Here is a 49,732-nt window from a genome sequence, read left to right as displayed (position 1 = left end):
GGTCGGCCAGCGCTTTATCAACGGCTTTGGCGACGATGGCGTCGATCTGTTCCTGCGTAAATTCTTGCGCCATGACAGAAATTGGGCACAGCGCGGCGACCACCGCCATGGCTAAAGGCAGTTTTTTTACAGTATTCATGGTTATCTCGCTTTAATAATTAATATATTTCAGATAATAACCATCCCATTCTGGCTAGAATAAATAGCCAAAATAAGCTGATTTGTTTTTTAGGGTACAGCGACGCCGGAGAATAATATTCTCGCTAACGTTATTCCATATTAATTAACGCTGGTACAGATGGATTAATTCTTCTGAGAACTCGCGGGCCAGCAGCGAATTCATCAAATGATCCTGGGCATGTACCATAATCAGCGTCATGGGCTGACGCGCTTCACCGGCATCCTGCCCGATGAGCAGGGTCTGCATCTGATGCGCCCGGCGGGCGTAACCGTCGGCCTCGTTTAAGAGTAAGCGCGCTTCGTCGATATTTCCGGTTCGGGCCGCATGCAGCGCTTCAAAACATAATGAGCGTGACTGTCCCGCATTAACGATAATTTCCATTACCGCATCTTCTAATTCCATCATGTGTATTCCTGAGGTATTTATTATTTAATAATGCAGTGAAAGTCCATTTTCTGCATTATTACGCTGTCATCTTATTATCTCTCCGGAAGGAGAGGGATTAGCTAACGGTTTCTGCTACCGGAACGCTATTTTTGGCTTTCTCAACTTCGGTTTTCATTAAGGAACGTTCATAAGCGCGCAGGAACGGCAGGTAAATGACCGCCGACATCACCATGCAGATGAGACACATCACCACCGGGCTCAGGGTCCAGTTAGCCGCCCACGACGCGCCAATTGGGGCCGGCGTAGTCCACGGCGTCAGCGACACCACCTGGCTCAGCCAGCCAAGACGCGTCGCGCCGTAAGCCAGCACCGCGTTGACCATCGGTACGCAGACGAAGGGGATAAACATCATCGGGTTCATGATGATCGGCGCTCCGAACAGAATCGGCTCGTTGATATTAAAGAAGCTCGGCACGATGCCCATCTTGCCGATGGTGCGCAGATGGGTGGCCCGGCTACGCAGCAGCAGGAAGGCCAGCGGCAGGGTAGAACCGACGCCGCCAATCAGCAGATAGTGATCCCAGAAGCCCTGCAGGTAGACGTGCGGCAGTACCGTGCCAGCCGCCAGCGCCGCCTGGTTTGCCGACAGGTTGGCCATCCAGAACGGGTTCATAATGCCGGTAACAATCAGCGAGCCGTGGATACCGGCGAACCAGAAAATCTGGCACATCAGAACAGAGAGCAAAATCGCCGGCAGCGAGTCGGAGGCGGAAACCAGCGGCTCCAGCAGATGCATGATCGCCTGCGGCAGGATCATCCCGGTCTGCGCTTCGATAAACAGATTCAGCGGATGCAGAGTCGCAATAACCACCAGCACCGGGATCAGGATTTCAAACGAACGGGCGACGCCGGTGGGGACCTCTTTCGGCAGACGAATCGTAATGTTGTTTTGCTTCAGCCACGCGTAAACGCGGGTGGAGTAGATGGCGGTGATCAGCGCGGTGAAAATGCCCTGACCGGACAGATACTGAGTGGAAATTTTGCCATCGGCATAGGGCGCGGCGACCAGCAGGAAAGCCATAAACGCCAGCAGACCGGACATCACCGGATCGAGCTGAAACTGACGACCGAGGCTGGCGCCAATGCCGACCGAGATAAAGAAGGTCATCACGCCCATGCTGAGGTTAAACGGCAGCATCAGCTGTTCGCGGTAGTGCTGGGAGAAATCAAGCCAGCCGCGGGCAAAGCCGTTGGTGGTATCGGGTGAAAACGGCGGAAAGATAAATACCAGCATGAAAGAGCCGATGATCATAAACGGCAAGGCGGCAGTGAAGCCATCGCGGATAGCGATAACGTATTTCTGCTGCCCAAGGCGTCCTGCCAGCGGAGTAATAGATTGCTCGATCACGGCAATCATGGACTGATACAGAGAACTCATTTCAACACCTCTCAGTGCGCCGCTGGGATCAGCGACAGAGCATAATTCAGGACGTTGTCTCCCCGCTGCATACCGTAGTCCATCGTATCGATGGGCTGAACGGGAATGTTCAGGGAAGCCGCTTTGTCAGACAGGGTTTTCAACATGTATTTCACCTGGGGGCCAAGCAACACCACCTGATACTGCGGAAACTGCATGTCAAATTCGGAAACGCCATAGGCGTCAATCTGCACCGGCAGGTCACGTTCATTCGCCGCCTCAACCATCTTTCTGACCAGCAGACTGGTGGACATCCCGGCAGAGCAGCACAGCATAATCTTGTACATCGACGACCATCCTCAAAATGTAAAAAGTTATTGCGTGGGTGATTTGATATCAGACGGAAACCGGTTTCCATTTATAAAAAGCAGAACTGTGATAGTGGTCAAGATCTCCTGCTTATAGGGCGGATTTATTGGATTTCGCTCACATTATTCTGTCGATTTGGCGATGTTTTGCGCTGAAATGGAAAATCGGTTTCCAAACAAATGGCGAAATGGATATACTGCGCTGGTCATAATTGAAGCGATTCAGGTTTACAGGATTTTGGCGGGACGCGGCGCCCGCGCAGGGGAAAATGATGTCGACAATCAATGATGTTTCACGACTTGCCGGGGTTTCCAAAGCCACGGTGTCGCGAGTGTTGAGCGGCTCACGTGGCGTGAAGGAAGCCAGTCGTCAGGCGGTGCTGCAGGCGGCGGAAGCGCTCAATTACCGGCCAAACATGATAGCCCAGTCGTTGCTCAGCCAGTCCACCGGCTGCATCGGCGTCATCTGCGCCCAGGACAACATCAATCAAACCACCAGCTATCTCTACGCCCTGGAAAAACAGCTCAGCCAGCACCAGAAACACCTGCTGCTGCGCTTCGCCAACACCAGCCACGGCGTGATGAACTCTCTGGAGGAGTTGACCTGCGGGCTGTGCGATAACGTGCTAATCATCGGCGCGCGTTTTCCTCTGAATATTAACCGCCCGGACGTGGTGCTGGTGGACTGCCTCGATAGCGAAGGCGACAACAGTATTCAGTTCGATCATGCTTTCGCCGCCGAAACCGCCTGTCACTATCTGATTAGCCAGGGGAGACGGCAGATTGCGCTGATTCATCCGCAGAGCAGCGGCTTTGCCGACCAGGTGCTGCTGGGCTACAAGCACGCGCTGGAAAAAAACTTTTTGCCGTTTAATCGCAACCTGGTGTTTCTGGATAACACCTCGCCGTCGGTGGCGGTGCAGGAGCTGGTCAATAACGCCACTACGCTGAACTTTAACGCGCTGCTGGTGAGCGATGAACAGCAGGCGCAGCGCGTGGTGCCGCAGCTGCAGGCGTTTAACCGCGCCGTTCCGCAAAATGTCATGGTGTTTAGCCTCGCCGGATCGTTACAGCTGCCCGGTATCCCGACTATCCCGGCGATTGAATATTCCATGGACGCGATGGCGTCGCGGATCGTCAACTGGCTGACCGAGAAAACGGACAACCCGGGCGGCAGCCCGCTGCGCGGCGATTTAATTATTCCGAAGCACTAAACGCTGCTCTTGCCCTGACCCGCCGCCGTTGGCTGCGGGTTTTTTGCTGGCTGGTTTTTGTCGTATCCCTCACATTATAAATAAAACTCATATCTGACGCCGGATTTTCGAACCGGACAGCCTGCGTGACCTGCCTTAAGTTGAGTACGAAAGTTCCACTCAAAAAACACTAACCAGAACATTCGTACCGCCTGCTTGAGGAAGTCACCCTATGAATCACACGAACGTTGTCGATGTGAAAGCGTGGATAGATACCCGCCCGGTCTCGCGCTTTCAATGGAACGTGCTGCTGCTCTGTTTCATCATCATTATGCTGGATGGGTATGACGCCGCGGTGATGGGCTTTGTCGCCCCGGCGCTCATCGAGGACTGGGGCATCAGCCGGGCCGAAATGGGGCCGATTCTTGGGGCGGCCATGTTCGGCGTCGCCATTGGCGCCCTGGTAGCGGGTCCGCTTTCTGACCGCTACGGCCGAAAGCGAATTTTACTCTGGTCGGTGGCGCTGTTTGCGCTGTTCAGCCTGGCCGGCGCCGTGGCGCAAAGCCCGACGCAGCTGGCGCTGATGCGTTTTCTCACCGGCCTTGGCCTTGGCGCCGTAATGCCCAACTGCGTCACGCTGGTGGCGGAATATATGCCGGAGCGGCGTAAAGGGGTGATGATCACCCTGATGTACAGCGGTTTTAACGTGGGTTCCGGCCTCGGCGGCTTTATCGCCGCCGGTTTGTTATCGCATTACAGCTGGCACTCGGCGCTGGTTTTTGGCGGCGTGCTGCCGCTCGTGGTGCTCCCCTTTATGATCGTGATGTTGCCGGAGTCGGCGATGAACATGGTGGCGCGCCGACTACCGGGCGAGCAGATTGCCAGGGCGCTTAACCGGCTTGGGGGCCAGTTTACGGCTGAAACCGTTTTCCAGCTGAATGCGCCGCCCATCACGCGGAGCAGCAAAGTGGCGCAGCTGTTCCGGCATGGCTATGCCCGCGGCACGATAGCGCTGTGGTTAACCTATTTTATGGGGCTGTTTGTGATTTACCTGCTGAACGGCTGGCTGCCAACCATTCTCCGCTCCGGCGGGCTGTCGCTGCAGCAGGCGGCGATGATGACCGGCTTGTTCCAGCTCGGCGGCCCGCTGGGCGGGATCCTTGTCGGTATGCTGATGGATCGCGCTTCGGCGAAAGCCGTGATTGCGGCAACCTATTTCCTCGGCTGTCTGTGCCTGTTGTCCCAGGGGGTGATGAATTTCGGTTCGGCGGCGCTGTCGGTGCTGATTTTTATCAGCGGGATGTGCATTAACGGCGCGCAGAACGGTCTGCAGGCCTATTCGCCCGCCTATTATCAAACCGAGATCCGCGCTACCGGAGTCAGCTGGATGCATGGTATCGGCCGTACCGGGGCTATCCTCAGCTCCACGCTGGGCGGGATGCTGATGCTGGCCGTGCCGGGACACTCGTCGATCTTTTTGGTGCTTGCGCTGCCGGCCTGCCTGGCGGGGATCTGTATTTTGTTGCACCGTATGAATCACGCTAAGCCTCGACTCACAGAGGCAGAACTTGACGCTTTGTCATCCCCCCTCGAACACCGATAAGTGGAGTTATCTGATGGCTAACATTCTCGGCGGTATCGCCGTCTCTCATACCCCGACTATCGGCTTCGCGGTCGATCATCATAAACAGCAGGACCCGGCGTGGGCGCCGATCTTCCAGAGCTTCGAACCGCTGCAGCGCTGGCTGGAGGAGAAAAAACCGGATGCGCTGGTGTACATCTTTAATGACCATGTGACCGCCTTTTTCTTCGATCACTATTCGACTTTTACGCTGGGAATCGACAGTCAATATGACGTTGCCGATGAAGGCGGCGGACCGCGCTGTCTGCCGCCGGTCCAGGGCAACGCGGCGCTCTCAAGGCACATTGGCGCCAGCCTGATGGCCGACGAGTTTGATATGTCGTTCTTTATGGATAAAAAGCTCGACCACGGCCTTTTCTCGCCGCTTTCGGCGCTGTTGCCCTGGGATGAAGCGCAGGGGTGGCCGACGGCGGTGATCCCGTTACAGATCGGCGTGCTGCAATTTCCGGTACCAAGCGCGCGCCGTTGTTACAAACTCGGCCAGGCGCTGCGCCGGGCGATTGAAAGCTTCCCGGAAGATATCAATGTGGCGATTGTCGCGACCGGCGGGCTCTCGCATCAGGTTCATGGCGAGCGCTGCGGATTTAATAATCCCGACTGGGATGCCCAGTTTGTTGATATGCTGGTTAATGACCCGGAAAAGCTTACCGAAATGACCCTTGGCGAATATGCCGAGCTGGGGGGGATGGAGGGGTCCGAAGTGATCATGTGGCTGGTGATGCGCGGCGCGCTATCAGCCAATGTCACCGAAACCTGGCGCGATTATTACCTGCCGTCGATGACCGGTATCGCCACGCTGATCCTTGAGAACAATGCGCGCCTGCCCCCCGTCGATACCCTGACGCGCCATCGCCAGCATATGGCGCAGCAGCTGGCCGGGGTGGAGAAACTGCCGGGAACCTATCCTTTTACCCACGAGCGCAGCCTGAATGGCTTGCGGCTTAACCGTTTCCTGCATCGGCTGATTGAGCCTGCCTGGCGTGAACGTTTTCTGCAGTCGCCTCAGTCGCTTTATGCCGAAGCCGGACTGAGTGAGGAGGAACAGCAGTTGCTCAACGCGCGCGACTGGCGGGGATTAATTCAGTATGGCGCCAGCTTCTTCCTGCTGGAGAAAATGGGCGCGGTGGTCGGCGTATCCAACCTGCATATTTACGCCGCGATGCGCGGGCAGACGCTGGAGGCGTTTCAGCAAACGCGCAACCAGCAGGTAACCTATTCGGTGGCGGGTAAACGTTAAACGGCCCCGTCCTGAACCTGCTGATAAATAAAACGCAACAGCGCCTGCGTCGCCGGGGAGGGCAGGCTGCCGGCGCGAAACGTCAGCCCGATACGCCGGGTGGTATCGGGCAGGGGAACCGGCAACACGCTGAGCAGCCCATTGTCAGTTTCAAAACGCATCTGGCTGGCGGAGACCGCCGCCAGCATGTCGGAGCCCTGCAGCAATCCTCGCACCATCGCCGCATCCCCGGTCTCCACCGTCGGCTGGGGCAGCGGCAGCCCCAGGGTGACAAACGCCTTATCCAGCAAATTGCGCGCCGGCGCGTTGGCGCGCGGCAGCACCCATTGCGCTGTCGCCAGCTGGCTGCGCGGGTCCGGATGGCGCAGCAGCGGGTGGTTATTACGCAGTAAAATCAACATATCCTCTTCGAATAACGCTTCGCTACAGAGGTCCGGGAGATCTTCATCCTGGCGCAGGGCGCCGATAATAAAATCGATATTACCTGCCCGCATATCGGCGACCAGCGACTCATACGGGCTTTCATTGGTCATGAGGGTGATGCCCGGGTGCTGGGCCAGAAAGGCGGCGATGGCGGAGGGCAGTAGCCGGGTCCGGCTCAGCGGCAGGGCGCCAATGCGCACGGTGCCCTCCAACACCCCGCGACGGGCAGCGAGATCGCTCCAGATGTTTTCCAGCTCGTTGAGCGCTCTGCTCACCGGGGGATAGAGTAGCTCTGCGGCAGGCGTGGGACGCACCCCCTCTGGCGTCCGGCGAAATAGCGCCGAATCCGCTCCTTTTTCCAGGACCTTCAGCGCGGCACTGACCGCCGGCTGAGTGATCCCCAACTGTTGCGCGACGGTTTGGGTATGGTTGACGTGATAGAGCTGAATAAAAATGGCTAAGCGGCGGGTATTGAACAGCCAGCCGGCGTCCGCCAGCGGGCCGCTGCTGCGGGTATGGTGCTTCTGCAGCAGCGCCGGGATGGCCTGCAGGTCGTCAATCGCCCGCCGGGCGCGCGGCAGGATGCACTTGCCATACTCGGTGGGCACCATGCCGCTGTAATGGCGTTCGAACAGCGTGACGTTCAACGCGGCTTCAAGATCGCGAATAGCCCGGGTTATCGCTGACTGCGTGCGGAATAAGTCATCGGCCGCGCGTGAGACGCTACCGCGCAGCGCGACCTGACAGAAAAAGCGCAGCTGCATGATATTTATAATTTTATCGTGCTTTCTCTTTAGCATTGTTCGTCAGGCCTGAAAAAGTGAGTGAGACGACAACATAAATAAAAATCATAGCCTTCGCAAGTTAACGAATTACCTCCCCACGACGGGACATGACAAGCTGAAAAAAACAACAGAGGAAGCCATCATGTCTCATCCGGTTAGCGAAAAAAGTGCCCTTGTCGTCAGCGCCCACTCGGCCGATTTCGTCTGGCGCGCGGGCGGTGCGATAGCGCTGCATGCCCCGCAGGGCTATCAGGTCCATGTGGTCTGTTTATCCTTTGGCGAGCGCGGCGAGTCCGCCAAACTGTGGCGTAAAGGCAACATGACCGAGGAGGCGGTGAAGCAGGTGCGTCGCGAAGAGGCGCAGGCCGCCGCCGCGATCCTGGGCGCCAGCGTCGAATTCTTTGATATCGGCGACTATCCGCTGCGCGCCGATAAAGAGACGCTATTTCGTCTGGCGGATGTGTATCGCCGTATCCAGCCCCACTTTGTCCTGACGCACTCCCTGCACGATCCCTATAACTACGATCATCCGCTGGCCTCCCATCTGGCCCAGGAAGCACGGATTATCGCCCAGGCAGAAGGCTATCGCCCCGGTGAGAAAATTGTCTCTGCTCCCCCGGTTTACTGTTTCGAACCGCACCAGCCGGAGCAGTGCAACTGGAAACCCGATGTGTTGCTGGACATCACCGCCGTCTGGGAGAAAAAGTATCAGGCCATTCAGTGCATGCAGGGTCAGGAGCATCTGTGGGAATACTACACCCGCGTGGCGCTGCAGCGCGGGGTGCAGGCCAAGCGCAATATCGGCATCACGGCCGCGCGCGATATCGTTCACGGCGAAGCCTTCCAGAGCATCTTCCCCCGCGTAACGGAGAACCTGGCATGAACCTGTTAAATAAAAAAGGCCTTGTGATCCGCCACCTGCCGCGCCATGACGAGGCGGTTTTGCGCCGCTGTGAGGCGGCCGGGGTGGCGACGCTCCATGAAGCCTGGGATCGTCAGGGGCTGATGGGGCCGGCAATCCGTCCGATTCAGCAGGGCGTCAGCCGGGCGGGCAACGCGGTAACCGTGCTGGTGACGCCTGGCGACAACTGGATGTTTCATGTGGCGGTCGAGCAGTGCCGCGCCGGCGATATTCTGGTGGTGGCCCCGACCTCGCCGTGCGGCGATGGCTTCTTCGGCGATCTACTGGCGACGTCTCTCCAATCGCGCGGCGTGGTCGGGTTGGTGGGCGATATCGGCATTCGTGATTCGCAAACGTTGCGGGAAATGGGATTCGCCGTCTGGTCCCGTCAGGTTTATGCCCAGGGGACGGTGAAAGAGAGCCTCGGTTCGGTTAACGTCCCGGTGATATGCGCAGGTCAGCTTGTACAGCCGGGCGATGTCGTGGTGGCCGACGACGATGGCGTCGTGGTGCTGCCTCACGCCCGGGTCCGTGATGTGCTCCATAAAGCGGAAGCCCGCATGAGCAATGAGCTTGCGAAACGTGAGCGGATGCGCAATGGCGAGCTGGGGCTGGATATTTACGCTATGCGTCCGCGTCTGGCGGAAAAGGGCCTGCGGTATTACGACCGCGCAGACGAGGTGGAGGAATAAATGGCGCAACGCGGAATCCCCTGTCTATGGATGCGCGGCGGCACCTCTAAAGCGGCCTGTTTTCTGGCCGACGATCTGCCTGCCGATCCGGTGCGACGTGATGCGGTGCTGCTGGCGGTGATGGGCTCGCCTGATCCCCGGCAAATTGACGGGATCGGCGGCGCCGATCCGCTGACCAGCAAAGTGGCGATTATCCGCCGCTCCGCACGGCCTGACGCCGATGTGGACTATCTGTTTGCCCAGGTGAACGTGGCGGCGGCTACCGTGGATTACGGCCAAAACTGCGGCAATATTCTCGCCGCCGTTGGCCCTTTCGCCATCGAGCGCGGTCTGGTTCGCCACGATGCGCCGCTCACTCGGGTGCGTATTTTTATGGAGAACACGGGGCAACTGGCGGTGGCAGAGATCCCCTGCGATGCCGACGGGGTCAACTACGTCGGCGAGAGCCGTATCGATGGCGTGCCGGGCAGCGCCAGCCCGATCCTGCTCCATTTTCTTGATGTCGCCGGCTCCAGCTGCGGGGCGCTGCTGCCGACCGGCCGGGTCCGTGACCGTTTTGACGGCGTCGAGGTGACCTGCATCGATAACGGAATGCCGGTGATCCTGTTGCGCGCGTGCGACCTCGGTTGCACCGGCTATGAGACGCGCGAACAGCTGGATAATGACGACGCGCTTAAACGTCGCCTGGAGTCGATTCGCCTGCAGGCCGGGCCGCTGATGCAGCTTGGCGACGTCAGCCAGCGCACGGTGCCCAAGATGACCCTGATCGCCGAGCCGCGGCACGGCGGCGCCATCAGCAGCCGCACCTTTATCCCCCACCGCTGCCACGCGTCGATCGGCGTATTTGGCGCGGTGAGCGTGGCCAGCGCTTGTCTGCTCCCCGGCTCTGTCGCGCAGGGCCTGGCGCAGGTAGCGCCAGGCGATACGCCGCTGCTCAGCGTCGAGCATCCGACAGGCGAATTTAGCGTGACGCTTCAGCTTGATGCTGACGGCGCCCTGGCTGGCTGCGGCCTGTTACGCACGGCGCGACTGCTGTTTGCTGGCGAGGTTTTTATTCCGGCCCGCGTCTGGCCGCGTGAGGAGTGATGATGACAATCGCGTTTATTGGTTTTGGCGAGGCGGGTGGCATTCTGGCGGCGGATCTGGCCCGTGAGCATGCGGTGACCATTTGGGATTGCAAGCTCAATGGCCCGGAGCGAGAGGCGATGGGCAAAAAAGCCCGTGATTCGCGCGTTCAGGTGGGAAATTCGCTGGCGCAGGCGCTGGAGGGGGCCACGCTGGTTTTTTCTACTGTGACCGCCGGTGAGGCGCTAAAGGTGGCGCAGCAGGCGGCCGCGCTGCTGCAGCCGGGACAATATTTCCTCGATCTCAACTCCGTGGCGCCGGAGACGAAACGGCAGGCGGCTGAACATTTTCTGCCGGGCGCCTACATCGATGTCGCGGTGATGGCGCCGGTACCGCCGGCCCGATTGCAGACACCGTTATTGATCGGCGGGCCGCAGGCGGAGGCGATCGCGCCGCGTCTGCAGGGGCTGGGGCTGAATGCCCGCTATGGCGCCAGTACGGTGGGCCAGGTGTCGGCGATAAAAATGTGCCGTAGCGTGATGATCAAAGGTCTTGAAGCGCTTACCACAGAATGCCTGTTCGCGGCTCGTGAATACGGCGTTGAGGAGGAGGTGCTTAGCTCCTTGCATCATAGTTTCCCCTCTCTGGGCTGGACAGGCGCGTTCCCCGACTATCTGATCAGCCGGGTGGCGGAACATGGCATTCGGCGCAGCGAAGAGATGGAAGAGGTGGTGAAAACCCTGCGTGACGTGGGGAGCGCCGGGATAATGAGCGAGGCGATCGCGAAAAGCCAGCGCCAGCTGCCGGAGCAGATGGCCGCCCGTAGCCTGAGCTACAGGCAGCTGACGCCGTTTGACTGGAAAACGCTGGTCGCGAGGCTGAAATAACCGCTATTTGGCCGGACAGACGATTTTGTCGATTGCGGCCTGGTAGCTTTTCTGGTTATTGCGCTCCTTCGCCAGCGTTGCTTCGCGGACCGCGTTCTTGTTACCGTCGGTCGCCAGCACTTTATTGGCAAAATCGTTGTCGCTGAGGTGGCTTGCTGGCGCGCATTTTTCCTTCACCGCTTTGAGCACCTGCTGTTTTTGCTGCTCGAACTGCAGGCTTTGCAGCGGTGATTCGGCCCACGCCGACGTGGCGCTCAGGGCGGTGACCAGGCATACCATCCAACATGCTTTCATCAGGCTTCTCCTTCCGTAATCGCTTCCGTCAACTATATGCGCAGGCGGGAAAACACGCAAATAGTGGTCAGTTTAACTTATTGAAAATGCGCTTTTTATCGCCTGCTCAGGCGGCTCTCACCCGCCGCCGCGAGTCGATGGCGATCAGCACCACCGACGCGAGGATCAGCAGAGTGCCCAGCCAGTCCGGCAGCGTGAAGGTGATCCCCAGCAGCAGGAGCGACAGCAGGGCGCTGCTCAGCGGTTCGGCGCAGCTGAGGATCCCTGCCTTTGCGCCGCCAATCTTCTGCGCGCCGTTGAGATAGAGGCTGAAGGTCAGCGAAGTACCGATCACCACCAGGTAGAAAAAAGCTAACAGCAGGCTGCCGTTAACCACAAAATCGGTGCCCTGGCCGCCGTAAAACGGCAATAGCATCGCGCCGCCGAACAGCATGCTCCAGCCGACGATGGGCAGCGTCCCGTAGCGGGCAATCAGCGTTGAAGGATAGGTGGTATAAAAGGCGGCGGCAAACGCCGAGGCGATCCCCCAGAACAGCGCCGCCGGCGAAATCGACAGCGTCGTTGGGTTGCCGTGGGTCACCAGCAGAAAGGTGCCCGCCAGCGAGGTGCAGATAGCCCCCAGCACCAGCGGAGTGGGACGCGCTTTGCGGGCGAGGGCGAACCAGGCGACGATGATCGTCGGCGACAGAAACTGCAGCACCGTGGCCGTGGCGGCATTGGACTTTTCAATGGTCATCAGAAAGGTGAACTGCACGGTTAGCGCGCCAAACAGCGAGAAAAACAGCAGGCTTAGGGCGTCGCGGCGGTTTTGCAGCACGCGGAAAATGCGGTCGCCGTGAACAAAGCCGAGCATCAGCAGGATCAGCCCGGCGAACAGCAGACGCGTCATGGTCAGAAACGGCGACGACATCTGGCTTTCCTGCATAATAAATTGCGCACACACCCCGGAACTGCCCCACAGCACGGCGGCAATCAGTACGTTCAGCATCCCTTTTTTGCTGGAGCCCATCTTTTCCTCAAGCGAAATATGACAAAGGGGAATCATAGCATGCGCGCGCCCGGGCGGCGGGGCAGGAAATGGTAGTCGGGCGCGGCGGCGTAACTATTTTGCAGGCCCGGTAAGGCGAAGCCGCCGCCGGGCATTAACCGATAGTCGCGTTCTAGCTTAAATCGACATTTTTACTGCCGAACAGCCAGGTGAGGACAAAGCCGCACAGGTAGGAGACCGCCAGCCCGCCGGCGTAGGCCGCCATCCCGGCGTAAATTCCGCTGCCGGAGGTCATCAGCGGCAGCGCCACCAGACCGGACGGGCCGAACACCGTGTTCAGGCCGACCGGCAGCCCCAGCCAGGCGATCAGTCCGACGAAGAACCCGCCGCAGGCGCCGCCGAGGCAGGCGGTGACAAACGGCTTCATCCGCGGCAGGGTGACGCCGTAGATCAGCGGCTCGCCAATCCCGAGGAAGCCCGGAATAATCGCCCCTTTAATCTGGGTTCGCAGCAGCGAATCGCGCTTCGCCCGCCAGAACAGCGCCAGCGCCGCCCCCACCTGCCCGGCCCCGGCCATCGCCAGGATCGGGAACAGCGAGTTAAAGCCCTGGGCGTCCACCAGCGCAAAATAGACCGGGACAAACCCCTGATGGACGCCGAACATCACCGCCAGCAGGAACAGGCCGGCCAGCACCGCCGAGCCAAACGGGTTGCCGTTAAGATGCAAGAACAGCCACGACATGCCGGTAAACAACCAGCCGCCAATCGGCATGATCACCGTAAAGGTCACCGCGCCCATGATCAGCAGCGTCACCGCCGAAGTGAGGATCATATCGAGGTTGGCCGGCATCACCCGCCGCACCTGGCGTTCAACCCACGCGCCAAGGATAGCGGCGATCAGTACGCCGATGATATTGCCGCGCGGATCGATGCCATGGCCGAAGAAGGTGGAAATGCCGGCGTAGAAGCCGCTAGTTGCCTCCGGGTTGTAGCCCAGCACGAACAGCGAGGCGATAATCGCGCCGTTCACGCCGGAGCCGCCGAACGCCTTCTGCGCGTTATAGCCAATCAGGATACTCAGAAAGGTGAACATCCCTTTGCTGAAGACCTTCATATAGCCAATCAGCGCCACCAGGCTGGCGTTCGGATGGGCGTTCTCCAGTACGAAAACCTGTTCCGCCAGGGTGGCGAAGCCCAGCAGCAGCCCGACGGCGATAAAGCCGGGGATCAGCGGCGTAAAGATGGTGGCGAATTTGGCGAGAAACTTCTGCACCGCGCTGGTCTGCCTGCCCTTCAGCGCCTGCTTTTTCTCCGCCGCGACGTCGGCCAGCGTCGGCGCGGCGGCGGGCGCCGCCTCCAGCAGGCCGTTCATCATTTCGGCGGCGGTTTGCGCCTTGCCGGGGCCGAGCACCACCTGGAACTGCTCGTCGCTGACGATCACCCCCATCACGCCGTCAATCTGGCGGATGGCGGCGCTGTCGGCCAGACTTTCATCGCGCAGGGTCAAGCGCAGGCGCGTCATGCAGTTGCCCGCCTGCGCGACGTTTGCGGCGCCGCCCACGTGGGCGAGGATCCGCGCTATCATCTCTTTCGTTATTTTTGCCATTGCCCGTTACCTGTCTGTCGGTGCTCAGGTGTTGCTGAGCGCCTTGCGGATATAGCCGTTGTTTTTTGCCAGCAGCGACTGCGCGTCTTCGGCACTTAAGTCCGCCAGCACCATCACGATCGCCGTTTTACAGTGGCGGCCGCAGGCCTCCAGCGCCTTCCGGGCAGTGGGACGATCGCAGTCGGTCGCCTCCATCACGATAGAGACCTGGCGCTCAATCAGCTTGGCGTTGGTCGCTTCAACGTCGACCATCAGGTTGCTGTACACCTTGCCGACGCGGATCATCGCCCCGGTGGAGATCATGTTCAGCACCAGCTTCTGCGCGGTGCCGGCTTTCAGGCGGGTAGAGCCAGTGACCACTTCCGGGCCGACTACCGGGGTGATCGCCACGTCCGCCAGCTGGGCCATTTCGCCATGCGGGTTACAGCTGACGATGGCGACAAAGGCATTCTGACTATGGGCGTATTCCATGGCGCCAATGACGTACGGCGTGCGTCCGCTGGCCGCCAGCCCCACCAGCACATCGCGGTTGCTGAAGTTCAGGTTCTGCAGATCCATCGCCCCCTGCGCTTTGTTGTCTTCCACGTTTTCCACGGCGCTGAGAATCGCTTTATGTCCGCCGGCGATGATCCCCACCACCTGCTCCGGGCGGGTGCCGAAGGTTGGCGGGCATTCGCTGGCATCGAGGATCCCCAGACGCCCTGAGGTACCCGCGCCAATGTAAATCAAGCGGCCACCGGCCTGCAGCGCCGCCGCGACCTTATCCACCACCTCGGCAATCTGCGGCAGATAGGGCGTTATCGCCTGGGCTACCTGCTGGTCTTCCTGGTTTATCACCGTCAGCATCTCGAGGGTGGAGAGGGTGTCAATGTTGGCGCTGTTGGCGTTACGTCGCTCGGTCAGCAGTTTGCTCAGGTCGATACTCATAGAAACCTCGTTATTCTCAGTGGCGCGCAGTATAAGGAATTATTTATTCCTTTCCTGTGAAGGGTATCACGATTAGTACGTGGAGAATAATACGAGAATGGCAGATATGGCGGGAAATAGTGCGGTAATAAATCTGGAATATTTTATTACCGCAGCAGGAGATTAGCGTGCGTCGCGCGGTTTGCTGAGGCCCAGCAGCAGCGCCAGCAGGTAGCAGATGGCCATCGCGAGGCTCATTTTCAGCATCGTTTCGCCGCCGAGACCCGCCAGCGGCGCGGCGATGCCGCCGAAGACAAACATCAGGGTGCCCATCAGCGCGGACGCGGTCCCGGACTGCGCGGCGTCGACGGCGCTCATCGCCTCCGCGCCGGCGACGGTGCTGATGCCGCTCATCAGCGACACGGTAAAGAACAGGCCGACCAGCGCCAGCACCGGCAGATGCAGCCAGGCAAACAGCAGCATGATCGCCGCACAGCTCACGGCCAGCGTCAGGCCGCCGCGCAGCAGGCTTTCGGCGCTAAAGCGGCGCGCCAGACGGGAAAAGATCATCGCGGCGATGATCAGCCCGATACCGTTCAGACCGAACAGCAGACTGAACTGCATGGCGCTCATGCCGTATTCGCTCTGCATCACGAAGGAAGAAGAGCCGATGTAGGAGAACAGCCCGGCCATCATAAAGGCCTGAATCAGGCAGAAGCGCAGAAAGCGGCGATTTTTCAGCACCGGCTGGCCGCGTTGCTGGCGGGCGGCATGCGCCGCTGTGGCCGGCCGCGTTTCCCGCAGGATCGCCAGGCTCATCACCAGCAGCACGCCGCCAATGGCGGCCATCGTCCAGAAGAGAATTCGCCAGTCGAAGGCGGTGATGACGTAGCCGCCCAGCACCGGGGACAGCACCGGCGCAATGCCGTTCACGGTCATCAGCAGGGCGAAAAACTGGGTCAGCAGGGTGCCCTGGTATTTATCGCGGGCAATGGATCGCGACAGCACCGAGCCGCCGGCGCCGGCGAAGCCTTGTAAAAAGCGCCAGACAATCAGCATGTTGATATCGCGGGTCTGGGCGCACATCGCCGAAGAGAAGATAAACAGCAGCAGGGACAGCGCCAGCGGTTTCAGGCGGCCAATGCGGTCGCTCAGCGGGCCGAAAAACAGCTGACCCAGGCCGAGACCAATCAGCGCGGCGGTCAACGACAGCTGGGTCTGGGTGCTGGTGGCCTGCAGCTGCTGAGTGATCTCTGGCAGCGCCGGTAGATAAAAATCCGTGCACAGCGGGCCGATACCCGACAGCAGGCCGAGGATCAGCGCCCAGGAGAGGGAAACACGTGCCATAACGATTCCTTGTAGAGGCCGGGCTCGGTCGCCCGGCGGGTAAGTTTAACTGGCGCCGCCGCCCAGCGACTGCCAGAGGGTGATCCGGTTATTGAGGTCGGTCTGCTGCAGGGACAGCAGCGTCGTTTTCGCCGACCACAGCGTGCGCTGAGCGGTGAGCACCGACAGATAATCGCCGACCCCGGCCTGATAGCTCTTCATGGCGATATCCAGCGATGTCTGCTCGGCGGCGACATACTGCCGCTGAGCATCAAGCTCTTCGCTCAGCGTTTCCCGGCGCGCCAGCGCATCGGCAACGTCCTTAAACGCGCTCTGAATCGATTTCTCGTAGGTGGCGATCAGCCCCTTTTTCTCCGCTTCCGCATAGCGCAGCTGCGACAGGTTGCTGCCGCCGGTGAACAGCGGCAGGCTGATGGAGGGGGCGAACGACCACACCTGCATCCCGTGGCTGAACAGCGACGACAGCGAGTCGCTGCCGACCCCGGCGCTGGCGGTCAGGGAAATCGACGGGAAGAAGTTCGCCCGCGCCGCGCCGATATCGGCATTGGCGCTCTTCAGATTGTGCTCCGCTTCCTGAATGTCCGGCCGACGCAGCAGCACCGACGACGACACGCCCGCCGGCACCAGCGCGATGCTGTTATCCCCGAGACTCTCGAGAGTGCCGGGCAGCAGGCTCTCCGGCACGGTTTCCCCCGCCAGCAGGTTAATGGCGTTTTTATCCTGCGCCACCAGCGTGCGATAGCTGGCGACGCTGGCGCGCGCCTGCTGATAGACGCTTTCCGCCGAGCTTACATCGCCGGCTGAGGCGGTGCCAACCGCCATCTGGCGGGCGACGATGTTGCGCGAGTTTGCCGCGCTGTCCATGGTCTGCTGCGCCAGCGCCAGATTGCTGTTATCCGTCGCCAGCGTCACCCAGGCGGTGGTCAAATCGGCAATCATCGTCAGCCGGGTATTCTGCGCGGTGAATTCGCTGGCAAGCCAGGTTTCGCGCGCCGCGCGCGACAGGCTCTGGTTCTTGCCGAACAAGTCCAGTTCGAAGCTGGAGACCGCGCCGTCGGCCTGTGAAGCGGAGCTCAGGCCGCTGGCCACCGTTTTGCTGCGGGTGTGGCTCAGTTCGGCATCAACGGTGGGAAACAGCGATGCCCGCGTTTCGCCATACTGGGCGCGCGCGGCCTCGATATCGGCCAGCGCCTTTTGCACATCGCGGTTGCTGTTCAGCGCGATGCTGACCACTTTTTTCAGCCGCGCGTCATTGACCACTTTCTGCCAGTCGCCGACCACCGCCGTCGATTCGCCGTGCGCCCCGGGCAGGGTGGCCGGCACCGGCGCGGCCGGGCGATCATAATGCGGGTCAAGCGAGACGCAGCCCGCGGTCAGGAGCGCGATAAACATAAAACTTAAACGAAACATACCTTACTCCTGAGAAGGACGTTGGCGGGTGAAGAGACGCTTCACCAGCACGAAGAACAGCGGTACGAAGAACACCGCCAGCAGGGTGGCCGTCAGGGTGCCGCCGATAATCCCGGTGCCGATCGCCACGCGGCTGTTGGCTCCGGCGCCGGTGGCGATGGCCAGCGGCAGCACCCCGGCGATAAACGCCAGCGAGGTCATGACAATCGGGCGCAGGCGAGTCTGCGCGGCGCGGATCGCCGCCCGGGAGAGCGAATACCCCTCATCCACGGCGGATTCAGCGAACTCCACGATCAGGATGGCGTTTTTCGACGACAGGCCGATGGTGGTCAGCAGCGCCACCTGGAAGTAGACGTCGTTGCTTAAGCCGCGCAGCGTCGCCGCCAGCGCCGCGCCAAGCAGGCCGAGCGGGATGACCATGATCACCGAGAACGGCACCGACCAGCTCTCATACAGCGCCGCCAGGCACAGGAACACCACCAGAATCGAGATGGCGTACAGGCTCATCGCCTGGCCGCTGGCCAGCTTTTCCTGCAGCGAAATGCCGCTCCACGCCCAGGTGGAGCCCGCCGGCAGGCTGTCGGCCAGCTTTTCCATCTTGTCCATCGCCGCGCCGGAGCTGAAGCCGGCGGCGTTTTCGCCCTGGATCTCAAAGGCGGCGGAGCCGTTGTAGCGCACCAGGCTTTCCGGGCCGTATTGCCAGTGGGTGGTGGCGAAGGCGGAGAACGGCGTCATGCTGTTATCGCTGCCGCGAACGAACCATTTGCCAAGGTCCGACGGCACCGCGCGCGCGTCGCTTTCGCCCTGGATATAGACCTTTTTCACCCGGCCGCGATCGATAAAGTCATTCACGTAGGTACCGCCCCAGGCGCTGGAGAGCGTATCGGTCACGTCGCTCAGCGACAGCCCCAGCGAGACGGCTTTGTTGTTGTCGATATCCACCTGCAGCTGCGGCATCTGCGGCAGATCGTTAGCGCGCACCGACTGCAGTTCGCTGCTCTGGTTGGCCGCCGCCAGCAGCTGGCTGCGCAGCTTCATCAGGCTGTCACGGTCGGTACCGCCGCTGGCCATCAGTTCGAAGGTGAAGCCGTTGCTCTGCCCGAGACCGTCTACCGACGGCGGGGTCATGGCGAAGAGGGTGGCGTCGCGGATCGTCCCCAGCTCTTTGGTGGCGCGCAGGGCGATGGCCTGGGCGGTGTTGTCGTCCCCTTTGCGCTGCGACCAGTTTTTCAGCGACACGAAGGCCATCCCGGCGTTCTGCCCGCTGCCGCTAAAGCTGAAGCCGTCGACGGTGAAAATGACGTCGGTATTGGCTTTCTCTTTGGTGAGGAACCAGTCGGTGACCTGGCGGCGCACCTCGGCGGTACGCACCGCCGTCGCCCCGGCGGGCAGGGTGTACTGGACCATGATCTCCCCCTGGTCCTCCACCGGCAGGAAGCTGCCCGGCAGCTTCCACATCGCCAGCGCCATCGCCCCGCAAATCAGCGCGTAAGCGCCCATCATCACTGCGCCCCGGCGCAGGCCGCCGAGCACCCGGCGCTGGTAGCCCGCCTCCGTACGTCCCCACAGGCGGTTAAAGGCGCCGAAGAACCCTTTGGTGTGCGGTTTGGAGTGGCTGAGCAGCGCGCCGCACAGCGCCGGGGTGAGGGTCAGCGCTACCACTACCGACAGCATCATCGCCGAGATAATGGTTACCGAGAACTGGCGATAGATGACCCCAGTCGAACCGCCGAAGAAGGCCATCGGCAGGAACACCGCCGACAGCACCAGGGCAATCGCCACCAGCGCGCCGGAGATTTCGCCCATCGATTTTTCGGTGGCTTCGCGAGCGGGGAGCCCTTCGTCGCGCATAATGCGCTCCACGTTCTCCACCACCACGATGGCGTCATCCACCAGCAGGCCGATCGCCAGCACCATGGCGAACAGCGTCAGGGTGTTAATCGAGTAGCCGAACAGGGCCAGCACCCCGAAGGTGCCAAGCAGCACCACCGGCACCGCCACCGCCGGAATGAGCGTCGCGCGGAAGTTCTGCAGGAACAGATACATCACGCAGACGACGAGGATAATCGCTTCGAACAGGGTCTGAATCACGTCCTCGACCGAGATTTTGATGAACTCGGTGCTGTCCTTCGGATAGGCAATATCGTAACCCTGCGGCATCTGACGCTGGAATTCGGCGATTTTGCTTTTCACCAGCGTCGCGGTGTCCAGCGCGTTGGCGCCGGGGGCCATCATCACCGCGATCCCGGCGGCCGGGTGGCCGTTCAGATTGGCGGTGGCGGTGTAATCCTCGCTACCCATCTCCACCCGCGCGACATCGCTCAGGCGTACTACCGAGCCGTCGGCCTGGCTTTTCACGATGATCGCTTTGAACTGGTCAGGGGTTTGCAGCCGGGACTGCGCGCGCACGGTGGCGGTTAATTGCTGGGCATTGGACGACGGTAGCGCGCCGATTTTACCGGCGGAAACCTGCACGTTCTGCGCCTCAATCGCCGACTGGACGTCGGAAGGCATCAGCGAGTAGGAGGCGAGTTTGGTCGGGTCCATCCAGACGCGCATCGCGTATTCGGCGCCGAATACCTGCAGGCTGCCGACGCCCTCCACGCGCGCCAGCGGGTCCTGCATATTGCTGACCAGCCAGTCGGAGATATCGGAGCTGGTGGCGCGGTTGGTTTTGTCATACACCGCAAGGATCAGCAGAAAGCTGCTCTGCGATTTTTCCACCGTTACGCCGGACTGCTGGACTTCGCTCGGCAGCCGCGATTCCGCCTGCTGCACTTTGTTTTGCACCTGCACCTGGGCGGTGTCCGGGTCGGTCCCCTGCTCAAAGGTGACGGTGATGCTGACCGAGCCGTCGGAGCTGCTGGTGGAGCTGAAGTAGAGCAGATGGTCGAGGCCGGTGAGCTGCTGCTCGATCACCTGGGTGACGCTGTTCTCCAGGGTTTCGGCGGACGCCCCGGTATAGGTGGCGGAGATTTTCACCGCCGGCGGGGCGACATCCGGGTACTGGCCTACCGGCAGCGTGCGGATCGCCAGCACCCCGGCGAGCATAATCAGAATGGCGATCACCCAGGCAAAGACCGGGCGACGCACGAAGAAACGGGAGAACATCAGGCGTTGCCTCCGTTATTGTTGACGGCGACGGCCTTCACTGTCTGTCCGGGGGCCACTTTACCGGTGCCTTCGACAATCAGCTTGTCGCCCGCTTTCAGGCCGCTCAGCACCAGCCATTTATCGCCGTAGGTGTCGCCGGTTTCCACGGTACGCTGCTCAACTTTGTTGGCGGCATCGACCACCAGCGCCGTGGCGTCGCCTTTGGCATCGCGGGTGATCCCCTGCTGTGGGGCGAGGATCGCGTCGTTCATGATGCCTTCATCGATGCGCGCGCGGACGAACATCCCCGGCAGCAGGACGTGCTGCGGGTTGGGGAAGATAGCGCGCAGGGTTACCGAGCCGGTAGATTCATCGACGGCGACTTCGGTGAGCGCCAGACGCCCTTTTTCGGGATAGGTACTGCCATCTTCCAGGGTTAACGTCACGCTGAGGGTGTCGCTGTTGCTGGCCAGGCTTTGCTTGCGTAAACGCAGGAGATCGACGCTGGATCGCGTCAGATCAACATACATGGTGTCGAGCCCGCGGATCGTCGCCAGCGCGGTATCCTGATCGGCGGAGACCAGCGCCCCCGGCGTAACCGACGAGATGCCGATGCGCCCGGCAATCGGCGCGGTGACGGTGGTCCAGTTCAGGTTAATGCGCGCGCTCTCCAGCGCCGCTTTCTTCGATTCCACGCTGGCTTTGTCCTGGGCGCAGGTGGAGGCGGCGTCGTCAGCATCCTGGCGGGAAACGCCGTTATCCCTGACCAGCGACGCGTAGCGCTGGGCCTTCTGGCAATCGGAGACCACCAGCGCCTGGGCCTGTTTCAGCGCCGCCGCCGCTTCGTTCCAGGTCGCGCGATAGCTGGAGGGATCGATCTGGTAAAGGGCCTGCCCGGCCTTCACCATATCGCCTTCGGTAAACAGGCGTTTCTGGATGATGCCGCCCACCTGCGGGCGAACTTCGGCGCTGAGCGAGGCGGTGGTGCGGCCGGTGAGCTGGCTGACTACCGGCACCGGCTGGCTTTGCAGGGTGACCACGCCCACTTCCGGCGTGGGTTGCTGCGGAGCAGATGTCTGCGCATTATCGCATCCGCTAAGGAGAAATAATGCTGTCGCGATGGGAGCTATGATGTATTTCATTATATTTTCTCAAGATATAAGACGTCCGCCCCGTTTATTTAAAAACGAGGGAATAGGTTGGGCGCTGAGGCATTTTCGGGTGAGCGAAAATGACAAAAAAGGAACACAGATGTTCCTGAACGTGATTGTTATTGTGTCTCCGCTGAAGCCAACCTCTTCGGTCTTCAGGAGGTGAAAAGCGCATCTCCTCTGGTTTTGTGGTGAGAATGATCATTCTCATTTTTCCCCATTATACGATCCGTCGCGATAATGGAAAGGTTTTTTTGCTTACTTTTAGAACGCAAAAAATTAAGGCAAATAATCATGGAGAAAATAAGAATATTTTGTGAAAGTGGAGAGGGAAAATAACCATTCGGCAGCGCGATACTGGAGATAGTTAATGACACTAATCATTACAAAAAGCATTAATCCCGACGATCAACAAGAACTGTTTGCCGGTCTGCGGCAGTATAATCAGCAGTATCTCGATGCGGCGCAGTTTGGCGATCTGGGGATTTACTCGCGCGATGCGCAAGGGGTAATGCAGGGCGGGCTGATTGCTAAACGCAAGGGCAACTGGCTGTGCATTGAGTATCTGTGGGTTAGCGAGACGACGCGCGGGCGCGGGCTGGGGAGCGAGCTGATGCAGGAGGCGGAACAGCAGGCGCAGGCGCAAGGCTGCAGCCATCTGCTGGTGGATACCTTTAGCTTCCAGGCGCTGCCGTTTTATCAGAAATTAGGCTATCAGCTGCAGATGTCGCTGCCCGACTTCCCGCACGCAGGCATGCAGCGCCACTATTTGTCGAAGGCGCTGTAACGATCCTGGTATCCCCGGGCGGTCAGGTACCGTACCTGTGGTTGTGCCGGATGGCGGCATAAAGGCCTTATCCGGCCTACACAGTCCTCCCGTAGTTTCGCCCCACCCAGGACCGGCAAGCGCAGCGCCGCCGGGCAGGATATCAGGCACGGCACCTGTATTCTTGCCGGGTGGCGGCTGTCGCCTTACCCGGCCTACGGTTCGTGCTGTGCGCTCCCTGCGGCATAAGAGACATAACGCAGAAAATCAACCGGGAGCGCAATCTGCCGGGAATTAACATAGAAGTTGTAGCCCTGCTAAGCGTAGCGCGAGCAGGGAAAATCCCGGATGGCGGCGCGTGGTGTCTTATCCGGACTACAAAAGCGTCAAAACCACGCCTTAACCTCCAACGCCGTGGCCCATTAACGCCAGCGCGTGGCTGACGATGGTCTGACGGTTGACCGCCTGTAAACGCGGATCGCTGTGGATGCGTGAAAATGGCACCAGCACCAGGCTAATTACCGTGGTAAACAGCAGCTCCGGCGCCAGCGCCGGATTGATCTTGCCTTCCTGCTGCCAGCGACGCACCGTCCCCAGCATCACCTGAAAACGCTCCTCGCCGAAGCGGGCATCCATATGCTGGCGCAGAATCGGCATTTCGCCGATGATCTCCTGCATCCACAGCGGCGCGAACCAGGCGTTTTTCTCCGCCATATGCGCTAGCGTCTCGACCATCATCGTCAGCGCCAGTACCGGGTCCTGTGGATGATCGACAAAGATGCGGCTGATGTGATTGCGCAGCGGCATAAAGCGCTCCTCAATCAGCTGAGTCACCAGCGCATCCCGCGAGCTGAAGTAGTAATGCAGCATCGCCGGCGTCACCCCGGCCTCTTTGGCGATGGCGTTCAACGATACGCGGCCCGCCCCGTCGCGGGCAAACAGCGTCAGGGCGATGTCCATCAACTGTTCGCGGTTGGCGGTACCCGGTTTTTTACCGCGCGGCCGACCCGGGCGGCGGGGAGCATCCTGATCCTTTTGTGCTGTCATGATATGGCGATCTCTTGACCCGACTCATTCTTTCACTAAATATTAATTATGCATTTAATTAATTTCAAGCGAGCGTTGTAATGACTTCTCAAGTCGCTAACCCACCGGTGCAGTCGATACGCCTGCTGTTCAGCGCATTGCTGCTGGTGATGCTGCTTTCAGCGCTGGATCAGACCATTGTCTCCACCGCGCTGCCGACGATTGTCGGCGAACTGGGCGGGCTGGACAAGCTTTCCTGGGTGGTCACCGCCTATATCCTCAGCTCCACCATCGCGGTGCCGCTGTACGGTAAATTTGGCGATCTGTTCGGCCGCAAAATCGTGCTGCAGGTGGCGATTGGGCTGTTTCTCGTCGGCTCCGCGCTCTGCGGGCTGGCGCAGAATATGACCCAACTGGTGCTGATGCGCGGCCTGCAGGGGCTCGGCGGCGGCGGCCTGATGGTGATCAGCATGGCGGCGGTCGCCGACGTCATCCCGCCCGCCAACCGCGGCCGCTATCAGGGGCTGTTCGGCGGCGTTTTCGGCCTGGCGACGGTGATCGGCCCGCTGATCGGCGGTTTTCTGGTGCAGCACGCCTCCTGGCGCTGGATCTTCTATATCAACCTGCCGCTCGGCCTGTTCGCGCTGCTGGTGATCGGCGCGGTATTCCACAGCAGCAATAAACGCAGCCAGCATCAGATTGACTGGCTGGGGGCGATTTATCTCAGCATGGCGCTGCTGTGCATCATCCTGTTTACCTCGGAAGGGGGCAGCGTCCATGCGTGGAATGACCCGCAGCTGTGGTGCATTCTGGCCTTCGGCATCGTGGGGATCATCGGCTTTATTTACGAAGAACGGATGGCCGCCGAGCCGATTATTCCGCTGGCGCTGTTCCGCAACCGCAGCTTCCTGCTGTGCAGCCTGATCGGCTTCGTCATCGGCATGTCGCTGTTCGGGTCAGTCACCTTCCTGCCGCTCTATCTGCAGGTGGTGAAGGAGGCGACGCCCACCGAAGCCGGGCTGCAGCTGATCCCTCTGATGGGCGGCCTGCTGCTGACCTCGATTATCAGCGGGCGGATTATCAGCCGTACCGGTAAATATCGCCTGTTTCCGATCCTCGGCACCCTGCTCGGCGTGACCGGCATGGTACTGCTGACCCGCATCACCATTCACTCGCCGCTGTGGCAGCTGTACCTGTTTACCGGCGTGCTGGGAGCGGGTCTGGGGCTGGTGATGCAGGTGCTGGTCCTGGCGGTGCAGAATGCGATGCCGGCGCAGATGTACGGCGTCGCCACCTCCGGCGTGACCCTGTTCCGCTCGATTGGCGGCTCCATCGGCGTGGCGCTGTTTGGCGCGGTGTTCACGCACGTGCTGCAGAGCAACCTGCAACAACTGCTGCCGGAAGGCGCGGTGCTGCCGCCGGGAATGAATCCGGTGGCGGTCCAGCACCTGCCCGCGGATATCCGCCTCGACTACCTCGACGCCTTCGGCGCGGCGATCCACGCGGCGTTTCTGATGGCGGCCGGCATTATGGCGGTGGCGTTTGTCCTCTCATGGCTGTTAAAGGAGGCGCCGCTGAAGACCGCGACGCATTAAGCGGCCCCGGCGATGCGCAGCAGTGCCTGACGCAGCGCCGGTGCGGCAAAATCGATAAATTTGCGCAGCTTAAGCGGCGCCAGATCCCGAGCGGTATACAGCAAATGGACCGGCGCCGGATCCGGCTCGACGTTTTCCAGCAGCAGACGGAGCTCCCCGTGGCGCAGGCCATCCAGCGCCTGATAATGCAGTAAGCGGGCCACCCCCACCCCCAGCCGCGCGGCATCGGCGGCGCTCTCTGGCGTGGTGACGGATAGCACCGGCGGCAGGTTAATCAGCTGGTCCTCGCGCTCAGCGGCGCGAAAGCGCCAGCCGCGATAGGGCATCGGCGATTCAATGCGGATGATCGGCAGCGCCGCCAGATCGCGCGGCCGCTGCGGCTCGCCGTATTTCGCCAGCAGCGCCGGATGGGCGCAGGCCACAATCCGCATGGTGCCGAGGCGGGTGGCCACCATGCTGCTGTCCGCCAGGTCGCCAATCCGCACCGCCAGATCGACATGGTCGCTCACCAGGTCGGCATTGCGATCGCTGAGCAGCAAACGGACGCGAATTAGCGGGTAGCGGGCGATAAATTCACTGATTACCGGAAGAACGTGCTGGCGTCCAAACATCGTCGGCGCGGAGATCACCAGCTCACCCTTTGGCTCCTGATATTCGCCCGTCGCCTGGCGTTCGGCGTTTTCCACCTCCTCAAGGATCCGCCGCGCGGCGGCGACATAATCGCCCCCGGCGTCGGTGAGCGTCAGTTTGCGGGTGGTTCGCGCCAGCAGGCGTACGCCCAGCGCGCTCTCCAGTTCGCCAATATGGCGGCTGACGGTGGTCAACGGCATATTCAGCGCCCGCGCCGCCGCCGACATGCTCCCCAGCTCGGTCACTTTCACCAGCAGCGCCATCGCGCTTAATCGATCCATTATTCTCCCGTTTTGCGGAAAGATGATTGCCACTTTACCCGTATTATCATTCTTCACAGTACAGTCCATGATGGCGTCAGACAACAGGAGGCGCTATGGCAGCAACCTTTCTCGATATCGCTATCACCCCGGACGTGATGGATGTGCAGCATGAAATGGGCAGCGACTCGCTGTGGCAAACGCCGCGCAGTCGCCGCCAGGCCGACCGCTTCGGCGACAGCGAAGCGGGGATGATCGCCACCCGCGACAGCTTTTATCTGGCGACGGTGTCGCAGAGCGGCTGGCCCTACATGCAGCATCGCGGCGGCCCGCCGGGGTTTCTGCATCTGCTGGATGACACCACCCTGGCGATGGCCGATTTCGGCGGTAACCGCCAGTACATTACTACCGGCAATCTGCGCGGCAGCGACCGGGCCTGCCTGTTTTTGATGGATTATCCGCGCCGTGCCAGGCTGAAAATCTACGCCACCGTCGAGGTCCTGGCGGCAGAGGACCACCCGCAGCTGCTGGCGCAGGTGGCGCCGGCCAACTATCGCGCCCGCATTGAACGTCTGTTTCTTTTTCATTTGCAGGCGTTTGACTGGAACTGCCCGCAGCACATTACGCCGCGCTACAGCGCGCAGCAGGTGGCGGAGTACAGCCAGAACCTGCAGCAACGTATTCATGACCTGGAGCAGGAGAATCAGCGCCTGCAGCAGCAATTAGCCCGTATAGGAGAGTAAGCATGACCGAACAACGTCCCCCGTTACCGCCGTTTACCCGCGACAGCGCTATCCAGAAGGTCCGCGCCGCGGAAGATGGCTGGAACAGCCGCGATGCGGAAAAAGTCGCCCTGGCCTACACCGTGGATAGCGAATGGCGCAACCGCAGCGAATTTGTCCACGGTCGGGGGCAAATTGTTGAGTTCCTGCAGCGAAAATGGCGCAAGGAGCAGCAATACCGGCTGATTAAGGAGCTGTGGGCATGGCAGGAGAATCGCATTGCCGTGCGCTTCGCCTATGAGTGGTGCGACGACAGCGGCAACTGGTTTCGCTCGTATGGCAATGAGAACTGGGAGTTTGATAAGCATGGACTGATGCAGACGCGCTACGCCTGCATCAACGATCTGCCAATTAGCGAAAGCGAGCGCCTGTTCCACTGGCCGCAGGGGCGCCGCCCGGACGATCATCCGGGGCTCAGCGATCTGGGGCTGTAAAACCGGCGCTGCGCGACGGATTAATCGGCTTTCGGGAAGTCGACTACCGTGTCGTTAACCCGGTTCACCATGTTGGTGAACAGGATGGCGCTGATGGCGCTGATAATCTCAATCACCTGCTGGTCGCTAAAACCGGCGTTGCGCAGCGCGGCGACGTCGGCTTCCGGCAGCGTACCGGTGGTGGTCACCAGGGTCTGCGCGAATTTCACCAGCGCATCAAGCTGCGTCTCTTCCGCATACTCCCCGCGGCGCAGGGCGTGGATCTGCTCGCTGCTGAAGCCAGCTTTTTTCGCCATCAGGGTGTGCGCGGCCAGGCAGTAGTCACAGCCGGTGGCTTCGCTGACCGACAGATTAATCGCTTCCAGCTGCTGGGCGCTGAGGCTGCCTTTATGGAGCATCGCATTGTGCGCCAGCGCCTGCTGCAGCGCCGCCGGCGAGTGGCCGCCGATGGTGAGATAGGCGTTCGGCACTTTGCCCATCGCTTTTTTAATCCCGGCGAAAATATCGGCGGCTTTGCCGGTGGCGTCTTGTTCACGGATATCTGCTAAACGGCTCATGGTTAACTCCTGTTGTTATCGAGGGTGTGTTGGCAATGGGGTCATCTTAGGCGCTTGCCGCATGCTAGACTGGCGGTCTTCGTCTCACCTTTTTGTCTTATCGTCTCAGGAGAAGCATGGACAGTCTCAGTCATCTGCTGGCGCTGCTGGCGCCGCGCTGCGAAGTGAACCTGCACTGTCGCTTCGGCGGCCGCTGGCAGGCCGGGCACCAGCAAATGCGCAGCGGCGTGGTGCCCTGGCACGTGGTGCTGCGCGGCGAGGGGCGGCTCAACGTCGGCGGCCAGACCCATCACCTGCGCGCGGGAGATGTCGTCCTCCTGCCCCACGGTTCGCCGCACCTGATGGAGAGCCTGGTGGAGTGGGGCCAGGTGCTGCCGGTGGCGCACCGGTTTAACGGCACGGTGACGGAAATGCGCGCCGGCCCGGCGGAGGGGGCGCTGGAGATGCTGTGCGGCGAATTCTATTTTGGTCCGCACGTCAGCTGGCTGTTCAGTGAAGCATCGACGCTGATCCATCTCCATACCGATGCGCGTGAAGACTGCCCGGAGCTGGACGCGCTGCTTAATATACTGGTGCGCGAGAGCCTGGCGCAGCGTCCCGGCGGCAGCGCTATCGTGCGCAGCCTCGGCGATACGCTGCTGGTGCTCCTGCTGCGCATGCTGCTTGGCGAGCAGCAGCCGCCCGGCGGACTGCTGCGTCTGATGAGCGATGAACGCCTGATGCCGGCGGTGCTGGCGGTGATGGCGACCCCGGAGCAACCGTGGACGCTGGAGAGTATGGCCGCCCGCGCGTTTTTATCACGGGCCACCTTTGCCCGTCATTTTGCCCGCGTCTATCACCTGACGCCGCAGGCGTGGCTGTCGCAGTTGCGAATGGCGCTGGCCGCCCGGCTGCTGCGCCTGGAGCGTCAGACCAACCTCGAGGTCATTGCCGAACGCTGCGGCTTTCAGTCGCTGGCGTCCTTCTCGAAGCGCTTCAAAATGCGCTATGGCGTGACGCCGGGCGAGTGGCGACGGGGCTAGCGCCTCGCGTTTCGCGAAGATGATTTTATTTCCAGTTGCGTGGTTTGCTGTTTATTACCCGACCCGAAAGTCGCTATAGTTTTGCACGAAAAAAACAATGACAGTCAGGACAGACAGGGTGAAGAGGATGAGATTACGTTTACGGGCCGCCGCCGCGGTAATGCTGGCGGGTCTGGCGCTGGTCGGCTGCGACCAAAAGGGTAATGAAGCGAAGCACATTAAGGTGGGCGTGATTAACGGCGCCGAGCAGGATGTAGCGGAAGTGGCGAAGAAGATGGCCAAAGAGAAGTACGGTCTGGAGGTCGAGCTGGTGGGATTCAGCGGCTCGCTGCTGCCTAACGAATCGACCAACGCCGGGGATCTGGACGCCAACGTCTTCCAGCATCGGCCTTTCCTTGAGCAGGACAACAAAGCGCATAACTATCATCTGGTGGCGGTCGGGAATACCTTCGTCTTCCCGATGGCCGGCTATTCGCGCAAGATCAAGTCAGTCGCCGAACTGAAAGACGGCGCGACGATCGCTATCCCCAACGATCCGACCAACCTCGGGCGGGCGCTACTGCTGCTGCAAAAAGAGAAGCTGATTACCCTCAAAGCCGGGACCGGCCTGCTGCCGACGGCGGTGGATATCACCGACAACCCGCATAACCTGAAGATCATGGAGCTGGAAGGGGCGCAACTGCCGCGCGTACTCGACGATCCCAAAGTCGACGTGGCTATCATCAGCACCACCTACCTGCAGCAAACCGGGCTGTCGCCGGTTCGTGACGGCATCTTTATCGAAGATAAAAACTCGCCCTACGTGAACATCATCGTGACCCGGGAAGACAATAAAGACGCGCAAAACGTGAAGGAGTTTATGCAGTCGTACCAGTCGCCGGAGGTGGCGAAGGCGGCAGAGACTATCTTCAACGGCGGCGCGGTGCCTGGCTGGTAAGCCAACACACAGGGAGAGGTGCGTATGGTACGCCAACGGCAGGCTGACCTGCTGCTGATTGCCGCGACGGTGATTGCCGCCTGCGGCTGGATATTTTCCCGCGAGGCGATCGCCGGCATGCCGGTGTTCGCGTTTCTTGGGCTGCGTTTTTTCTTCGCCGCGCTGCTTCTGCTGCCGTTCTGCCGCGGTTTTCGCCCGCAAAAGCAGCACTGGCCAAAACTCATCATCAGCGGACTCTGGTTTGCGCTCAACCTCTGCCTGTGGATCTATTCGGTCTCCACGACGGCGTCGCTCGGCGAAGGGGCGTTTATCATGAGCCTGTCGATGATGTTCGTCCCGCTGACCGCATGGGTGATGATGAAGGTGCGCCCGCCGCGCGCCTGGTGGGAGTGCCTGCCGATCGCGGTGGTAGGCCTGGGGCTGCTCAGTCTGCATATGCCGATAGCTTTCCACCCCAGCCAGGGCTGGTTTTTGCTGACGGCGCTGGTGCAGTCGATCTGGTTCTGTTACACCAGCCGCTGCGCGCGTGAAGTACCGCTGATCCCCCTGACCACCGTGCAGCTGGCGATCACCGGTATCGTCGGGTTGACCATCTCCGCTGCCGTTGAACGCTGGGACCAGCCGATGACCCTGCCGACTCTCGGCTGGCTGGTGGCCAGCATTGTCATCGCCACCAGCCTGCGCTTCGGTCTGCAGATGAAGGGGCAGAAGTACGCGGCGGTGGCCAGCGCGGCGATCATCATGGTGCTCGAACCGCTGCTGACGGTCATTGCCGCCGCGCTGTGGTACGGCGAACAGCTGCCGCTGCAGAAGATTATCGGCGGCGTGCTGATCCTCGTGGCCCAACTGTGGTTCCGCTGGCGGATGCTTAAGCCGTAAGCGGGCCGCTTCGCCGCTGCGCCATCAGCTGCAGCAGCGGCACCAGCGACAGCCCGTCCGGCATCTCGCCGCGGGCGATCAGCTGGTTTATCTCGTCGAAGGTAAACCAGCCGGTCTCCATCACCTCATCCTGATCTGCATCCATCCCCACCCAGCGTAAACCGGTGGCCAGCCAGGTGATAAACAGCTGATCGCTGCTGCCGTAGGAGGGGTTAAAGCGAATGATCTCCTCAACGCGTTGCGCCTGCCAGCCGGTCTCTTCCCGCAGCTCGCGCAGCGCGGCGACCGCCGGGTCTTCCTCTTCATCGACGCCGCCAGAGGGGATCGCCCACACCACCTTATCGATCAGGTAGCGGTAGTGGCGAATCAGCAGCACTTTCTCATCCTGGATGGCCACAATCCCCACCGCCGGGCGCGGGTAATGAATGGAATAAAAGTCGCGGCGCTCGCCGGGGGCGACATCAATACCCACCTTACGCATGCTGAACCACGGCGTCTCGGCGATGACCTGCGGGTCGTGCATATCGGCGGCGGTCAGTTTCTTTTTCATCCTGCCACTCCTGTCAAAAATTGAGCCTTAAGAACAACATAGCCGGAGGCGGATGGCAACCGCCGCAGGTTGGCCCGATTTCATCGATCATTGCCCAAACGCCCCTGTTGAGCCAGGCGGGGACTCAGTACGATGTTCGTCAGATGACCCCCAGAGGAACGCCAACATGAACATCACCCACATCCGTAATGCGACCCAGATTATTCACTACGCCGGGAAAAGATTTCTCATCGATCCGATGCTGGCGGACAAAGGCGCCTGGCCGGGTTTTCCGGGCACCGCGCGCAGCGAACTGCGCAATCCGCTGGTTGAGCTGCCGTTTTCCCGCGATAAAATTGTCGACGTTGACGCGGTGATCGTCACCCACACCCATGACGATCACTGGGACGCGGCGGCGATCGCCGCGATCCCGAAAACCCTGCCGGTGTTCGCCCAGCATGAGGCCGACGCCGCGCTGCTGCGCAGCCAGGGATTTCAGGATCTGCGCCTGCTGTCGTCAGACAGCGAATTTGCCGGCGTGCGTCTGCTGAAAACCACCTCCGGGCAGCATGGCAGCGACCGCACCTACGCGGTGCCGGCGATGGCTGAACGCCTGGGCGAGGCCTGCGGCGTGGTGTTTCGCCATCCGCAGGAGAAGACGCTGTGGCTGGTGGGGGATACTATCTGGCGCGATGACATTGCAGCCGACCTGCTGAAGCTGCGCCCGGACGTGGTGGTCCTCAACGCCGGCTACGCCCACGTCATCGGCTTTGGCCCGATTATCATGGGCAAGGAAGATCTCCTGAACGTGCACTTCGCCCTGCCGGAAGCGAAAATCATGGCTATCCACCTCGAGGCGGTCAACCACTGCCTGGTGAGTCGGGAAGAGATGCGCCAGTATGCGCTGGATAATCAGATTGCCGATGTGGTTTCTATCCCGCAGGATGGAGAAACCGTCGTTTATTAACATGCGTAAGGGGAAGGGACGATGAAACTCACCGACGTGGCGATTGTCGCTGTAGAGGGCTTTAGCCCGTTTCACTACGCCGTCCCCTGCATGCTGTTTGGCGATTCGGTTTCGGAAATCAAACGCTTTAATCTGCACATTTGCGCCGAGCGGCCGGGGCTGCTGCGCGCCCGCGATGGTTTTGCGCTGTACGCCACCGGCGATTATGCCGCGCTGGAACAGGCGGATATCGTGGTGGTGCCTTACTGGGGCGAGGTCGATCGACGTCCGCCGCAGGCGCTGCTTGATAGCCTGGTGCGGGCCCGGGATAACGGCGCGGAGATTGTCGGCCTGTGCCTCGGCGCGTTCGTCCTCGGCTACGCCGGGCTGCTGGACGGCAGGCGAGCGGCGACTCACTGGGAGTTCGAGCAGGATTTCCAGCGCCGGTTTCCGCAGGTGCAGCTGGATATCAACGCCCTGTACGTCGACGACGAGCGGATCATTACTTCGGCGGGCACCGCGGCGGCGCTGGACTGTTGCCTCTACATCATCCGCCAGCGTTTCGGCAGCCTCGCGGCCAACCAGATCGCCCGGCGGATGATTGTTTCGCCGCACCGCGAGGGCGGCCAGGCGCAGTTTATCGCCCAGCCGGTGCCGAAAAACACCCGCGATGCGCGAATCAACTGCCTGCTGGATTATCTGCAGCAGCATATTGCCGAGCCGCACAGTCTCGATTCGCTGGCCCGGGTGGTGGCGATGAGCCGCCGTACCCTGACCCGCCACTTCGCCCGGGCAACCGGGATGAGCATTACCGACTGGCTGACCGCCGAACGTCTGCGCCGCAGCCAGACTCTGCTTGAGGCGGGCGATCTGCCGGTCGAGCAGGTGGCGGAGGCGGTGGGCTATCTTTCAGCGGTCACCTGGCGCCAGCAGTTTAAAGCGCGCTTTGGCGTCAGCCCGACGGAATGGCGGCGTACCTTTCGTCGCGGCGCTTAGCCGGCGAGGGTCGCACTGTCGATCACGAAGCGGTATTTCACGTCACCCTTGACCATTCTTTCCCAGGCTTCGTTGATCTCATCGCCGCGGATCAGTTCGATATCGGCGACGATGCCGTGTTCGGCGCAGAAGTCGAGCATCTCCTGAGTTTCCGGAATACCGCCGATCATCGAGCCGGCAATCGACCGGCGGCGGAAGATCAGATTGAACACTTCCGGCGACGGATGCGGCGTGGCCGGGGCGCCAACCAGCGTCATGGTACCATCGCGTTTCAGCAGCGTGGTGAAGGCATCGAGATTGTGCGGCGCCGCCACGGTGTTGAGGATGAAATCGAAGCTTTTGACGTGGGCCGCCATTTCGTCTTCATTGCGCGACACCACTACGTCATCGGCGCCCAGCGCTCTGGCCGCATTACGCTTGGATTCGGAGGTGGTAAAGGCCACCACGTGGGCCCCCATGGCATGGGCCAACTTGATCCCCATATGCCCGAGGCCGCCGATGCCGACCACGCCGACTTTTTTACCCGGCCCGACGTGCCAGTGGCGCAGCGGCGAGTATGTCGTGATCCCAGCGCACAGCAGCGGCGCGACGGCGGCCAGCTGCGCTTCGGGATGGGTTATCCGCAGCACGTAGCGTTCATTGACCACGATCTGCTGTGAATAACCGCCAAGCGTGTGTCCCGGCGCGTCCTGGGTCGGCCCGTTATAGGTCAGCACCATGTGGTCGCAGTAGTTTTCCAGCCCCTCAGCGCACTCTTCGCACTGTTGACAGCTATCGACCATACAGCCGACGCCCACCAGATCGCCGACGGCGTAGCGCGAGACGGCGTTGCCGACCGCGGTCACCCGACCCACAATTTCATGCCCCGGCACGCAGGGATACAGCGTTCCCGCCCATTCCGATCGCGCCTGGTGGAGATCGGAGTGGCAGACGCCGCAGTAAGCGATGGCGATCTGTACATCCTGCGGCCCCGGGTCGCGGCGGGTGATGGCCATTGATTCCAGCGGCTGGCTGGCGGAGTAGGTACCAATAGCGTTGATCAGCATAGCGAAACCTCTTCTTGATGAATGGACTCAATAGAACGGGAGGGGAATGCGGGTGGTCAGTGGCATCGATAAGCGTAGCCTGGACTGGCCGAGATGCGAGGGGGAAAGCGGTAGAGAAACCCTCAGGCGCGGCGTTAGCCAGCGCAGTAAATAATAAGATGGCCTTATCTTTATCGCCGCTAAGCCTTATAGGTAATTAAGGCTCATCGTATTTTTTATTCCTGTAAAATAGAGATAAATAGTTATTGCAGATAATGATGCTTACACTCTTTTTATCCTCGTAACGTCTTGTCTTTTATTCGTTAATTCACCTGTTGATACTATGATTCTCAACGAATCACTTTTTCAACCTGACCTGATGGCATAAAAACCATGTCGATCCCTGCAGCCAGCCTCTCTACTGACCAGGCGTTACCGTCTTTTTATTACGGAAGACAGACAAAGCCGTTATTCGCGGTGGAATCCCTGTTATCTGCGTTCCTGCCCGCCAGCTCACCCTTTGCGCTGCCGCGATCGACCTATTATCGTTTTCCGCCGACCCAGGCTGAATCCGGATTAATTCTGCTCGAAGAGGGGATTGCCTCGCTATGCCATGCGGAAAACAACATGGTGATATCAACGATATTTGCCCCTTCGCTATTGGGATTAATCGATGGTTACGGCGTCTTTAACGGTATTCCGGAAAAACACCACTGCTCTCTGTTTGCTGAGACAGATTTGCGCGGACGCTGGATAGGACACCAGGCCGCGGTCGAGATCCTCAATGCGCAAAACCTGTGGCAGGAGATGGCCCATGTTCTGGCGCAGCGGCTGATGGTGTTGAGCATGCGTTCGCAGGAGATGGTGGGGGTGGATTCTTATCCGATGGTGCGAACCCTGCTAACAGAGCTGGCGGACTACCCGGAGGAGTATCGTCGCCAAATTAATGCGTTAAGCTTTATACAGCGCCGCACCAACCTGTCGCGCAGCCGTGTTATGTCGATTCTGGCAGAGCTGCGCAAAGGTGGTTACATTACGGTCCATCGCGGGGTGCTGGAAAAGATAACCCGCACGCTTCCCGCCCACTTTTAAACCCGCGCGGCGGAGGGGCGTGATTTTCCCACCCCTCGTCAGCCGGTGGGCTAAGGCTCAACCGGCGTCAGAAAGTCCAGCCGCAGCGGCTCAGCCAGCAGAGACTCCATCTGCGTCATAAACGCCTGAAAATAGGGCATCGCGACATGGGCATCGAGGGCGTCCTGTCCCTGCCACGCCTCGCGCATATAGAAGGTGTCCGGCGCGTCGCGCAGCTGAAACAGGGCATAGTCGAGGTTGCCCGGCTCCTGTCTCGTCGGCAGGAGCAGCGCCTGCAGGGCCTGACGCAGGGCGTCCGTTTGGCCCGGTTTCGCCTTGAGCACGGCGATAAGCGATATCATCTTAAAACCCCTCCAGCACGATCTTGCCGACGGCGCGTCCGGTTTCCAGCTGGCGATGCGCTTTCTGCAGATTGGCGGCGGTGATGGCGCCGTAGTGTTCGCCAAGGGTGGTTTTGATAGTGTGGTTGTCGATCAGCGCCGCCACGCGGGTGAGCAGCTGATGCTGGGCGATCATATCATCCGTCTCAAACATTGAACGGGTGAACATAAATTCCCAGTGCAGGGACAGGCTTTTCGCTTTCAGCGGCACCACGTCCAGGGTCTCCGGGTCATCAATCAGCGCCAGCTTGCCCTGCGGGGCGAGGGCGTCGATCAGCGCGTTGAAGTGCTGCTCGGTATTGGTCAGGCTGGCGACATGGGTTACCGACGTGATACCAATGCGCGCCAGCTCGTCGGCGAGCGGCTTGCTGTGATCGATCACATGGTGCGCGCCCGCCTCGCGGACCCACTGCTGGCTCTCGGGACGCGAGGCGGTGCCGATCACCGTCATGGCGGTCAGTTTACTGGCCAGCTGGGTCAGGATAGACCCCACGCCGCCCGCCGCGCCGACGATTAGCAGCGTGTCGCCCGCATTGCCGCCTTCCTCAACGCCGAGACGGTGAAACAGCAGCTCCCAGGCGGTGATCGCCGTCAGCGGCAGCGCGGCGGCGGAGGCATTATCGAGGGTGCGCGGTTTGTGCGCCACCAGGCGCTCATCCACCAGCTGATATTCACTGTTGCTGCCGGCCCGGCCCAGCGCGCCGGCGTACCAGACCTCGTCCCCGGGCGCGAACAGCGTCACTTCCTCACCGACGGACTGCACCACGCCAACGGCGTCCCAGCCCAGCACCCGCGGCGTGTCGCCCTGAAAGCCGGCGCGCACTTTGGTGTCTACCGGATTGACCGAGATAGCCTTCACAGCGACCAGCAGATCACGCCCGTGGGCGGTGGGGATCGGCAGGTCGATCTCGGTTAAAGAAGGGATGTTGTTGCCGTCAGCGGCGGCTTGAGTAATGGCGATAGCTTTCATAACTGCTCCGGTCTGTGATTCGGGTGAATGAAAAGATGGAGCCATCGTAGACCGCTGCCGGGAGGGGAAAAACGGGCTAACGGCAATAACAGTTATATGCAGAAAGTGAAAATCAGCCCACCTGATAGAAGTCGAGCATCACCCCATCCTGGGTCCGGCCACCGGCGCAGATAAACAGCGAGGTGGTTAGCCAGCTGAGCGCGGGAGCATCCACCTCAAAGGTGGGCACGGTGCGAAAATAGATGGCTTCAGGCGGAATATCGCTAAAAAAGCGCATATCGTCGGCGAAAAGCTGGTCATGATACTGGGCCGGCACCCGGCGGATGCCATTGTTTTCCACATAGACCGTGCCTTCCGCCACCTGCAGGGCATAGCGGGCGGACAGCCTGCAGGTGCCGTCGGGTTCGATTATCTGGCTGTCGACGCCGCCGGGTAATACGTGGCCGCGAAGTTGACCCGAGACGCTGCCGCCGACAATCGGGATCAGCTGGCGCTTACCGGTCTGCGGGCTGCGGGAGACGATTATCGGTTTATCAACCTGGATGGTAATGGAAAAACAGTGTCTGAGTTCGGGGGTCATTATGGCTCTCCTGTTTCGGTTGCTAACGGCACGCGGCCACCGCGCCAGTGTAACGGGTTTGCGAGAGACAAAATAACGCAGGGTTTGGATGAAAATGATTGGCTGGGATGATGAGTTTGGGGGGGGTCAGGTTGGTAGGGAGTGGCTGTGGGGGAGCAGGGGCAAACTGGCGGAAGATCACAGGAGTGATATTGTTATTTTATCTTATTGTTTTTATTCTAATTTATAAATATGTAATTATTTTTTTATACATATGCTTATACACATTTGTTTGACTGACAAGCTATCTATAGGTAAAGCACCAGTGACCGTTCTTATCTAAAAAACTTTTTTTTAGAAAAACTGTTCACACTGTTCACTGCGCATTTTTATCTTTACTATTCATATTGTTATGTGGTGAATAGTTGGTGAACAGTGAACACTTTACTGTTCACCTCCACAGGCTATAGGTACAAGCGCTATAGTCTGCTGTGAGTGAGGAACGGAAGCTCGCTCTTTAATGCAACTGCAACCATCACTGCATGTGTAGTTTAAAAGTATGCCGTTGAGTTATTAATCCACTTCCCTGTGATTGTATAGATTTATTTTTCATCTCTATAAAATAAATATTAGTACATATCAAAGATTGATTTCACTCTATTTTCATGCCTTTTGAAACCTGTTCCCGCGCCCAGACAAGAGAGAGAGATTATAAGTTCATCATCGTAAGTAGAGATGTCGCGGACAAATCCAAACACAGTCTGAACATGACGTCCAGTCATAGCTCCGAACTTCGCGCTAGAACTCGTGCAATACCAAGGTTGAAATGTGAATTCCACTCTTAAATTATAACCTCGGTAATATGCTTTTTTTACCTCGTCAACATCATTAAGACCACCTTCGATAGTCGAAAAGTAGAAGGGTGCTTGTATTGAAATGAAACTTCCCATTTCAACGAGCGCTCTAAGGTCATTCCTTTTATTGAGTATTGGTGTTATGTCAATAACCGGAGTGTTTTTTAACACAATATCAAGGATTGAGCCGAGATAACTTGCAATATGAAATGCGCCACCAAAATCAAGGAAATAAAATCTTCTGCTCTTATCAATATTCCATTTCAAATCATTTGTAATAAATCCTCGATCATCAATAAATCCGTCTTCTTTTAGATTATTGAATTCACCAAGGTCACCTATAGTGAAACCTAACTTTTCAAAAAGCTCAAAAACACGACGGCAATTTATCCAATCCCAACGAGCAGAGCTTCGGGCGGTTTTTAGATTGAAAAGAGTCTGGATATCATTTTTTCTGACAATCATCTCCCACCTTTTCTTATATTCTCTAAGCTCTTTTGGATTCAGGTTTTGACTTAAAGACTTTTTTGTGTGAGCTAGATCATGACAATCTAAGCAAAGTACAGCCAAATTTTCTATAGAATGGTCTCGTGAAACAGACCATTCCTCTATATGGTGAACGATGATTGACTTGTGCTGTTTACGGCAAACACAACAAGTTCTGCGGTTGTGCCAAAGTAAATTTATCAGTGTACTTTCAGGTATAGGAGGTCGTTCACCCGAATGAAGCTGCTTTATATCAAGCTTAGATAAACCAATTCGTGAAAGCATTTCAGCGTTCATTTGTTTTAAGAACTTCAGAGTAAACCCTTTAGCAGAAAGATTTTCTGCTAACTCACTATCTATGCCTCTAGAAAGGAGAGCGTTTATAGTTCTTTGACTCATTTTTAATCCTTATGCATCTTCAGCCTAGAGTGAGCTCATTTCTGCAAACAACTGCTATCCTCACTGCGAGGCGTTATGAACACTTAGTGGCCACCTTTGTGGCTGTAAGTCGGATTGTAAAACATTTCCGACTGACTCCCCACAAGTTAGCAATACATAAATTAGCCGGATCCGCTTCTGGCACCGAGCAGTCTGATAACGTTTGAAGGTAAAAAGTTTTTTCTGGAAAAACTGTTCATACTGTTCACTCGGTGTTTTTGTTTTTTATTTTCATTATGTTAGCGGGTGAACACCCGGTGAACAGTGAACACTTTACTGTTCACTCTGGCCGGTGAGCAGGCAAAAAAAGACCGGCAATGCCGGTCCGGGTAGGTTATGTTGCGGTGGGTTCGTCGCACTTCGGCAGCCAGTCGGCGTTGCTTTCCTCCCTGAGGGCGAGATTGGTCTGCATACCCTGATTTGTGCGGCGCTTCTCGTAATTCAGACCGTACTCTTTCAGCATGGCTGAGAGCCCCTTGCCGAACATGGTCAGGCTGAGTGCGTTCCTGTAGCCATGGGCCTCCATGTACACCAGATAGGCGTGATACAGATACAGGCGCGGCTGGCGCGGAATAATGTTGGCGTTCCCCATATACATCCCGTCAGGCTCCGGCAACGCTTCAAGATAGCCGCAAAAATCAAACGTCGGGTCAGCGTCGCGTTTGATGCTCAGCGCCTCATCGGAGTTCTGCTGCGACTGGAGCAGGGCGCGGGCGCTCATCGGGTCGCTGAACTGCTGCATTAACTGGCGGACAATCACGGCCAGCTCGCGGGCGATTTTATCCCTGAGCTGCGGGTCGCGCTCCTCCGGGGCTATCTGCTCCGGGAAGTGGATGATTACCCGGCGACGTGACACGCCCCCGCTGCGGTCGGTGAAGCGCATCGGGTTATTATTCACGGCCAGAATGACCGCCGGAATGTGCGTCGAGTAGGGATTCTGGTATTTCGGGTCAACGGAGACCGCATCGCCGCCGGTAATGGCCTTAAGTCCGGCACCGTCACCGCTCCATTTCTCCTGGTCTGGCAGACGAATAAGTGAGAAGCCTATCAGGGAGGCGCGCTTGCGCGGGTCTTCCAGCGTGTCTATATCGGCTGACGTGGCGTTATCCTCTCCGGCCAGCATCGTGGCGATTTCGGCGAGAATACTTTTCCCGCTGCCGCCGGGGCCGGTGACTTCGAGAAAGAGCTGCCAGTCGTAGCGGTTCGCCAGCACCATAAACAGCGCGGCCAGAATCACGTTACGTTTTGTCGGGTTGCCACTGGCCGCCCGGTCGAGCCAGCGCCAGAAGTTAGGTGCATGGGTTTCCAGCGTTTCGCCCTCCACCGGTGGGGTGAAATCCACATCGCACAGGGTGCGCAGCCAGTGCGATTTGCTGTGCGGGCTGAATATCCCACTTTGGGTATCGAGTACGCCGTTGCGAAAACCAATCAGACGGCGCGCCGGTGCCTCCTGCTGCGGAATAATCAGCTTCAGCGTCTCCACCACAGAGGTGATTCTCCCCGATGAGAACGGGGCGCGCAGCCGCTGGAACAGTCCGGCCACATCGCGGGCAAAATCGGAGGGCGTTATCACCTTCCAGATGCCGTTTTCATAGCGGGAAAGAAGCTGGCCGTTGGCGTCCACGGCCAGCGCTTCGCCGTAATGTTCATGCACCCGCATTGCCTTATCGCTGGCGCTCATGGCGGTAAATTCCGCCTCGCTCATGGTGTCGAACGGGCTTTGTGCCGCTGGCCGGATGGCGGCATAAATGGCTTTCCGCGTGGCGTCCTCCCCCTTCAGCATCACCGCATCATTCCAGTCACCAAACACCGGCGGCAGGGCAACAACGCCCTCGCAGGCCTGAGCGGCTGCGGTGGATTTAGTCTGGCCGGTGCCGTTCAGGTCACGGTCAGCGGCGAGGATAATCTGACAGGCCGGGTGTTTCTGACGGGCCAGGCTCGCCAGAGAAAGAAGGTTCACGGACGACAGCGCCACCATGACGGTTTCCCCGGTCAGGTGATGCACGGTAAGGGCCGTCGCATAGCCCTCCGCTATCCACAGGCGTTTCCCGGCCTGTTTCTGCCCGTCGATGAGATGGCATGCCCCTTTGACCTGCCCGCCTTTCAGGGTGCGCTTGAGCCCCTCAGCGTTAATAAGCTGGAGGTTAACCAGCGCGCCGGACTCGTCATACAGCGGCACCACCACATCACCGGCGCGGTAGGCAACGCCGCCGGTTTTGTGCGACGTGGTCAGCGTCAGACACTCACGACCGGCAAAGCCTTTGCGGGTCAGGTAGGCGTTGCTGGTGGCCGGGCGCGTTTTCTCCAGCAGTCTGACGGCCAGCGCGGCCGCTGCTCTGCGGTCGGCCTCCGTTCCGGCCTCTGCGGCTGCTATCACCTCCGGGGCAACCGGCGGCAGATTCCCGGAGACGGCGTTCACTTTCCCGGCGGCCTCGGATGCCGATATGCCGAACACCTTCTCAACCAGTTTCAGGCCGTCACCGGCACCGCACTGGTTACAGAACCATGTGCCACGCCCCTCTTTATCGTCAAAGCGGAACCGGTCAGCGCCGCCACACACCGGGCAGGCCTGATGACGGTTTTTTATCACTTTCATGCCCAGCGCCGGGAGAATGCGCGGCCAGTGGCCGCACGCCTGTTTTACGGTGTCCGTTACGTTCATTTTCATGGTTTTCTCCCTCAGTGCAGTACAGGCGATGTGATATGGCGGGCGCAGAGCTCATCCATCACGGCGAGCCCGAGGAAGGACAGCGACGGGGCGGCTTTCAGCGGCCCGGCCTCCATCAAATCTTCCAGCAGCGCACAGGCAATCAGACGGCCTTTTTCCTCGCCGTGCTGGCGCAGGTAGAAGCCCTCCAGCTCGGCAGCGATGGCGCTTTCCAGCGCGTCGAGAGTGAGGTGGGGATAGCGGTGCTGACGTTCGCACAGGGTCAGCCAGGCACAGGCGACAGCGCGGCGATACAGGGCAGCGCGCAATACGGGCGGTAATGGCGTTTTCATACGTTGCCCTCCCCGGTGAACCAGCGGTGATTACAGCGCTCGACCACGCCGTCGAGCTGGGCGGTCATCAGGTAAATCACGGAGGTAAGCTGTAACTGCTGGGTCGGGTCACGACGCAGGGAGGTGCAGTCCTGCACCTGCATCAGCTCGCCGACGAACTGGCCGACGTTACGCAGGTGCTCCAGGCATTCGAGGTCTTTGACGGTGATGGCGGGCTGTTTCATGCGCGCACCTCCGCCACCGGCAGACGCCCGGCAAACGAGAGGACGTAATCGCGAACGAGGGAAAGGCGTGCGGCGTGTTCATCCCCGGCGACGGCGCGGAGCATACAGATACGGGGCTGGCGGTCTGCGCGACGAACGGCGGCAAACACAAAGACAAACTGCGGGTGTGACGGGGTGAGGGTTGTAGCCATAGGGGCAGCCTCCAATAAGTAGCGGTAATTGCCACCACCGGAGTTCCTACGCTCATGGGTGGTGACCCGAACGGGGGTAGGAATACCGGCCTTATTGGAAACCGGCCAGCCCGAAGGCTGCCCCGCCCGGACCACCATTATCTGACAGGGGCTATGGAATAAGCACCACAGCCCGAAAAATGGGTGTGCCTGAGCAACGACGTAAAAAAAGACGCATGGCGCGTCTGGTGTCGCCAATAAGTAACTCGGGTTCCTACGCCCGGCTGCCGATTTTGCGACAGCGACAAAACTATACCTGGAAACGGCGAAGGGAAGCAAGCCAGAAAAAGGGGCTTTTTGCGGAACGGGCATCATCATGCGTCATAGCCCCGGTTGCGTTCAGCGATACGGTCGGCCATCCACCCGGTGATTTCCGACTGCGCCCACGCCACGTTTTTTCCGCCGAGCGAGATTTGTTTCGGGAAAGCCTCCCGGCTGATGAGGTCGTAAATCGTGGAGCGGGACAGTCCGCACAGATGCATCACTTCGGGCAGGCGAATAAAGCGCTCCTGAACGGCATCAGAAACCGGCATCAGCGGCGCGGCAGGGGCAGAAGACGGGGAAGAAAAAGCGGTGTGCATCGGGCTACCTCATAAAGTCCATACAGTGCCGGTCGTGTCCGTCCGGCTTCGGGTAGCTCTCTATTTTGTGAATATTTTCCCCGAGGGCAACAAGTCATTTTGTAGTGGCCCACCACACAACAGAGCGATTTTTAGACAGTGGCAAACGTTGGCCATCTTTTGGTAAACGTTGGCAAACTGGTGGCCCATTCCTGATTACTTTTATTTATATATTATTGGTTTTTAATCGCAAAAAAGACTAAGTGAGCAGGGTTTCGTCAAAACAGAAAGGTGAACAGTAGTGAACAGTCGGTGAACACTTCTGACCTCAACTGTTCACCACTTAACTTACTGTATTACTTATTCTTTTATTTAAAGTGAACAGTAGTGAACAGTTATATGTAAAAAAACAAACGGTGAGTATGCTTTTCCTGAGACCTTTCTCTGGCAAGCCGGGTTTTGATGTCCTGTTTGTGCCAGAACCGCCACAACCGCAACAGGTCGTGTTGTTGTGTGTGCCCCGGCAGAATCACCTCATGTTGAAACCACGAGGAAACCTGCCATGACCGACACCCCCTTTATCCCTGATTACCTGAAACCGGCGCTGGAGCGACTGGCCGCAGCCAGAGAGGCCCATCTTGAACAGGCCCGCCGGATGGAGGACACCCTGACGGCCATCACCCGCGCAGAGGAGCAGAAAGCGGCGCTGGAGCAGGACAACGGCAGCGACACCCGCACCTGGCGCGCTGCTTTCCGTGCCGGAGGCGCTATGCTGACGGATGAGCTGAAAAGCGGCCATATCGAGCGAGTGGCCCGCCGGGAGCTGGCGCAGGAATGCCACAACCTGACCGAAGTGCTGGCCTTTGAACGTGACCAGCTGAAAGCCACCTGCAACAGCACCGCGCGGGCATTCCGCCAGGCGCATCATGCTGTGCTGAGTAAATATGCTGAGGAAGAGCTTAACCGCGCGCTGAATGACACCCTCGGGCCACTGGTCCGGGCGATGGTGCTGAAAGCAGAGGTGATGGAAAATCCGCTGGCCAACATCACCGGCCATCAGGGCTACATCGAGCCGGAGAAGGAGGTCATGCAGCAGGTGGTCACCTTCCTGATCGGGAAAGTGAGCACCTTCTCCGTCACGCCAGCCGATGAGCCGGTGCTCTCCCTGACCGGCTTCCCGGCCGTCGCGCTTCCACATATGGACCATGACGCCGCCAGCACGCCCGGCGAGCGTAAGGTCTGGCAGGAGAAAATCCGTCAGCGCGAGGCTGACCTGAAAGCGCGGGGGCTGCTGCCATGATGCACTGTCCGTTCTGCAAAAAGTCGGCGCATACCCGTACCTCCCGCTATCTGTCGGAGAACGTCAAACAGCGCTACCACCAGTGCACCAATATTGACTGCTCGGCGACGTTCCGCACCACTGAAGCTATCGACGAGGTTATCCGTCCTCCGGCGGAGAAAACGCCGCCTGTCGCGGAGCCGGTCACACCTCCGGCACCCCGTAAAGTGCAGGGCTGCTACAGCTCGCCATACCGTCATTAATCAGGGGAGAACTGCCCATGACCACCCTTACGCTACAGCAGGCTTTTGAAGCCTGTCAGAAGAACGAAACCGCCTGGCTGAACCATAAAGCCGAACTGGCGGCCGCAGAGCAGGAATACCGCGAGCAGGTGCTGGCCGGGGATGACCGTATACCGGGCAGAATGCAGACACTGCGCGACATTATCGATGTCAAAAAATGGGAGATAAATCAGGCCGCCGGGCGCTATATCCGCGCCCATGAAGCGGTGCAGCGCATCAGTATCCGCAACCGGCTGAATGACTTTATGCAGGCGCACGGTGCTGAACTGGCCGCCACGCTTGCCCCGGAGCTGATGGGAATCAGTCAGCAGCCCGCACTCCTGACCGGCCATGCGCTCGACCGTTCGGCCCATTATCTGCGCGAAGCCCTGTCCGTGTGGCTGAGTACCGGTGAAGAAATTCATTATGCCGCAGAAGACAGCGATATTTTAACGGCCATCGGATTCAGGCCTGACGCGGCTTCGCGGGTGGATAATCAGGAAAAATACACCCCCGCACAGAGCCTGATTTATGCCCGCCGGCGCACAGAACTGGCCGGCAGGTAGCCCCGCAAAAAATCCCCGAAAATACCGCTATTTTTCCCGAATTAAGCCATGCATCCACAGGGTGCATGGTTTTGCATGCGTTTCCCCGCCCCGTCACTCTCTTCCCAGACCCGTCCCGGCGCGGCCTGAGCCCCCCGATGCACCTGCATGAAAACCGACCCATGAAGCGGGCAGGCGAGGCGGGGAAAGCACTGCGCGCCAGCGGTAAAGTATTTATTTAATGATATTTAATTTCACGGCCTGAGCGCGTCGCTGTGCTGCGCGGGTTCAGTGGATGGTACGGTGCTGTTCGGGGGCGTAGCGAGCCTCTGAGGTGCTCAGGAGGAGTGCAGGAAAAGGCCGCCCGGAGGATGAGGGAAATCGGTTATTTCGGTGCTGATGCTGTTGCTTCTGAAGCTGCTCACCTCTGGTCTAGGTATTCGTATGATGTATTCGTGCCTGTATCGATCTGTGACCATCAATGCGCTGGTATGAGAACAACCCTTGAGACGTTGTTAGCCAAGGGGGGAAGAGCATTGCGTGCTGGTAGCTTCACTTAATTATTTTCTGCTCTCAGTGCGTAGTAATGGCAATAATTTATTATATGAGGTTATGTATCATGTGAGTTTGGAGAGCGGTAAGTTGGAAGGGATAAAATTAGTATAATGCCGCTAAATTGCGGCATTATTATAAGTGGTTGAAGAACAATAGGACTGCCATTACAATGTTGAATGTATCTATATAAATAATTTAATGTTGTTTTTTGTTAGCACCTTCTGGTAGTGAGTTGAAAGAACACTGATAACCATTATAGTTTGTATTCCTAATGCACTGAGCTTCTATTTTTATTTGTTCATAAGGGTTGGTTTTGTTCGGAGAACTAAAGATCATCATGCAAACCCCTGTGAATAATAGAACAGCTAATACACCAAAATAGAATATTTTAGCTTTGGTGGTGCTGTGAACATTCTTAAAAAAGAGAATATCTCGAGGGCTATTATCACCGATTGTTTTAGTAAGATCTATATTTACAATATCTGCAGCGATCTCTTTTTCAATGGCCAATCCCTTTTTTACAGCGCCTAGCAATAAAGGATGGTACCAGTAAACGTCAACAAAATAGAAAAGCAACCAAACAATGGCCGCTCCAAATGCAAGCATTCCCGCAACTGAGTAGCTGCCTCCCAAAATGACTAAACTTGAGTTTGAGTTAAAACTAACACCTATTGCACCAATAAATGCTGATAATATAAGGATACCGAAATTTCGAACTTTCATTTCGAGATCATTGAAATGCTTTTGCACATCAATAATTGTTTTCCATACGTCAACCTTGAGTTTTAGTTCTTCAAGGTTAATCGTGGCTAGAAATTTTTCCTCATCGGTCATCGCCATCATTTATTTCCTTTAAATTCTGAAAATTCAAAGATAGACAAGATATCTGAGAATACTTCTACAGTATGAGTAGGTTTAGCACCAGAGGCATTTTCTTTTATTTTTCTTTCTCTCTCTACATCTTCATCTGTCCAGTGCGTGACAGCACGTAAAAGGTCATAACCATCTTTATTTTCCTCAAAATGACCAGTCCCGTAACTGGCGAATACATCGCTAACATTGGCATTCTGCGCCATTTCAATGTCTTTCATTTCACTATCACCAATGTAGACACATTCTTCTGGAACAGCCCCAATGGACGCAATAATATCTAAAAGCAGTTGAGGGTTTGGCTTGATTTCATCTTGAGGTGTATATTCTTGTTTTGTATTTACAAGATTGTATTTTACCTGTTTTTCCTCACCATCTGGTATTTCATGATCTTCTGGTGAAAATAAAACATCAATGATGCCATCAAGCCCTAGCTTAGTAAGTCTGAAATTAGAATAGTAAGACTTTGATTCAGTGTAAGCGACAATAAAACACCCTTTCCCTTTAAGGGTTTTCAATGTTTCTAATACTGTTGGGTACAGCTTTAAATGTTTTTTTCTTGCACTTCTAAAAGCGTGGATGGCCTCATCCATCGCTAATTTAATAGACTCGCGGTCGCCATATTTTTCCTGTAGCAACGGGATGCTTTCAAGAATAAATGAATATTCAGCAGTTCCATATTTTTGATGGATGGGTCTGATTTGTTCAATTAAATCAGCTCTAGGAATTCCTGAAATCTCCACCACTTTGTTTAACATGGCGTTAAAACTATTGTACCAAACACTGAACCAATCAAAAAGTGTATTGTCAAGATCTGTTATTAGTACTGTCTTTTTCATGCAAACTCCTAAAATTTGATTTTGTATAGTATAAAACATTTCACAATATTTTTCTATGAATGATGTGTTTAGGTTGGATATAGCATATCACTGTACCACTGAATCATAATCCGGCGATTTTCAAGGTATTGCGCATGATTATATGTTCCCCTAATAGAATTTTTATCAGCATGAGCTAACTGCAGCTCTATCCATTTACTGTCAAATCCTTGCTCATGAAGTATTGTTGACATCGTGTGTCTGAATCCGTGCCCTGTAGCTCGTCCTTTATAACCCAACAACTCTATGACTTGTGTAACTGTTTCTTTGCTAATCGGTTTGCTGCGATTGTTTCTTCCTATGAAGATATAAGGATATCTCCCCGTTATTGGCTTTAATTGGAGAAATAATTGAGTAGCTTGAAATGATAGAGGGACTATGTGAGGTCTTTGCATTTTCATTCTATCTGCTGGGATTTCCCATATCCTCTTTTCAAGATCTACTTCATCCCATGTAGCAAAGCGCATTTCCTTAGTTCTTACGCCGGTTAGCATCACTATTTTTGTTGCATTTTTAGTGATAATGCTGCCGGTATACGCTTCCAGATCACGAATAAAATGAGGTAGCTCTTCAGCAGATAAAAAAGGATGGTTCTTCTGTTTAGGAACGGCCAAGGCGATAGCTAAATCAGGGGCTGGGTTGTATTCAGCGCGGCCAGTTATGATTGCATAGCGAAAAACCTCTCCGCACCGCTGGCGTACTTTACGTGTTTTCTCCAGTGCTCCACGTTTCTCTATTCGTCGCAGCACTTCAAGTAATTCTAACGGTTTGATCTCACCGACAGGACGTTTGCCGATGAACGGGAAAACATCTTGCTCGAAGGTCTTAATGATTTCGTCGCGATAGGCCACTGTCCAGCGGTCAGCTTTGTTTGCATGCCATTCGCGGCTTATGGCTTCGAATGAGTTTTCTGTTGAAAGCTGCTGTGCCAGTTTTTGCGCCTTACGTTCCTCTACCGGGTCAATGCCATTAGCAACTTGCTTGCGGGCGATCTCGCGCTTTTCACGAGCTTCAGCAAGGCTTACCAAGTCGTAGCTGCCAAATGACATTAATCGCGCTTTCCCTGCAAGGCGGAAACGGAACCGCCAGCCCTTCGAACCATCGGGATTGATAAGCAATGACAGGCCTTGCCCATCGTTCAATGTGTATGGTTTGTCTTGGGGTTTTGCTCGTTTGATTTGTATGTCTGTCAGTGCCATGTGTATAAGTCAAAAGTGTGTATAAACAATCTATACACATCACTATACATATTTTTCATGGATTCAGGGAGAACTTGTCGGACGATTACGGATGAGCGATTAACTATATTTATTGAAAATAAAGGGATTTTTAGACGTTCTCGGATAGTGGCGGAGCAATTTTGGCGGAAGATCACAGGAGTTGAACCTGCCCGGGACCGCTGGCGGCCCCAACTGGATTTGAAGTCCAGCCACCTCACCGGAGATGACGATCTTCCGCGCCTCGATTGCTACATGGAGGCGGGGCGCATTATAGCTACTTTCAGCCGTTTACCACATACCTAAACGCACTTTTTTACTGTTAAAACTGGACTTTACAGAACAGTCCTGGACAAATCCTCACAAAATCCGTGAGTTACACTTTTTCACTCCCTGATTCCCTACCGCGATCACAGAAAACAAGAAACGTAATCTGATAACGAGATATCGCAATTCATCTTAGTGCGGCAAAGGTTTACAAAAACCGTAACCGGTACCAACCCTCGGTGCCGCTAAGGGAATAGTGCGCATATGAAAGATCACATTTTGTCCGTCAAAGAGAAAATTGGTTACGGCATGGGTGATGCCGCCAGCCACATTATTTTTGATAACGTCATGTTGTACATGATGTTTTTCTACACTGATATTTTTGGTATCCCCGCCGGCTTTGTCGGCACCATGTTCCTGCTGGCGCGCGCGCTGGACGCGATTTCCGACCCGTGTATGGGTCTGCTTGCCGACCGTACCCGCAGCCGCTGGGGTAAGTTCCGCCCATGGATCCTCTTCGGCGCTATCCCGTTCGGCCTCGTCTGCGTGCTGGCCTACAGCTCGCCGGATTTAAGCCACAACGGCAAGCTGATCTACGCCGCCGTGACCTACACGCTGCTGACCCTGCTCTACACCGTGGTGAATATCCCTTACTGCGCGCTGGGCGGCGTGATCACCGACAACCCGACG

51 protein-coding genes, 1 tRNA gene and 3 pseudogenes (1 of these 55 only partly in view) are annotated in these 49,732 nt (G+C 58.1%); 22 read left to right on the top strand and 33 right to left on the bottom strand.

What is annotated here, in order from left to right; genetic code table 11:
* The 4 genes and pseudogenes from RRF55_RS05995 to RRF55_RS05980 all read right to left on the bottom strand — a co-directional run.
* Positions 1-139: pseudogene (locus RRF55_RS05995) on the bottom strand (carbohydrate porin); the annotation flags it as partial.
* 144 nt (positions 140-283) lie between these two features.
* Positions 284-586: a PTS lactose/cellobiose transporter subunit IIA gene (locus RRF55_RS05990; protein ID WP_439419103.1), complete on the bottom strand. Its 303-nt coding sequence runs from the start codon at positions 584-586 to the stop codon at positions 284-286.
* Positions 587-683: 97 nt separating this feature from the next.
* Positions 684-2,006 (bottom strand): PTS cellobiose transporter subunit IIC, encoded by a 1,323-nt coding sequence (locus RRF55_RS05985; protein ID WP_002923156.1) that lies wholly within the window; start codon positions 2,004-2,006, stop codon positions 684-686.
* An 11-nt stretch (positions 2,007-2,017) separates the two neighbouring features.
* Positions 2,018-2,332: a PTS sugar transporter subunit IIB gene (locus RRF55_RS05980; protein WP_004145041.1), complete on the bottom strand. Its 315-nt coding sequence runs from the start codon at positions 2,330-2,332 to the stop codon at positions 2,018-2,020.
* Positions 2,333-2,625: 293 nt separating this feature from the next.
* Between RRF55_RS05980 and RRF55_RS05975 the strand changes: the two genes are divergently transcribed.
* The 3 genes from RRF55_RS05975 (at position 2,626) to RRF55_RS05965 (ending at position 6,425) form a co-directional block, all read left to right on the top strand.
* Positions 2,626-3,567 (top strand): LacI family DNA-binding transcriptional regulator, encoded by a 942-nt coding sequence (locus RRF55_RS05975; protein WP_002923154.1) that lies wholly within the window; start codon positions 2,626-2,628, stop codon positions 3,565-3,567.
* Between the two features lie 211 nt (positions 3,568-3,778).
* Positions 3,779-5,149 carry an MFS transporter gene (locus tag RRF55_RS05970; RefSeq protein WP_032415828.1) on the top strand — a complete coding sequence of 457 codons (1,371 nt, stop codon included), beginning with the start codon at positions 3,779-3,781 and terminating at the stop codon, positions 5,147-5,149.
* Between the two features lie 13 nt (positions 5,150-5,162).
* Positions 5,163-6,425, top strand: a complete 1,263-nt coding sequence (locus RRF55_RS05965) for a gallate dioxygenase (RefSeq protein WP_002923152.1) — start codon at positions 5,163-5,165, stop codon at positions 6,423-6,425.
* Here the strand turns inward: RRF55_RS05965 and RRF55_RS05960 are convergent.
* Complete coding sequence (locus RRF55_RS05960; protein WP_002923147.1) at positions 6,422-7,648, bottom strand: LysR family transcriptional regulator; 1,227 nt, start codon at positions 7,646-7,648, stop codon at positions 6,422-6,424. The genes RRF55_RS05965 and RRF55_RS05960 overlap by 4 nt on opposite strands.
* A 127-nt stretch (positions 7,649-7,775) precedes the next feature.
* Here RRF55_RS05960 and galB point away from each other — a divergent pair, with 127 nt between their 5' ends.
* Genes galB through RRF55_RS05940 form a run of 4 tightly spaced genes read left to right on the top strand, consistent with a single transcriptional unit; the run spans position 7,776 to position 11,178 of the window.
* Positions 7,776-8,516, top strand: coding sequence for a 4-oxalmesaconate hydratase (gene galB, locus RRF55_RS05955; RefSeq protein ID WP_439419102.1), 741 nt, complete (start codon positions 7,776-7,778; stop codon positions 8,514-8,516).
* Complete coding sequence (locus RRF55_RS05950; RefSeq protein WP_004145036.1) at positions 8,513-9,226, top strand: 4-carboxy-4-hydroxy-2-oxoadipate aldolase/oxaloacetate decarboxylase; 714 nt, start codon at positions 8,513-8,515, stop codon at positions 9,224-9,226. Before galB ends, RRF55_RS05950 begins: the two co-directional genes overlap by 4 nt.
* Entirely contained in the window at positions 9,227-10,312 is a 1,086-nt protein-coding gene (locus RRF55_RS05945; RefSeq protein WP_004145035.1) for a 4-oxalomesaconate tautomerase, read from the top strand.
* Between the two features lie 2 nt (positions 10,313-10,314).
* Positions 10,315-11,178 carry an NAD(P)-dependent oxidoreductase gene (locus tag RRF55_RS05940; protein ID WP_004901505.1) on the top strand — a complete coding sequence of 288 codons (864 nt, stop codon included), beginning with the start codon at positions 10,315-10,317 and terminating at the stop codon, positions 11,176-11,178.
* A 3-nt stretch (positions 11,179-11,181) separates the two neighbouring features.
* Here the strand turns inward: RRF55_RS05940 and RRF55_RS05935 are convergent, their stop codons facing one another.
* From RRF55_RS05935 to eefA, 8 genes are all read right to left on the bottom strand, one after another.
* Positions 11,182-11,472, bottom strand: coding sequence for a YicS family protein (locus RRF55_RS05935; RefSeq protein WP_002923120.1), 291 nt, complete (start codon positions 11,470-11,472; stop codon positions 11,182-11,184).
* Between the two features lie 106 nt (positions 11,473-11,578).
* The gene (locus tag RRF55_RS05930; RefSeq protein ID WP_002923118.1) at positions 11,579-12,481 is read right to left on the bottom strand and encodes a DMT family transporter; all 903 of its coding nucleotides are present in this window, start codon (positions 12,479-12,481) and stop codon (positions 11,579-11,581) included.
* 151 nt (positions 12,482-12,632) lie between these two features.
* The gene (gene murP / locus RRF55_RS05925) at positions 12,633-14,066 is read right to left on the bottom strand and encodes a PTS N-acetylmuramic acid transporter subunit IIBC (RefSeq protein ID WP_087830471.1); all 1,434 of its coding nucleotides are present in this window, start codon (positions 14,064-14,066) and stop codon (positions 12,633-12,635) included.
* Between the two features lie 24 nt (positions 14,067-14,090).
* The gene (gene murQ, locus RRF55_RS05920; RefSeq protein WP_032447953.1) at positions 14,091-14,993 is read right to left on the bottom strand and encodes an N-acetylmuramic acid 6-phosphate etherase; all 903 of its coding nucleotides are present in this window, start codon (positions 14,991-14,993) and stop codon (positions 14,091-14,093) included.
* A 162-nt stretch (positions 14,994-15,155) separates the two neighbouring features.
* Positions 15,156-16,319: a multidrug effflux MFS transporter gene (locus RRF55_RS05915; protein ID WP_064153819.1), complete on the bottom strand. Its 1,164-nt coding sequence runs from the start codon at positions 16,317-16,319 to the stop codon at positions 15,156-15,158.
* A gap of 45 nt (positions 16,320-16,364) precedes the next feature.
* A complete protein-coding gene (gene eefC / locus RRF55_RS05910; protein ID WP_004145029.1) occupies positions 16,365-17,729 on the bottom strand; it encodes a multidrug efflux RND transporter outer membrane subunit EefC in 1,365 nt (454 codons plus the stop codon).
* Between the two features lie 3 nt (positions 17,730-17,732).
* Entirely contained in the window at positions 17,733-20,840 is a 3,108-nt protein-coding gene (gene eefB / locus RRF55_RS05905) for a multidrug efflux RND transporter permease subunit EefB (RefSeq protein ID WP_004151514.1), read from the bottom strand.
* Positions 20,840-21,964, bottom strand: coding sequence for a multidrug efflux RND transporter periplasmic adaptor subunit EefA (gene eefA / locus RRF55_RS05900; protein WP_004150241.1), 1,125 nt, complete (start codon positions 21,962-21,964; stop codon positions 20,840-20,842). The genes eefB and eefA overlap by 1 nt, the downstream gene beginning before the upstream one ends.
* A gap of 206 nt (positions 21,965-22,170) precedes the next feature.
* Between eefA and RRF55_RS05895 the strand changes: the two genes are divergently transcribed.
* Positions 22,171-22,293, top strand: coding sequence for a hypothetical protein (locus RRF55_RS05895; protein WP_004150240.1), 123 nt, complete (start codon positions 22,171-22,173; stop codon positions 22,291-22,293).
* On the opposite strand, the gene RRF55_RS05890 is transcribed toward RRF55_RS05895, so the two are convergent.
* A complete protein-coding gene (locus RRF55_RS05890) occupies positions 22,253-22,369 on the bottom strand; it encodes a hypothetical protein (protein WP_014343452.1) in 117 nt (38 codons plus the stop codon). The genes RRF55_RS05895 and RRF55_RS05890 overlap by 41 nt on opposite strands.
* Between RRF55_RS05890 and RRF55_RS05885 the strand changes: the two genes are divergently transcribed.
* The gene (locus RRF55_RS05885) at positions 22,344-22,760 is read left to right on the top strand and encodes a GNAT family N-acetyltransferase (protein ID WP_004173879.1); all 417 of its coding nucleotides are present in this window, start codon (positions 22,344-22,346) and stop codon (positions 22,758-22,760) included. The two genes, RRF55_RS05890 and RRF55_RS05885, sit on opposite strands and share 26 nt — an antisense overlap.
* 378 nt (positions 22,761-23,138) lie before the next feature.
* On the opposite strand, the gene RRF55_RS05880 is transcribed toward RRF55_RS05885, so the two are convergent.
* On the bottom strand, positions 23,139-23,786 hold the full coding sequence (locus RRF55_RS05880) for a TetR/AcrR family transcriptional regulator (RefSeq protein ID WP_004181564.1): 648 nt from the start codon (positions 23,784-23,786) through the stop codon (positions 23,139-23,141).
* Positions 23,787-23,866: 80 nt separating this feature from the next.
* Between RRF55_RS05880 and RRF55_RS05875 the strand changes: the two genes are divergently transcribed.
* Positions 23,867-25,360: an MDR family MFS transporter gene (locus RRF55_RS05875; RefSeq protein WP_004145022.1), complete on the top strand. Its 1,494-nt coding sequence runs from the start codon at positions 23,867-23,869 to the stop codon at positions 25,358-25,360.
* Here RRF55_RS05875 and RRF55_RS05870 read toward each other — a convergent pair.
* On the bottom strand, positions 25,357-26,328 hold the full coding sequence (locus tag RRF55_RS05870; RefSeq protein WP_072196386.1) for a LysR family transcriptional regulator: 972 nt from the start codon (positions 26,326-26,328) through the stop codon (positions 25,357-25,359). The genes RRF55_RS05875 and RRF55_RS05870 overlap by 4 nt on opposite strands.
* Before the next feature lie 38 nt (positions 26,329-26,366).
* Between RRF55_RS05870 and RRF55_RS05865 the strand changes: the two genes are divergently transcribed.
* Together RRF55_RS05865 and RRF55_RS05860 are read left to right on the top strand one after the other, a co-directional pair.
* A complete protein-coding gene (locus RRF55_RS05865) occupies positions 26,367-26,993 on the top strand; it encodes a pyridoxamine 5'-phosphate oxidase family protein (protein WP_032415822.1) in 627 nt (208 codons plus the stop codon).
* A gap of 2 nt (positions 26,994-26,995) precedes the next feature.
* On the top strand, positions 26,996-27,466 hold the full coding sequence (locus RRF55_RS05860) for a nuclear transport factor 2 family protein (protein WP_002923016.1): 471 nt from the start codon (positions 26,996-26,998) through the stop codon (positions 27,464-27,466).
* Between the two features lie 20 nt (positions 27,467-27,486).
* Here RRF55_RS05860 and RRF55_RS05855 read toward each other — a convergent pair whose 3' ends face one another.
* The gene (locus RRF55_RS05855; RefSeq protein ID WP_004151510.1) at positions 27,487-28,023 is read right to left on the bottom strand and encodes a carboxymuconolactone decarboxylase family protein; all 537 of its coding nucleotides are present in this window, start codon (positions 28,021-28,023) and stop codon (positions 27,487-27,489) included.
* A gap of 116 nt (positions 28,024-28,139) precedes the next feature.
* On the opposite strand from RRF55_RS05855, the gene RRF55_RS05850 reads away from it, so the two are divergent.
* The 3 genes from RRF55_RS05850 to RRF55_RS05840 all read left to right on the top strand — a co-directional run bounded on the left by RRF55_RS05850 (position 28,140) and on the right by RRF55_RS05840 (position 30,861).
* The gene (locus tag RRF55_RS05850) at positions 28,140-29,045 is read left to right on the top strand and encodes an AraC family transcriptional regulator (protein ID WP_004150236.1); all 906 of its coding nucleotides are present in this window, start codon (positions 28,140-28,142) and stop codon (positions 29,043-29,045) included.
* A 127-nt stretch (positions 29,046-29,172) separates the two neighbouring features.
* Positions 29,173-29,982 (top strand): lipoprotein NlpA, encoded by an 810-nt coding sequence (gene nlpA / locus RRF55_RS05845; protein WP_032415821.1) that lies wholly within the window; start codon positions 29,173-29,175, stop codon positions 29,980-29,982.
* A gap of 24 nt (positions 29,983-30,006) precedes the next feature.
* Positions 30,007-30,861 (top strand): DMT family transporter, encoded by an 855-nt coding sequence (locus RRF55_RS05840; protein WP_002922972.1) that lies wholly within the window; start codon positions 30,007-30,009, stop codon positions 30,859-30,861.
* Here the strand turns inward: RRF55_RS05840 and RRF55_RS05835 are convergent.
* Complete coding sequence (locus RRF55_RS05835; protein WP_004186204.1) at positions 30,851-31,411, bottom strand: NUDIX domain-containing protein; 561 nt, start codon at positions 31,409-31,411, stop codon at positions 30,851-30,853. The genes RRF55_RS05840 and RRF55_RS05835 overlap by 11 nt on opposite strands.
* A 166-nt stretch (positions 31,412-31,577) precedes the next feature.
* Here RRF55_RS05835 and RRF55_RS05830 point away from each other — a divergent pair, with 166 nt between their 5' ends.
* Both RRF55_RS05830 and RRF55_RS05825 read left to right on the top strand, forming a co-directional pair.
* Positions 31,578-32,357 (top strand): MBL fold metallo-hydrolase, encoded by a 780-nt coding sequence (locus RRF55_RS05830; protein WP_032415820.1) that lies wholly within the window; start codon positions 31,578-31,580, stop codon positions 32,355-32,357.
* A 21-nt stretch (positions 32,358-32,378) separates the two neighbouring features.
* Positions 32,379-33,332 (top strand): GlxA family transcriptional regulator, encoded by a 954-nt coding sequence (locus tag RRF55_RS05825; protein WP_032415819.1) that lies wholly within the window; start codon positions 32,379-32,381, stop codon positions 33,330-33,332.
* Here RRF55_RS05825 and RRF55_RS05820 read toward each other — a convergent pair.
* Positions 33,329-34,378, bottom strand: coding sequence for an NAD(P)-dependent alcohol dehydrogenase (locus tag RRF55_RS05820; RefSeq protein WP_002922967.1), 1,050 nt, complete (start codon positions 34,376-34,378; stop codon positions 33,329-33,331). The genes RRF55_RS05825 and RRF55_RS05820 overlap by 4 nt on opposite strands.
* Positions 34,379-34,750: 372 nt before the next feature.
* Here RRF55_RS05820 and RRF55_RS05815 point away from each other — a divergent pair, with 372 nt between their 5' ends.
* On the top strand, positions 34,751-35,449 hold the full coding sequence (locus tag RRF55_RS05815; protein WP_004151507.1) for a winged helix-turn-helix transcriptional regulator: 699 nt from the start codon (positions 34,751-34,753) through the stop codon (positions 35,447-35,449).
* A 50-nt stretch (positions 35,450-35,499) separates the two neighbouring features.
* Here RRF55_RS05815 and RRF55_RS05810 read toward each other — a convergent pair whose 3' ends face one another.
* The 10 genes and pseudogenes from RRF55_RS05810 to RRF55_RS05765 form a co-directional block, all read right to left on the bottom strand.
* Positions 35,500-35,790, bottom strand: coding sequence for a putative quinol monooxygenase (locus RRF55_RS05810; protein ID WP_002922965.1), 291 nt, complete (start codon positions 35,788-35,790; stop codon positions 35,500-35,502).
* 1 nt (position 35,791) lies between these two features.
* Positions 35,792-36,799: a zinc-binding alcohol dehydrogenase family protein gene (locus RRF55_RS05805; protein ID WP_002922964.1), complete on the bottom strand. Its 1,008-nt coding sequence runs from the start codon at positions 36,797-36,799 to the stop codon at positions 35,792-35,794.
* Between the two features lie 112 nt (positions 36,800-36,911).
* Positions 36,912-37,379, bottom strand: a complete 468-nt coding sequence (locus RRF55_RS05800; RefSeq protein WP_002922963.1) for a DUF3237 domain-containing protein — start codon at positions 37,377-37,379, stop codon at positions 36,912-36,914.
* A 608-nt stretch (positions 37,380-37,987) separates the two neighbouring features.
* Positions 37,988-39,097: an HNH endonuclease gene (locus tag RRF55_RS05795; protein ID WP_023339338.1), complete on the bottom strand. Its 1,110-nt coding sequence runs from the start codon at positions 39,095-39,097 to the stop codon at positions 37,988-37,990.
* Positions 39,098-39,470: 373 nt separating this feature from the next.
* Positions 39,471-41,804 carry a primase-helicase zinc-binding domain-containing protein gene (locus RRF55_RS05790; RefSeq protein WP_319172779.1) on the bottom strand — a complete coding sequence of 778 codons (2,334 nt, stop codon included), beginning with the start codon at positions 41,802-41,804 and terminating at the stop codon, positions 39,471-39,473.
* Positions 41,805-41,815: 11 nt separating this feature from the next.
* A complete protein-coding gene (locus RRF55_RS05785) occupies positions 41,816-42,136 on the bottom strand; it encodes a DUF5375 domain-containing protein (RefSeq protein ID WP_004098169.1) in 321 nt (106 codons plus the stop codon).
* A complete protein-coding gene (locus RRF55_RS05780) occupies positions 42,133-42,360 on the bottom strand; it encodes a hypothetical protein (protein WP_004098168.1) in 228 nt (75 codons plus the stop codon). Before RRF55_RS05780 ends, RRF55_RS05785 begins: the two co-directional genes overlap by 4 nt.
* Positions 42,357-42,551 carry a host cell division inhibitor Icd-like protein gene (locus RRF55_RS05775; protein WP_004132556.1) on the bottom strand — a complete coding sequence of 65 codons (195 nt, stop codon included), beginning with the start codon at positions 42,549-42,551 and terminating at the stop codon, positions 42,357-42,359. The genes RRF55_RS05780 and RRF55_RS05775 overlap by 4 nt, the downstream gene beginning before the upstream one ends.
* Positions 42,552-42,575: 24 nt before the next feature.
* Positions 42,576-42,902, bottom strand: a pseudogene (locus tag RRF55_RS05770) (ash family protein); the annotation flags it as partial.
* Between the two features lie 2 nt (positions 42,903-42,904).
* Entirely contained in the window at positions 42,905-43,171 is a 267-nt protein-coding gene (locus RRF55_RS05765) for a helix-turn-helix transcriptional regulator (RefSeq protein ID WP_004132554.1), read from the bottom strand.
* A gap of 541 nt (positions 43,172-43,712) precedes the next feature.
* Here RRF55_RS05765 and RRF55_RS05760 point away from each other — a divergent pair.
* From RRF55_RS05760 to RRF55_RS05750, 3 genes are read left to right on the top strand one after another with little or no spacing between them, the layout of a single operon-like run.
* Entirely contained in the window at positions 43,713-44,450 is a 738-nt protein-coding gene (locus RRF55_RS05760; RefSeq protein WP_319172781.1) for a glycoprotein 3, read from the top strand.
* Positions 44,447-44,692: an ogr/Delta-like zinc finger family protein gene (locus RRF55_RS05755; RefSeq protein WP_004132551.1), complete on the top strand. Its 246-nt coding sequence runs from the start codon at positions 44,447-44,449 to the stop codon at positions 44,690-44,692. The genes RRF55_RS05760 and RRF55_RS05755 overlap by 4 nt, the downstream gene beginning before the upstream one ends.
* A 17-nt stretch (positions 44,693-44,709) precedes the next feature.
* Positions 44,710-45,276, top strand: a complete 567-nt coding sequence (locus tag RRF55_RS05750; protein WP_319172783.1) for a phage polarity suppression protein — start codon at positions 44,710-44,712, stop codon at positions 45,274-45,276.
* Positions 45,277-46,005: 729 nt separating this feature from the next.
* Here the strand turns inward: RRF55_RS05750 and RRF55_RS05745 are convergent.
* The 4 genes from RRF55_RS05745 to RRF55_RS05730 form a co-directional block, all read right to left on the bottom strand.
* The gene (locus RRF55_RS05745; RefSeq protein ID WP_227502433.1) at positions 46,006-46,653 is read right to left on the bottom strand and encodes a hypothetical protein; all 648 of its coding nucleotides are present in this window, start codon (positions 46,651-46,653) and stop codon (positions 46,006-46,008) included.
* Positions 46,650-47,519 carry an HAD family hydrolase gene (locus tag RRF55_RS05740; protein WP_023339329.1) on the bottom strand — a complete coding sequence of 290 codons (870 nt, stop codon included), beginning with the start codon at positions 47,517-47,519 and terminating at the stop codon, positions 46,650-46,652. Before RRF55_RS05740 ends, RRF55_RS05745 begins: the two co-directional genes overlap by 4 nt.
* A 68-nt stretch (positions 47,520-47,587) precedes the next feature.
* On the bottom strand, positions 47,588-48,757 hold the full coding sequence (locus RRF55_RS05735; protein WP_319172784.1) for a phage integrase central domain-containing protein: 1,170 nt from the start codon (positions 48,755-48,757) through the stop codon (positions 47,588-47,590).
* A gap of 162 nt (positions 48,758-48,919) precedes the next feature.
* A tRNA-Sec gene (locus RRF55_RS05730) sits at positions 48,920-49,014 on the bottom strand.
* Between the two features lie 292 nt (positions 49,015-49,306).
* Here RRF55_RS05730 and RRF55_RS05725 point away from each other — a divergent pair.
* Positions 49,307-49,732, top strand: a pseudogene (locus tag RRF55_RS05725) (glycoside-pentoside-hexuronide family transporter); it runs 968 nt beyond the window's last position.

It is taken from the genome of Klebsiella sp. K47 (genome assembly GCF_051858335.1).
In the GTDB taxonomy this organism is placed as follows: domain Bacteria; phylum Pseudomonadota; class Gammaproteobacteria; order Enterobacterales; family Enterobacteriaceae; genus Klebsiella; species Klebsiella pneumoniae.
This window is presented reverse-complemented; position numbering and strand designations above follow the sequence as displayed.

What these genes read in the sequence shown, in the direction of transcription:
- RRF55_RS05990 (WP_439419103.1), bottom strand. Translation starts at nt 586, where the DNA reads ATGATGGAATTAGAAGATGCGGTAATGGAAATTATCGTTAATGCGGGA.
- RRF55_RS05985 (WP_002923156.1), bottom strand. Translation starts at nt 2,006, where the DNA reads ATGAGTTCTCTGTATCAGTCCATGATTGCCGTGATCGAGCAATCTATT.
- RRF55_RS05980 (WP_004145041.1), bottom strand. Translation starts at nt 2,332, where the DNA reads ATGTACAAGATTATGCTGTGCTGCTCTGCCGGGATGTCCACCAGTCTG.
- RRF55_RS05975 (WP_002923154.1), top strand. Translation starts at nt 2,626, where the DNA reads ATGTCGACAATCAATGATGTTTCACGACTTGCCGGGGTTTCCAAAGCC.
- RRF55_RS05970 (WP_032415828.1), top strand. Translation starts at nt 3,779, where the DNA reads ATGAATCACACGAACGTTGTCGATGTGAAAGCGTGGATAGATACCCGC.
- RRF55_RS05965 (WP_002923152.1), top strand. Translation starts at nt 5,163, where the DNA reads ATGGCTAACATTCTCGGCGGTATCGCCGTCTCTCATACCCCGACTATC.
- RRF55_RS05960 (WP_002923147.1), bottom strand. Translation starts at nt 7,648, where the DNA reads ATGCTAAAGAGAAAGCACGATAAAATTATAAATATCATGCAGCTGCGC.
- galB (WP_439419102.1), top strand. Translation starts at nt 7,776, where the DNA reads ATGTCTCATCCGGTTAGCGAAAAAAGTGCCCTTGTCGTCAGCGCCCAC.
- RRF55_RS05950 (WP_004145036.1), top strand. Translation starts at nt 8,513, where the DNA reads ATGAACCTGTTAAATAAAAAAGGCCTTGTGATCCGCCACCTGCCGCGC.
- RRF55_RS05945 (WP_004145035.1), top strand. Translation starts at nt 9,227, where the DNA reads ATGGCGCAACGCGGAATCCCCTGTCTATGGATGCGCGGCGGCACCTCT.
- RRF55_RS05940 (WP_004901505.1), top strand. Translation starts at nt 10,315, where the DNA reads ATGACAATCGCGTTTATTGGTTTTGGCGAGGCGGGTGGCATTCTGGCG.
- RRF55_RS05935 (WP_002923120.1), bottom strand. Translation starts at nt 11,472, where the DNA reads ATGAAAGCATGTTGGATGGTATGCCTGGTCACCGCCCTGAGCGCCACG.
- RRF55_RS05930 (WP_002923118.1), bottom strand. Translation starts at nt 12,481, where the DNA reads ATGGGCTCCAGCAAAAAAGGGATGCTGAACGTACTGATTGCCGCCGTG.
- murP (WP_087830471.1), bottom strand. Translation starts at nt 14,066, where the DNA reads ATGGCAAAAATAACGAAAGAGATGATAGCGCGGATCCTCGCCCACGTG.
- murQ (WP_032447953.1), bottom strand. Translation starts at nt 14,993, where the DNA reads ATGAGTATCGACCTGAGCAAACTGCTGACCGAGCGACGTAACGCCAAC.
- RRF55_RS05915 (WP_064153819.1), bottom strand. Translation starts at nt 16,319, where the DNA reads ATGGCACGTGTTTCCCTCTCCTGGGCGCTGATCCTCGGCCTGCTGTCG.
- eefC (WP_004145029.1), bottom strand. Translation starts at nt 17,729, where the DNA reads ATGTTTCGTTTAAGTTTTATGTTTATCGCGCTCCTGACCGCGGGCTGC.
- eefB (WP_004151514.1), bottom strand. Translation starts at nt 20,840, where the DNA reads ATGTTCTCCCGTTTCTTCGTGCGTCGCCCGGTCTTTGCCTGGGTGATC.
- eefA (WP_004150241.1), bottom strand. Translation starts at nt 21,964, where the DNA reads ATGAAATACATCATAGCTCCCATCGCGACAGCATTATTTCTCCTTAGC.
- RRF55_RS05895 (WP_004150240.1), top strand. Translation starts at nt 22,171, where the DNA reads ATGATCATTCTCATTTTTCCCCATTATACGATCCGTCGCGATAATGGA.
- RRF55_RS05885 (WP_004173879.1), top strand. Translation starts at nt 22,344, where the DNA reads ATGACACTAATCATTACAAAAAGCATTAATCCCGACGATCAACAAGAA.
- RRF55_RS05890 (WP_014343452.1), bottom strand. Translation starts at nt 22,369, where the DNA reads ATGCTTTTTGTAATGATTAGTGTCATTAACTATCTCCAGTATCGCGCT.
- RRF55_RS05880 (WP_004181564.1), bottom strand. Translation starts at nt 23,786, where the DNA reads ATGACAGCACAAAAGGATCAGGATGCTCCCCGCCGCCCGGGTCGGCCG.
- RRF55_RS05875 (WP_004145022.1), top strand. Translation starts at nt 23,867, where the DNA reads ATGACTTCTCAAGTCGCTAACCCACCGGTGCAGTCGATACGCCTGCTG.
- RRF55_RS05865 (WP_032415822.1), top strand. Translation starts at nt 26,367, where the DNA reads ATGGCAGCAACCTTTCTCGATATCGCTATCACCCCGGACGTGATGGAT.
- RRF55_RS05860 (WP_002923016.1), top strand. Translation starts at nt 26,996, where the DNA reads ATGACCGAACAACGTCCCCCGTTACCGCCGTTTACCCGCGACAGCGCT.
- RRF55_RS05855 (WP_004151510.1), bottom strand. Translation starts at nt 28,023, where the DNA reads ATGAGCCGTTTAGCAGATATCCGTGAACAAGACGCCACCGGCAAAGCC.
- RRF55_RS05850 (WP_004150236.1), top strand. Translation starts at nt 28,140, where the DNA reads ATGGACAGTCTCAGTCATCTGCTGGCGCTGCTGGCGCCGCGCTGCGAA.
- nlpA (WP_032415821.1), top strand. Translation starts at nt 29,173, where the DNA reads ATGAGATTACGTTTACGGGCCGCCGCCGCGGTAATGCTGGCGGGTCTG.
- RRF55_RS05840 (WP_002922972.1), top strand. Translation starts at nt 30,007, where the DNA reads ATGGTACGCCAACGGCAGGCTGACCTGCTGCTGATTGCCGCGACGGTG.
- RRF55_RS05835 (WP_004186204.1), bottom strand. Translation starts at nt 31,411, where the DNA reads ATGAAAAAGAAACTGACCGCCGCCGATATGCACGACCCGCAGGTCATC.
- RRF55_RS05830 (WP_032415820.1), top strand. Translation starts at nt 31,578, where the DNA reads ATGAACATCACCCACATCCGTAATGCGACCCAGATTATTCACTACGCC.
- RRF55_RS05825 (WP_032415819.1), top strand. Translation starts at nt 32,379, where the DNA reads ATGAAACTCACCGACGTGGCGATTGTCGCTGTAGAGGGCTTTAGCCCG.
- RRF55_RS05820 (WP_002922967.1), bottom strand. Translation starts at nt 34,378, where the DNA reads ATGCTGATCAACGCTATTGGTACCTACTCCGCCAGCCAGCCGCTGGAA.
- RRF55_RS05815 (WP_004151507.1), top strand. Translation starts at nt 34,751, where the DNA reads ATGTCGATCCCTGCAGCCAGCCTCTCTACTGACCAGGCGTTACCGTCT.
- RRF55_RS05810 (WP_002922965.1), bottom strand. Translation starts at nt 35,790, where the DNA reads ATGATATCGCTTATCGCCGTGCTCAAGGCGAAACCGGGCCAAACGGAC.
- RRF55_RS05805 (WP_002922964.1), bottom strand. Translation starts at nt 36,799, where the DNA reads ATGAAAGCTATCGCCATTACTCAAGCCGCCGCTGACGGCAACAACATC.
- RRF55_RS05800 (WP_002922963.1), bottom strand. Translation starts at nt 37,379, where the DNA reads ATGACCCCCGAACTCAGACACTGTTTTTCCATTACCATCCAGGTTGAT.
- RRF55_RS05795 (WP_023339338.1), bottom strand. Translation starts at nt 39,097, where the DNA reads ATGAGTCAAAGAACTATAAACGCTCTCCTTTCTAGAGGCATAGATAGT.
- RRF55_RS05790 (WP_319172779.1), bottom strand. Translation starts at nt 41,804, where the DNA reads ATGAAAATGAACGTAACGGACACCGTAAAACAGGCGTGCGGCCACTGG.
- RRF55_RS05785 (WP_004098169.1), bottom strand. Translation starts at nt 42,136, where the DNA reads ATGAAAACGCCATTACCGCCCGTATTGCGCGCTGCCCTGTATCGCCGC.
- RRF55_RS05780 (WP_004098168.1), bottom strand. Translation starts at nt 42,360, where the DNA reads ATGAAACAGCCCGCCATCACCGTCAAAGACCTCGAATGCCTGGAGCAC.
- RRF55_RS05775 (WP_004132556.1), bottom strand. Translation starts at nt 42,551, where the DNA reads ATGGCTACAACCCTCACCCCGTCACACCCGCAGTTTGTCTTTGTGTTT.
- RRF55_RS05765 (WP_004132554.1), bottom strand. Translation starts at nt 43,171, where the DNA reads ATGCACACCGCTTTTTCTTCCCCGTCTTCTGCCCCTGCCGCGCCGCTG.
- RRF55_RS05760 (WP_319172781.1), top strand. Translation starts at nt 43,713, where the DNA reads ATGACCGACACCCCCTTTATCCCTGATTACCTGAAACCGGCGCTGGAG.
- RRF55_RS05755 (WP_004132551.1), top strand. Translation starts at nt 44,447, where the DNA reads ATGATGCACTGTCCGTTCTGCAAAAAGTCGGCGCATACCCGTACCTCC.
- RRF55_RS05750 (WP_319172783.1), top strand. Translation starts at nt 44,710, where the DNA reads ATGACCACCCTTACGCTACAGCAGGCTTTTGAAGCCTGTCAGAAGAAC.
- RRF55_RS05745 (WP_227502433.1), bottom strand. Translation starts at nt 46,653, where the DNA reads ATGATGGCGATGACCGATGAGGAAAAATTTCTAGCCACGATTAACCTT.
- RRF55_RS05740 (WP_023339329.1), bottom strand. Translation starts at nt 47,519, where the DNA reads ATGAAAAAGACAGTACTAATAACAGATCTTGACAATACACTTTTTGAT.
- RRF55_RS05735 (WP_319172784.1), bottom strand. Translation starts at nt 48,757, where the DNA reads ATGGCACTGACAGACATACAAATCAAACGAGCAAAACCCCAAGACAAA.